Source organism: Clostridioides sp. ES-S-0001-03 (assembly GCF_020676075.1).
In the GTDB taxonomy this organism is placed as follows: domain Bacteria; phylum Bacillota; class Clostridia; order Peptostreptococcales; family Peptostreptococcaceae; genus Clostridioides.
Genome location: NZ_JACVWJ010000001.1, coordinates 1 through 57,671 on the forward strand (window position 1 = coordinate 1; position 57,671 = coordinate 57,671).

The window sequence follows — 57,671 nt, forward strand, 5'->3', positions numbered from 1 at the left end:
TCAAGATAAGATTTCCCACCGCAAGGGTAAGACCCCAGAAAGACTATCTGGTTGATAGGTCGAAGGTGTAAGTGCAGCAATGTATTTAGCTTATCGATACTAATAGGTCGAGGACTTGACCAATATTTATTTGATGTTCATTGATTAAAATATATATGTAGTTTTTAGAGTGCTAACTCTAAAGAATCTAGTTTACTAGCTTCAAAAACTTAATAGTAATATTAAGCATAAAGATTATGTGGTTACAATAGCAGAGAGGATACACCTGTTCCCATTCCGAACACAGAAGTTAAGCTCTCTAGCGCTGATGGTACTTGGTGGGAAACTGCCTGGGAGAGTAGGACGTAGCCACGTAATTTTTTTGAGTAAATTTATAAAAAATAAAAAATTTTTATTTTTTGTGTTTAGACATGGCAAATTTGGGACATAATATAATTGTAAAACTTAATAGCAAAAATAAATTACTCAATCTCCCCCACTTAAAGGCCTCTATCCCCCATAGAGGTCTTTTTTATTATGTATAATTTGCTATATCAGTTATTTTATTTATTTTGATTCTATCTTATTAGTCAGTATATTTATTTAAGTTTAGCATAATTTAACAGAAAATATATGTGATTTAACATCTATTTTAATAAATTTACTATATGTTCACTTTGTCTTAATATGTCCTTTACAAATAAAGAGTATTATTAATTTATAAGTAAATCGTATAACTAAACAAAGTATTTTGAGGAGGATAAAAAATGGCAGATATAAGACTAGAAAATGTCACAAAATCTTATGATAAAAAGAACACTGTTATAGAGAACTTGAACCTTACTATAGAAGATGGTTCTTTTACGGTATTGGTAGGCCCAAGTGGTTGTGGAAAATCTACTACACTAAGAATGATTGCTGGGCTTGAAGATATAACTTCAGGTAATTTAAAAATTGAAGAAAATGATGTAACAAGAACTGATGCAAGTAAGAGAGATATAGCTATGGTATTTCAGAATTATGCATTATATCCACATATGACTGTAAAAGAAAATATAGAATTTGGTTTAAAGAATAAAAAAGTTCCAAAAGAAAAAAGAGAAGAACTTATAACAGAGGTTATTGATATAGTTGGATTACAAGAATATTTAAATGTAAAGCCAGGAAATTTGTCTGGAGGACAAAGACAGAGAGTAGCATTAGCTAGAGCAATGGTTAAAAATCCAAAGGTATTTTTAATGGATGAACCATTATCAAATTTAGATGCAAAACTGAGAAATCAAATGAGAACAGAATTAATACAGTTACATCAAAAATTAAAATCTACATTTGTTTATGTAACTCATGACCAAGTCGAAGCAATGTCAATGGCGGATAAAATAGTTATAATGAACAAAGGAGAGATAATGCAAATAGGTTCTCCAAAAAAAATATATCAAGATCCTAAAAATTTGTTTGTGGCACAATTTATCGGAAATCCTTGTATGAACATATTAAATATGAAGGATAATATCAAACTTGGATTTAGGCCTGAAAAAGCTGTATTAGAAAGTATAAATATAGATATAAAAAATGATGATACTTTTAATTTACTTGGAAAGGTTATAACTAAAGAGGTATTAGGAAACGAAACTATATACTGTTTATCTGTTCTTAACAGTGAAGTAAGGGTTAAAACAGAAAACGATATATTTGATATAGGGAAAACTTTGAAAGTAAATGTATTAGAAAAGGATTTATATTATTTTAATAAAGATGGGCAAAGAATAGATGATATAAAAGAATGTAAGAATATGTATTCTAAAATCAAAGGAGATATTTATGAAAAAGCAATTTAATAAAGCATATTTATACATAACACCTGCAATTATAGGAACTTTACTGTTTATAGTATATCCAATAATTAAGACAATATCGCTGAGTTTCAAATCAGGAAGTCTTCTTAGTTCAACTTTCGAAAATGTAGGATTGAATAATTACACAGAGCTTTTAAAAAATCCAGAGTTTATACAAACTATAACGAATACTGCAATTTATACTTTTTTTATGGTAATTATATCTATATCACTAGCTATAGTACTTGCTGTTTGGTTAAATAAAAACTCTATAATACACAATTTGACACAAAGTATAATCTTTACACCACATGTAATTTCACTAGTATCTGTAGCTGTATTGTGGCTTTGGATTATGGAGCCACAGTATGGCTTTTTAAACTGGATACTGTCAACATTGCATTTACCAACATCAAAATGGCTTTCAAGTGAAAGTTCAGCTTTAATGTCATTGATTCTAATAGGAATATGGAAAACTCTTGGATACAATATTTTAATCGTGTTATCAGGTCTTAAATCGATACCAAACTATATATATGAGGCTTCTAAACTAGACAATGCAAACAAGATAACGAATTTCTTTAAGGTAACATTGCCATTATTATCGCCAACAATATTTTTTCTCATGATAACAACAACAACAGCATCATTTCAAGTGTTTGACGAAATAAGCATAATGACACAAGGTGGTCCATTAGGTTCAACTAACATGTTATCTTATTATATATATGAGTCTGGATTTATATATTACGATATAGGGCAAGCAAGTGCAGCAAGTATGTTTTTATTAGCCATAGTTATGATTGCTACATATGCTAATTTCAGACTATTATCAAAAAAAGTTCATTATCAATAAATAAAAAATATATATTATAAGGCGTGTTAAAAAGGAGGACAAAATGGACATTATAAGACCTATTAAAAAAGATAAAGCTTATATAAAGAAAATAGTATCAAAATCAATAGAAGTATTAATTCTACTACTTTTATCTGCAATATTTATATTCCCTTTTATATGGATGCTGTCAACATCTTTTAAAAACCCACAAGAAATGATGCAACTACCACCTACAATAATACCAAATGATATAGTACTAGGAAATTATACTACAGCATGGAATTCAGGACCATTTTTTAGATATTTATTAAATAGTATCTTTGTGACAGGTAGTATTTTAATCGTACAGTTTTTAGTGATGGTTCCTGCAGCTTATGCATTTTCTAAGATTAAATTTAGGGGTGAGAAGGTATTGTTTGGACTATTACTCATAGGACTTATGATTCCTCCACAAGTAACTTTTTTACCTGTATATATGATGATGAGTAAATTTGGATTTATAAATACATATGTGCCACTTATAATTCCATTTATGACATCTTCATTTGGTATATTTCTGCTTAGACAAAATTTTATGCAGATATCAGATGAGATTATTGAAGCAGCTAAATTAGACAATACTTCGGACTTAAAAATAATGTTTAAAATAATGGTTCCTATGGCAAAACCAGCAGTAATAACATTTATATTATTTAATTTTATATATCATTGGAATAACTATTTCTGGCCTTTAGTAATGACAAATACAGATGCAATAAGGACTTTACCAATCGGAGTAGCTCTTCTTAAATCTTCAGAAGGAATTACTGCATGGAATGTAATAATGGCAGGAAATATAATTTTAATTTTACCAATAATTCTTGTTTATATATTTGCAAATAAAAAAGTAAAAGAAGCTTTTATGTATTCAGGAATAAAATAAAAAGTCAAAAACTAAATTTGGAGGATGGAAATGAAGCTTAAAAGAAAATTAGCAACAGGATTAGCAATAACATTATTATTAGGTTCTTTAGTTGGGTGTTCAAATTCTAATGACTCAAATACATCTAAAGGAGAAAAGACAGATAGCAATATTACAAAGATAGATTTCTGGGCACCTTTGGGTGGAACTAATGGTGAAACAGCACAAAAAATGGTTGACCAGTTTAATAGTGAACATAAAGACATACAAGTAAATATGCTAAAACAAAAAGATTACTATGAAAATGCAACAAAATTACAAGCTGCATTAACTTCTAAAGACCAACCAGATGTAACATTATTAGAAATAACTCAAACAGGTACATTTGCATCAGCAGGAGCTTTAGTAGATATGAGTAAATACTTTGATAAGGCATACCAAGAAAGATTTTTTTCTGGTCTTCTAACAAATTCATATTATGAAAATAAGTTTGTTGGTATGCCATTTAATAGAAGTACACCAATACTATACATAAATAAGGATATGGCAGTTAAAGCAGGCCTTGACCCTTCAGGACCAAAGTCATGGGAAGAACTTAAAACATATGCTAGTAAAATGACAAACAAATCAGAAGATACTTATGGATTTGAAACTCCAATAGATATTTGGTTCTATGAAGCTATGGTAATGCAAAGTGGAGGAGAAATAACTGATGGAAAAAAAGTAGCATTTAATAATGAAGCAGGTCAAGCACCAGTTAAATTCTGGCAAGATATGATGAAATCTGGAATAATGAAAATGCCACCTGGTGAAGATTATAATGCTTGGGATGTAGCAAAGCAAGATTTTGTAAATGGTAAAGTTGGTATGATATTTACATCAACAGCAGATTTAGCAGGTCTTATGCAACAAACAGATGGTAAGTTTGAAATATCAACAGCATTTTTACCAAAAAATCAAAAATATGCAACGCCTACAGGGGGAGCAAACTTAGTTATGCTTGAAGGTGGAACAGACAAAGAAAAAGATGCAAGTGCAGAATTTATGGAATGGATGACTCAAACAGATAAAATAGTTCAATTTAGTTCATCAACAGGATATCTGCCAACAACTGAAGATGCAACTAAATCAGAAAAATTACAAACATTGTATAAAGAAAAGCCACAATATAAAGTTGCAACTGACCAATTACAATATGCTGTTGCCCTTCCAATGTTAAATGGATATAAAGAAGCAACTGATAAGTTAATGGATGAGATTAAAAAAGGTCTTACTGATTTAAATGTGGCGCCAAAAGATGCAGTAAGCAAAGGAACTTCTGCAATGCAAGCAGTAATAGATAAGACTAATAAATAATTATAGACAGGTATGAAATGTTGATGAAATATCACCTGTAACATATATAGATTATAGATTGATTGAACGTATCCAATAATATATGAATGAAGAGGTAATGTAAATGACAAAAGTTATAGTATTATCAGTAGATTCTTTATTTGAAAAAGATTTAGAATTTGTAAAGAATCTACCAAATTTTAAATCTATCTTAGAAAATTGTTCTATGGTGAAAAATATAAATTGTGTATATCCAACTTTAACATATCCTTGTCATACAAGTATGGTTACAGGAGTATATCCTAAAAAACATGGAATATATCATAATGAAAAATTTGACCCAAATAAAGAAAATAAAGATTGGTATTGGTATTCAAAAGATATAAAAGTAAAGACAATTATAGATGTAGCAAAGGACAATAATCTGACTACTTCTAGTATCTTATGGCCTGTAATGGGTGCAAACCCAAATATAGATTATAATATTGCAGAGATATGGGCTCCTAATAGAGAAGATGACCCAAGAGAAATTTTTGAAAAAAGTTCAAGTAAGGTTATAATGGATAGTATTTATGATAGACATTGTCACTATATTGATTGGAAATTAGAGCCTAATATGGATTTGTTTGGAGTAAATTGTGCTATAGATGTAATAAAAGAATATAATCCAGATTTAATGTTAATACATCTAGCAACTTTGGACCATACACGACATAACCATGGTTTGTTTAATGAAAAAGTAAATGAAGCCTTGAAAATGAATGATAAATGGTTAGGAGATATAATTCAAGCTACAAAGGATGCAGGTACATATGAAGATACAAATTTTATAATACTTGGAGACCATGGTCATCTTAGAGTTGATAAAGTTGTAAATCCAAATGTTTTACTTAAATCACATGGATTTATAACAGTAGAAAATGGAGTAGTTAAGAATTTTGATGCCTATGTAAATTCGTCAGGTATATCAGCACAGATAATAGTAAGTAACCAAAATAGATTAGAAGAGTTGAGAGTATTGCTTGAAGAGTTTAAAGAAGAATTATTTATAGAGAATATATTTACCAGAGAAGAAGCATCCAATCTTGGACTTGAAGGCGACTTTGAAATGGTAATTGAAGGAATTGAAGGAATTTCATTTGGAAATGATTTAGAAGGAAATATTATAAAGGATTCTGATATAAAAGATTACAAGTTTGCTGTTGCTACACATGGTCATTTACCTACTAAGGGGAATAGACCTCCGTTTATAGCTTTTGGACCTAAAATAAAAACAGGCGTAGTAGAGGAAGAAGGCGACTTAAGAGCTCATGCAGCAACTATATTAAGACTATTCGATTTGAAGCTAGACGGAGTTGAAAAAGAAGCATTTGATTTCATTATATAAACTGGATAAAGTATTTATTTTCCATTACTTATAGACTTCTATTATAAAGATAGAAGTCTTTTTTTATATTTTAGATTTAAGTAAAATTTAAATGGGTAAAATATTTAAAATAACTGAAACAATTCTAGAAAGGTATGATATAATAATACATGTTAGGAACTAATGTTCGAAAAGAAGGAGTGATACTATGGATTTTAAAATAAAGTCAGACTTCAAACCAACAGGTGACCAACCAGAAGCTATTAAATCAATAGTGGATTCTATAAATAGAAATGAAAAATTTTCGACATTGTTAGGTGTAACAGGTTCAGGAAAAACATTCACAATGGCAAATATAATACAACAAGTTAAAAAACCTACCCTAATAATGGCTCATAATAAAACACTAGCAGCACAACTTTATAGTGAGTTTAAAGAATTTTTCCCAGACAATGCAGTTGAATATTTTGTAAGTTACTATGATTACTATCAACCAGAGGCATATGTAGCTCACAGTGACACTTATATAGAAAAAGATGCAAGTATAAATGACGAAATAGATAAACTTCGACATTCTGCTACAGCATCTATTTTAGAAAGAAGAGATACTATAATAATATCTTCAGTATCTTGTATATATGGTTTGGGGGACCCAAAAGATTATAAAGAACTTATGTTATCTATAAGACCTGGTATGCAGAAGGATAGAGATGATGTAATAAAAAGGTTAATAGAGATACAATATGAAAGAAATGATATAAATTTTACAAGAGGGACTTTTAGAGTTAGAGGAGATATATTAGAAATATTTCCAGCTAGCAATGATGAAAAAGCAATAAGAATAGAGTTCTTTGGTGATGAAATAGATAGAATAACAGAAATTGATTATGTAACAGGAAAGATTGTTGGGACAAGAAATCATGTTGTTATCTTCCCCGCATCTCACTATGTAACAACACCAGAAAGAATTGAAAATGCAATTGTTCAAATTGAAGATGAACTTCAACAACAAATTGAGACTTTTAAAGAAAATGATAGGCTTTTAGAAGCACAACGGATTGAGCAAAGAACGAAGTATGACATAGAAATGTTAAAGGAGATAGGGTTTTGTCAGGGGATAGAAAACTACTCAAGGCATATTACTGGAAGAGACGAAGGAGAAAGACCATATACATTAATGGATTTCTTTCCAGATGATTATTTGATAATTGTAGATGAGGCACATGTTACTATTCCGCAAGTAAGAGGAATGTACGCAGGAGATAGATCAAGAAAAACATCTCTTATAGAAAATGGATTTAGATTACCTTCTGCACTTGATAATAGACCGTTAAATTTTCAAGAATTTGAAGGAAACATAAATCAAATATTGTTTGTAAGTGCTACACCAGGTCCTTATGAAATTCAACATTCTGAGACTATAGCTGAACAGATAATAAGACCAACAGGTCTTTTAGACCCAATTGTAGAAGTAAGACCTATAAATAATCAGATAGATAATTTAGTAGGGGAAATAACTAAAACAATAGAAAAAAATGAAAGAGTGCTTATAACCACTTTAACTAAAAAAATGAGTGAAGATTTAACTAATTACCTTAAAGAAATAGGAATAAAAGTTAAATATCTACATTCAGATATAGTTACATTAGAAAGAACAGAGATAATAAGAGACTTAAGACTGGGAAAATTTGATGTACTTGTAGGAATAAATTTACTTAGAGAAGGTCTAGATATACCAGAAGTTTCACTTATAGCAATTTTAGATGCAGACAAAGAAGGTTTCTTACGTTCCGAAACAGCATTAATACAAACTATTGGACGTGCAGCTAGAAATGAAAATGGAAGAGTTATTATGTATGCTGATAGGATAACTGATTCAATGCAAAATGCTATTGATGAGACAAAAAGAAGAAGAGCTATACAGAATTTATATAATGAAGAACACAACATAACTCCTAAGACTATACAAAAAAGTGTAAGAGATAGTATAGAAGCAACTAAGGTTGCAGAGGAAGAAGTTGTCTATGGAATAACTGATACAGATGATAAAGAAGAGATAAAAGATAATATAGAAAAATTAAAATCAGAGATGATGGAAGCTGCTCAAAACTTACAATTTGAGAGAGCGGCAGAATTAAGAGATAAGGTAAAACAGTTGGAAGAAAAATTGGAAAAATAGAAAGGTAAAAACAAGGTTATGGAAGATAAAATTATAATAAGAGGAGCAAAAGAGCATAATTTAAAAAATGTAGATTTAGAGTTACCAAGAGATAAGTTTATAGTTTTTACAGGATTGTCTGGTTCTGGAAAGTCATCTTTGGCATTTGATACGATATATGCAGAAGGCCAAAGAAGATATGTAGAGAGTTTGTCTGCTTATGCTAGACAGTTTTTAGGGCAAATGGAAAAGCCAAATGTAGAATATATTGAAGGTCTATCACCAGCTATTTCAATAGATCAGAAGACTACTTCAAAGAATCCACGTTCTACAGTTGGAACAGTAACAGAAATATATGACTATTTGAGATTGTTATTTGCAAGAGTAGGCGATGTATATTGTCCTACATGTGGTGAAAAAATAAGTCAAATGACTATTCAAGAAATAGTTGATAAAATGCTAGATTTTCCAGATAGAACTAAGTTGCAAATACTTTCGCCAATTGTTAGAGGTCAAAAAGGTACACATAAAAAGGTCTTAGATAATATTAAAAAAGAAGGATTTGTAAGAGTTAGAGTTGATGGGGAAAACTATGAAGTAAGTGATGATATTGTTTTAACTAAAAACCAAAAACACAGTATAGAAGTAGTAGTGGATAGAATAGTAGTCAAAGATGGAATAGAATCTAGACTTGCAGATTCAATTGAAACTGCGGTTAAACTATCAGATGGTCTTGTAATAGCTCAAATAATAGATGGAGAAGAGATTCTTTTCTCAACTAAATTTGCATGTCCAGAACATGGAATTGGGATAGAAGAATTATCTCCAAGAATGTTTTCATTTAATGCTCCTTTTGGAGCTTGTGATGTTTGTAATGGTCTTGGGGAAAGTAAAGAAGTTGACCCAGAACTAGTTGTACCAAATAAAGATTTATCAATAAAACAAGGTGCAGTGGCTGCTTGGGGTTCAACAGGTGTCAACGACGATACTTATTATAGCAAAATGATAAAAAGTTTAGCTGAGCATTTTAAGGTATCTTTGACAACTCCATTTAAAGATTTACCAGAAGATTTTGTTCAAGAGTTACTTTATGGTAAGGATAATATAATGGTAGAGTTTGTTTATGAATCAAAATTTGGAGGAACTAGAAATTATAAATCATATTTTGAAGGAGTAGTAGTAAACTTAGAGAGAAGATACAAAGAAACTAACTCAGAGTATATGAGAGACAAAATTGAAGAATATATGGCAGAAAGACCTTGTCCAAAATGTAAGGGATTGAGACTTAAAAAAGAGGTTTTATCTGTTTTAGTTGATGGAAAAAATATAATGGAAGTAACAAACTTATCTGTTAACGAATTGATAGATTTTATGGAAAATGTAACTCTTACAGAAAAGCAAAGATTTATAGCTCATGAGATTATAAAAGAGATAAAGGGAAGAGCTAAGTTTTTAAGAGATGTTGGTCTTGATTATTTGAATTTATCAAGAAAAGCTGGAACACTTTCAGGAGGAGAAGCGCAACGTATAAGATTAGCAACTCAAATCGGTTCAGCATTAGTTGGAGTGTTATATGTGCTTGATGAGCCAAGTATAGGTCTTCATCAAAGAGATAATGACAGACTTATAGGAACTCTTAGACATCTAACAGATTTAGGAAATACTTTAATTGTCGTAGAACATGATGAAGATACAATGAGAGAAGCTGATTATGTTATAGACATTGGACCTGGTGCAGGTATACATGGTGGTGAGATAGTTGCACAAGGAACTTTAGATGAAATAATAGAAAATGAAAACTCAATAACAGGTCAGTACTTAAGTGGAAAAAAACAAATATTAGTTCCTGAGACTACTAGAGAAGGAAATGGAAGTTTTATAGAAGTAATCAAAGCATCAGAAAATAACCTAAAAAATATTGATGTAAAATTGCCATTAGGTAAGTTTACATGTATAACAGGTGTTTCAGGTTCTGGGAAAAGTACACTAATAAATGACATACTTTATAAAGGTGTTGCAAGTAAAGTGAATAGACTAAAACAAAGAGCTGGTAAGCACAAAGAAATAAAAGGAATTGAAAATATAGATAAGGTTATAAATATTGACCAAAGTCCAATTGGAAGAACACCTCGTTCAAATCCAGCTACTTATACAGGGGTATTTGATTTTATAAGGGATATTTTTGCTGCTACTAATGAAGCTAAAGCAAGAGGATATAAAAAGGGAAGATTTAGTTTTAATGTAAAAGGTGGTAGATGTGAAGCTTGTAAAGGTGATGGAATAATAAAAATAGAGATGCACTTTCTACCAGATGTATATGTTCCTTGTGAGGTTTGTAAGGGTGAAAGATACAATAGGGAAACATTACAAGTAAAATACAAAGATAAAACTATATCTGATATACTAGATATGAATGTAGAAGAAGCTGTTGAGTTTTTTGAAAATATACCAAACATAAAAAGAAAGCTGGATACATTGATGGATGTAGGTCTTTCATACATTAAATTAGGACAGCCTTCAACTCAATTGTCTGGAGGAGAAGCACAACGTATAAAATTAGCATCAGAACTTAGTAAAAGACCAACAGGAAAGACTTTATATATATTAGATGAACCTACTACAGGACTTCATATGGCAGATGTAGATAAGTTAATTCACGTATTACAAAGATTAGCAGATACAGGAAATACAATTATAGTTATAGAACATAATCTAGATGTTATAAAGACTTGTGATTATGTAATAGACCTAGGCCCAGAGGGTGGAGATAAAGGTGGAACTATAGTTGCAACTGGAACACCAGAAGAAGTATCTAAAGTTGAAGGGTCTTATACAGGTCAATTCTTAAGTAAATATTTCTCTTAGGTTATATAAACTGTGTAAAATTTTAACTGTAAATATATAAAAATAAGTTGAAAATATTAGAAGTAAGTAAATTAAAAATAAATTGTAGATAATTACCAAACATAAAGTCCATATTGTTCTTCGTATTTGAGATTGCTTTTAAATCAATTATAGAAGATGATATGGACTTTAACTTGTGTACAATGCTGGAAATTGAATAACTTTTTAATTTTCACATTTTAGGGTATAATTTTAATATAAAACTTAATGTTTTGGAGGGCGATATGTTTGATATACAAGACCACTTAAAAAAATTACCTTCTGAGCCTGGTGTATATTTAATGAAGGATAAATACGACCATATAATATATGTGGGAAAAGCCATATCTCTAAAAAATAGAGTAAGGCAGTATTTTCAATCTTCAAAAAACCATACATCTAAAGTAAAATCTATGGTTAAGAATATATATAAATTTGAATACATTATAACAGATTCAGAGTTGGAAGCATTAATACTTGAATGTAATTTAATAAAAAGATATAGACCAAAGTATAATGTGTTACTTAGAGATGATAAAACTTACCCATATATTAAGGTGACTACAAATGAAGATTATCCAAGGATTTTAAAGGTTAGAAGGGTTCTTAAAGATAAAGCAAAGTATTTTGGACCATATACTAATATAACTGCGGTAAATGATACTTTAGACCTTATAAACAGTACCTATCCAATAAGAAGTTGTAAAATTGACATAGAAAAAGCGATAAAAAATAAAACAAGACCTTGTTTAAACTTACACATAAATAAGTGCTTAGGACCTTGTACAGGAAATGTATCCAAAGAAGAATATGGAAAGATGATAGAAGAAATTATAATGTGTCTATCGGGGAAAGAAGAAAAGTTGATGGAGCTCTTAAAAGAAAAGATGAATGAGAGTTCTATGAATTTTAGATTTGAAGAAGCAGCTATATATAGAGATAAAATAAAGAGTCTTGAAGAAATGATACAAAAACAAAAAATAGATGCTACTGTAACCGATTTAAATCAGGATGTAGTTGCGATGGCAAGAGCTCATAATGAAGCTTGTGTACAAGTATTTTTTATTAGAAATGGTAAGATTGTTGGGAGAGAACACTTTATACTAGAAGGGGTAATGGATAGCCCAAGAGCTTCTATATTGAGTTCATTTGTAAAACAATTTTACAATGAGCAAGAATATATACCTAAAGAACTAATTATAGAAGATGAGATAGAAGACAGTTGTATATTAGAAGAATGGCTATCGTCTAAAAAAGGGCAAAAAGTAACAATAAGAGTACCACAAAAAGGAGAGAAAAAAAGCCTAGTTGAAATGGTGAGAAAAAATGCAGTAGAGTACCTTGAAAAATTTTCTGATATGAACAAAAGGAAATATGAAAAAAGTATTGGAGCATTAGAAGAATTAAAACGATTGTTAAACTTAGAAAAATTGCCAATAAGAATAGAGTCTTTTGATATATCAAATATACAAGGAGTAGATTCAATTGGCTCTATGGTAGTCTATACAAATGCTAAAAAAGATAAAAAAGAGTATAGAAGATATAAAATAAAAACAGTCATTGGGCCTAATGATTATGATTCCATGGCTGAAATTGTAGATAGAAGATTGAAACATGGAAATTTACCTGACCTTATATTGTTGGATGGAGGAAAGGGACAGGTTAGCGCTGTAAAAAAAGTATTAGAACTTAATGATGTAGACATACCACTTTGGGGAATGTACAAAGACGATAAGCATAGGACTAAAGGGTTAATATGTAAAGAAAAAGAAATCGAGTTGGATAAGACAACTAGTTTATATAGATTTATTGCTAGTATACAAGAAGAAGTTCATAATTATGCAATAACATATCATAGAAGTCTAAGAAATAAAGCTTTGACAAAATCTATCTTAGATGATATACAAGGGATAGGTGAAAAAAGAAAAAAAGCACTGATGAGTCATTTTAAAGATGTAGAAGCCATAAAAGAAGCTACTTTTGAAGAACTTTTAGAAGTAGAAGGAATGAATAAAAGCATTGCAGAGAATGTTTATAATTTTTTTAGGAAGGAAGAAAATTGATGGAAACTAGCAATAAAGTATCAATAAGAGAAATAATAAAAGATTTAAAACTTAAAGTAGTATACATGCCTGATGATGTAGATTATTATGTATACTCTCAAGATATAAATAGACCAGGTTTACAATTTGCAGGATATTTTGATTACTTTGCATATGAGAGAATACAAATAGTTGGAAAAACAGAATATAATTTCTTTGGATTGATGGATAATGAAATTCGAGAAGAGGTACTAAATAGATTTTTCTCATATGAAATACCAGCTTTAATAATTTCTAGAGATTTAGAAATAAAACCAGATGTGATTGAAAAGGCTAAAAAGTATAAGAGAATACTTTTAAGTACAAACAGAAACACAACTAGACTTATAAATAGATTATCAAACTACTTAGATAATAAGTTAGCACCACATACAACGATTCATGGAGTTTTAGTTGATATTTATGGTATAGGTGTTTTGATAAAGGGAGAGAGTAGTATAGGAAAGTCAGAAACAGCATTAGAACTAATTCAGAGAGGTAATAGATTAGTTGCAGATGATGCTGTAGAAATAAGAAAATTAGATGAAAGTATGTTGATGGGTCAGTCTCCTGAATTAATAAGACATTTCCTAGAGATAAGAGGAATAGGTATAATAGACGTCAGAAGTCTATATGGTGTAGGAGCTATCAAAAATTCTAAAATGATAGATTTAGTAGTACATTTAGAAGCTTGGGATGAAAATAAGTATTATGATAGGCTTGGATTAGATAAAGAATATGAAGAAATACTTGGTGTTAATGTAGAGAAGTTAGTTGTTCCTGTAAAGCCTGGAAGAAATACTGCTATGATACTAGAAGTAGCAGCAATGAACTTTAGACAAAGAGGAATGGGGTATGATGCAGCTCAAGAATTTACTAAGAAACTATCAAAACTTATTGATACTAAGTAATAGAGAGTGCATATAAAATAAAATTGTATAGAATAGTTATAAAATATATATTATATAATTGGAGTTTAAATTAGCTTTTAAGGTTATTAGTTTAAATTTAATACTATATTTAAATTTATTATATGATAAGGAAGTTGGAGTCTTTATGGGAATGAACTATTTTAGTAAGCTTTTAGAAAGTACTACTGAAAAAGAACTGCTCTTAAATAAAAAATCAAATAATATAAGTACAGCTAGATTAATATCTTTTTTAATATTGATAGCGGGATTTGCTATTGGATTTTACAATAAAAATATAGTAGGTATTTTTGTTGGAATTGTAGCATTGATTCTATTTATTTCACTTTTAGTTATTCATAATAAAATAAAAGAGGAAGAATCGTATTTTAAGAGTAAGTGTGAAGTGCTGGATAAGTATGTTAAGAGATTTGGTGATGAGTGGAAAGAATTCAAAATAGATGGAAAAGAATATATACAAGAAGAAAATTCACAAGCAAAAGATTTAGACTTATTTGGAAGAGCATCACTATATCAGTATATTTGTATAGCTAATACATCCTATGGAAAGAAGTCTTTAGCTAAGTCCTTATGGAATGAAAATCCAAACGATAATATAATCCTAGAAAGACAAACAGCAGTAAAAGAGCTATTATCAAAACAGGATTTTTCTATCCATATTCAGACCTTGAGTAATATAATTGGTAAGGAACAAAAAACCAACTCTGATGGAAGTATAGAGTCATTTATAGAGTATGGAGAAGATAAAAAAGTATATATACCTAAGTGGATGCATGTTTTTACTTGGGGTTTGCCTACTGCAACAATACTATCTTTTATATTTTTTATATTAGGGTTTTTGCCTATGCTACCTGTTTTTTTACTTTTTGTACTTCAGCTAGGATTTGGTGGGTTTGGGAATACAAAGCTTATGCAGACTTTATCCCCATTATTCTCATTTAGTAGAAGTATACAAGTATATGAAAAGATGTTTGAAGTTTTAGAGAAAGAGACATTTGAAAGCCCATATTTAAAAGAATTACAAGCAAAACTTTCTAAAGGTAATGGTGTTTCAAAAGGTATTAAACAGCTGAACTCAATAGGTAATGCAGTAAACTTAAGATATAATCAAATAGTTTATATACTTGCTTGTGGTGTTCTTATGTGGAATTATCACTGTGCAGAATCTCTAGAAAGATGGAAAAGTGTATATGGAAATCAAATTAGAGGATGGCTTGAATCTATTGGAGAGTTTGAAGCTTTGATAAGTTTAACTATTATTGGTCAAGTAAAAGAAAATACATGTTTTCCAATAATAAAAAGCGAAAGTATTCCAAAGTTAGAAGTTGAAGAAGTATACCATCCATTAATAGCAGAGAAAAGTGTTGTAGCAAATTCAATAAAATTAAATTCTCAAACCTGTATCATTACAGGTTCAAATATGTCAGGTAAGACGACATTTTTAAGAAGTATTGGTGTAAATTTAGTATTGGCGTATGCAGGTGCTCCAGTATGTGCTAAAAATTTTGATGCCACATGTATGTATATATTTACATCTATGAGAATACAAGATGATGTAAGCCAAGGTATATCAACTTTTTATGCTGAAATTCTCAGAATAAAATCAATGATTCAATATAGTATAAAAGAATTACCGATGTTAGTTTTAGTTGATGAGATTTTTAAAGGAACTAACTCTGCTGATAGAATTATTGGAGCAAGTGAGGCAGTAAAGAAACTATCAAAGCCATGGATTATAAGTATGGTTACAACACATGATTTTGAGTTATGTGACCTTTCAAGTGGTGGAGATGTAGAGATTGTAAACTACCATTTTTCAGAGTACTATGTTGATGATAAAATCTATTTTGACTATGCCATAAAAGATGGAAGATGTAAGACTACAAATGCAAAACAGCTTATGAAAATGGCAGGGATACTTTAAGAAAGATAAGCGTAGAAATGTAGCTTATTATGATTAAAATAGAAAGGATTGTATAAAGTACTTAAAAGCACTTTATACAATCCTTTTATTTGAGAATATTTTAGTTTTTCAATTTGTTAAAATTTATTTAGCTTCTTCACAAGCACATTCTTTTGGACATTCTTCATAAATACAACTCTTATCAAAGTAATGAGTATGAAGGTATTTATGAGCTACATCGCTATTTGGATCTCCAAAGAAGTCTTTATAAATAGCTTGTAAGTCAGGATTTTCATGAGACTTACGAATAGCCTTATTTCTATCTATCTCATACAATGCATTAGCACGTCTATCAATTATATCAGTATTACCATGATGGTAAGGTTGACCAGCTCCTCCAACACATCCACCAGGGCATGCCATAACTTCTATGATATGGTATTTACATTCTCCACTTCTAACTTTATCCATCATTTTTCTAGCATTTTTAAGTGTATTTACAATACATACATTGACTGTAGTTCCATCAACATCTATACTTGCTTCTCTGATTCCCTTAAGCCCTCTAACATTAGTAAAGTTTACATTATCTAAAGTTTTGTTAGTTATCTTTTCATATGAAGTACGTAGAGCAGCTTCTAAAACTCCACCACTCGCTCCAAATATAGACGCAGCACCAGTAGATTTTCCTAATGGATTATCAAAATCCTGGTCTTGAAGATTAGGTAAATCAATAGCAGCTTCTTTTATCATCTTAGCTAACTCTCTAGTAGTTATAGAAAGGTCAACATCTAATATTCCAGATTCACTTAATTCTTCTCTTGAAGCTTCATACTTCTTAGCTACACAAGGCATTACAGATACAACATAAAGGTCATCTGGATTAATTCCTAGTATTTTAGGTGCATAGTAATTCTTAGCTATAGAACCAAACATACCTTGAGGAGATTTACAGCTAGATGCTAGATTTAATTGGTCTGGATAATTGTGTTCTAAGAAGTTTACCCATGCAGGGCAACAGCTTGTTAATATAGGTAGATTTTCACCTTTTTGAATTCTTTCTATAAATTCAGTAGCTTCTTCCATTATAGTGAAGTCTGCACCAAAGTTTGTATCGAATACATGCTCAAACCCAAGTGCTTTTAAAGCAGCAACCATTTTTCCTGTAGATATTGAACCTGGTTCTAATCCAAACTCTTCACCAATAGCAACTCTTACAGCAGGGGCAACTTGCACTACTATAGTTTTTTCTTTTTTATTTAAAACATCCCATAGTTTAGGAACATTATCTACTTCTGTTAACGCTCCAGTTGGACAGACAGAAATACATTGGCCACAGAATGTACACTCTGTTTCAACCATATCAGCATTAAAAAATGTACTAACTAAAGTATTAAATCCACGATTAACTCCAGATAATGCTCCAACTGTTTGGATATCATTACATACAGTTTCACATCTTCTGCATAATATACATTTAGAATGGTCTTTAACTAAAGATTTAGTAGAGGTATCTTTACCTGCAAAAGACTTAGAACCTTGATATCTTATCTTTCTTACTCCTAAATCAGCAGCTATAGTTTGTAATTCACAGTCTCCATTTTTTTCACATATAAAACAATCTTGTGGATGGTCTGATAATAGTAACTCAACAATAGTTCTACGAGCATTTAATGCTTTAGCACTATTAGTTTGAACTCTCATACCTTCCTTTATAACTGTTCCACAAGCTGGAACTAAACCTCTCTCTGTCTCAACCATACAAACACGACAAGAAGCACAAGTATCAAGCTTATCTATCTCATTCATATGTAAATGACAAAGGTTATGTATTTTTATATTTATTAGTTTTGCAGCATCTAAGATAGAAGTTCCACTAGGTGCTGAAACATGTTTGCCATTGATAGTTAAATTAACTAAACTCATTGTTATTCCTCCTCCAAATAAGTTATTTCTTGATTATAGCATTAAATGTACAATTATCTATACAAGCACCACATTTTAGACACTTAGAAGTATCTATTGTATGTTGTTCTTTAACAGAACCTGTTATACAACCAGCAGGACACACTCTAGAACATTTTGTACAACCCTTACAAGCATCTGTTATGAAGTAAGAAAGTAAGTTTTGACATTTGCCAGCAGGACATTTCTTATCTACAACATGTGCTATATACTCATCTTTGAAATATTGAAGAGTACTTAAAACAGGGTTTGGAGCAGCTTTACCAAGACCACATAATGAAGCAGTTTGTATAGTTTCAGCAAGGTTTTCTAGGTCGTCTAAATCTTGTAGAGTACCATTACCTTCTGTAATTTTAGTTAATATTTCTAATAATCTCGTAGTACCTATACGACAAGGTGTACATTTACCACAAGATTCTTCAACAGTAAACTCAAGGAAGAATTTGGCTATATCTACCATACAGTCAGATTCATCAAGAACAAGCATACCACCAGAACCCATCATTGAGCCTATAGAGCTTAATGAACCAAAATCTATAGGTATATCTAAATGTTCAGTTGGTATACATCCACCAGACGGTCCACCTGTTTGAACTGCCTTGAAGTTTTTGCCTTCAGGAATTCCTCCACCAATTTCAAATACAATATCTCTTAAAGTAGTACCCATTGCAACTTCAACAAGACCTACATTTTCTACTTTTCCACCAAGAGCAAAAACTTTAGTACCACTAGAATCATCAGTACCTAAGTTAGCAAACCAGTCTCCACCCTTAAGTATGATTGCTGGAATATTAGCAAAAGTTTCAACATTGTTTAAGCAAGTAGGAGATTTCCATAATCCACTTTTAGAAGAACTATAAGTCTTCATTCTAGGTTCACCACGTCTACCTTCAATTGAATGCATTAAAGCTGTACCTTCACCACAAACGAAAGCTCCTGCACCGTATTTTAATTCTAATTTGAAGTTAAATCCAGTACCTAAGATATTTTCACCAAGTAAGCCATGTGCTTCAGCTTGAGCTATAGCTACTTTTAGTCTTTCTATAGATTTTGGATATTCAGCTCTTATATATATGTACCCTGTATCAGAACCTATAGCATATCCACATATTGCCATAGCTTCTAGTACACTATGAGGGTCTCCTTCAAGTACAGATCTATCCATGAATGCACCAGGGTCTCCTTCATCAGCATTACAGACAACGAATTTTTTATCAGTTGGGCCAGCAGGATTCTTTGAAGCAGCTTCCCATTTAGAACCTGTAGGGAATCCAGCTCCTCCTCTACCACGAAGACCAGAAGTCTTTACTTCTGCAATAACTTCTTGAGGAGTAAGAGTCGTTAAACATTTACCTAGAGCTAAATAACCATCATTAGCAATATAATCCTCTAAACTATCTGGGTCTATAAGCCCACAATTCTTTAGAGCTATACGTAATTGTTTTTTGTAGAAAGACATTTCTTCTTGTGCTTCTACTTTTTTATTTAAAGATTCTTCTTCATATAATAATTCCTCAACAACTGTATTTCTAATTAAGTGATTTTGAACTATCTTTTCAGCATCAGATGGTTCAACTTTCACATAGAAAACGTTATCAGGATAAACTTTTACGATAGGACCTTGAGCACAGAAACCAAAACAACCTGTTAAACGAACATCAACCTTGTCTTGTATTCCTGATTTTTTTATTTCATTTTCTAACTCACTAACTATTTCCATACTGTTTGAAGATGTACATCCAGTATCACAACAAACAAGTAATTCTCTTCTTAATACATTTTCCTTAGAATAATTTTTTCTTAGGCTAAGACTAGGTTTTAGCTCATCAGCTAAAACTTTTAATTCATCAAATGAATTTACTTTACGCATTATTTATTCACCCCTCTTAACAATTCAATTCTAATTCTCTATAAGTATCCAATATTTCGCTTACTTGATCTGGTTTTACTTTACCATAAACTTTACCATTTACAGTAACAACTGGAGCTAAACCACATGCCCCCAAACATCTTAAACCTTCTAAAGAAAATTTAAAATCACTAGTAGTTTCTCCAACTTTTATACCAAGCTGTTTTTCAAAAGCACTTAATATCTTATCAGCACCTTTTACAAAACATACAGTACCTAGACAGACACTTATTTTATACTTACCTACAGGTTCTGTAGTGAAATAAGAATAGAATGTAACAACCCCATATACCTTTGCAGGAGCTACTCCAAGTCTTTTAGCAACATGAAGTTGTACTTCTTTTGGAAGATATCCAAATATACCTTGAGCTTCATGTAGAACTTGTATCAAAGCACCTTCCTTTGTTGCAAGAGAGTCAATAAATATATCTAATTCGTCAAATAACTGCTTGTTGTGTGAAATAAAATCGCACATAACAAATCCCCCTTTTCTTTTTAAAGTTATTATTTTTCATAAAATAATTAACCATGAGTTGACACCAATATTATGTTGGTGAACAAAACCAAAACAATAAAGAAAGAATAATATACAACAATTTCTTTATTCATAAAAACAATGCAAAAAAGTTACCTATTAAAAAAAAACTATACTAGTCTATTATAATATAAAATAATTCAGAATAGTTAAAAAAAATAAAAAAAATGGACTGAATCCAATAAAAAAAAAATAATATATATAAAAAACTTTAAAAAATAAACCAAAAGGTAAAATTTTTATAAAATAAAAGATTTATAAAACTGATGATAATAGTCTAGAAATTGATTCCTTGATTTTTATATAAGTAGACCTAGAATTATATACATCTAATGTTATTTCTTTTGAATCTAAAATATCATTTTCAAATATAACTCTTTGCTCTAGTGCTTTTTTTGAAGAGTACATAAATGCATTTACTTCAAAATTAAGCTCAAAGCTTCTTATATCCATATTAGCTGTTCCTATAGAACATATAGAGTCATCTATAACTATTGTCTTAGCATGTAAAAATGCATTTTCACCATAAGTGTAGATTTTAGCTCCAAATTTTAAAAGTTCTCCAGCATATGAATATGATGCCCAGTATACAAAAGGATGGTCAGGTTTAGAAGGAATCATAATTCTTACATCAACACCAGATAAACAAGCTATTTTTAAAGTATCTATAAATGTTGAGTCAAGTATTAAATAAGGACTCTGTATGTATATATACTTTCTAGCTTTCTGAATCATTTTAAGGTAACCATATTTAATTTCATCAAGTTCTAATATATCTGGACCACTTGATACTATCTGAATCCCAATATTTTCAGAAGGACAATCAGAAGGTGTTTCACTTTCTACGAAGTACTTTTCTAAATCTAAATCTTCTTTAGTTGTATATCTCCAATCAAGGATAAACCTCATATTTAGGTCAATTACACAATCACCAGTAAGTTTAGTATGTGTATCTCTCCATAGACCAAATTTTGGATTTCTACCTAGATATTCGTCTCCAACATTGTATCCACCTACAAATCCTACTTTTCCATCAATGACAACTATTTTTCGGTGGTTTCTGTAGTTTAAGTTAAAGTTTACAATTTTTAAGAATGATGGAAAGAAACTTCCAACTTTAACACCACTTTCTTTTAATCTAGAAAGTGTACTATTTTTTAGTGTTCTACCACCAACGGCGTCAAATAAAAGTCTTACTTCTACACCTTCTTTGGCTTTATCTACTAGAATGTCAATTATTTCAGTTCCGATTTTGTCATCTTTGAAAATGTAAAACTGTATGTTTATATATTTCTTTGCTTTCTTAAGTTCTTCAAGAAGAGTGTTAAAAAATTGACTAGACTCAGCGTAAATCCACACATCGTTATTATTGGTATAATGAGCATTATTTGAATTAGCTAATGCATAAATCATATCCTTATGTTGATGTATCTCTGAATTAATTTCAGATGTAGATTGTAATTTAACTTGAGTATCTAGTATATTGCTTTTGATTATCTTATCATCCTTTTCTTTTAATCTAAACATATTGTTTTTTGAAATATTTCTGCCAAAAGCTATATAAAGTATAAATCCAAGAGCTGGTATTAATACTAATATAAGAAGCCATGTTAGAGTTGTATTTATATTTCTCTTTTCTCTAAAAATGAGATTTAGTATAACCATGAAATTAATTATATATATTGTAGTAACTGCTATTTCATATATTGACATTTCGAAAAATGATATATCAAACATAAAATTTCCTCCTTTAAATATTTATTAAAATAAGTAATTATATATAATAACACAAACATATATCTATTATATATAATACCTCAACAATAAAAAAGTAAAATAAATATTCGAAAGGTAAATTTTTCAAATTCAATATAAATTATTTCGAAATTAACAAAGTTGGTATATAATAAATAATATAATTATATGAGACAAGTATATATAAACATATAGTATATTTTTTATATTAATAAAATTTATTATATATCATATTGTTATTATATAATTATTGCCATAAAAAGACAAGGAAAAGTATAATTTTTAAGGGGGAAGGATTTATGAGTAAAGGATTCTTGACACCTGGGGAAACTGCACAAGCAACTATAAGTGCAGGCATTAAAAAAGCGAATATTTCAACACAAAATGCAATTTTATTAGGTTTACTTGGAGGAGCATTTATAGGTTTTGGGGCATTGGGTAGTATAATAATTAGTCAGACTTTTGGTAAGATAGACCCAGGAATAGCTAGTTTTTTAAGTGCCATGGTCTTTCCAGTAGGTCTTATGCTTGTAGTGGTAGCAGGGGCAGAATTATTCACTGGAAATACCTTAATGTTTATTCCACTTATGGATAAAAAAATAACATTAGGGAAAATGCTAAGAAACTGGGGCTTAGTTTATTTTGCAAATCTAGTAGGTTCACTACTTTTAGTGGCACTTTTATATTATTCTTCTACATTAACAGGGGATGCAGCTACAAAAGCCATAGCTGTAGCAGAAGCTAAAGTTAATTCAACGATAGTTTCAATGTTTTTAAAAGCAATACTTTGTAACATTTTAGTAGTTTTAGCTGTATGGATGGCTACAGCATCTCAAGACATAGTATCTAAGTTAGCCTCATGTTGGACAGTAATAATGTTATTTGTGTTATGTGGATTCCAACATAGTGTTGCAAATATGTTTTTTATACCAATGGGAATGGCATTAGGAGCAGATATTACTATGGTTCAATTAATAACTAATTTGGTATTTGTAACGCTTGGAAATGTAGTTGGAGGTTCTATAATAGTTGGGGGAATTTATTATCTTTGCTATGTGAAAAATAGTTAGATAAATAATACGAATTAAATAGCCTTTTAAAGCATTGATATCAGCGATATTGATGCTTTTTTTAAATTATTTATGTTCTTTTATATGTTGTTATTTTTTTTTTTTTACTTTATTATATATTTATTGAATATAGTTTGGAATTAAAAAACTTAAAAATATGAAATCTGTATGATAAGCAAAATCATATATTATTGAATATAGTTAATACTATATATTAATATAATTTAGATAATAATGACAACTGAAGTTTAGTATAATTTGGGAGGAAATACAATGAATAATCAAGATATATATGAAAATTTATTAAATATATTAAGCAAAGATGATATAAAAATAGATGAACCTATGAAAAAACATATCTCATTTAGAGTTGGAGGGCCAGCCGATATATTGGTTAGACCTAGAACTGAAGAGCAGTTAAAAAATGTACTTCAATTAGTGAAAAAAGAGTCTATTCCATATTTAATAATTGGAAATGGTTCAAATATTCTAATTAAAGATGGTGGAATAAGAGGCATAGTAATAGAACTTGCAGACAACTTTAATTCTTATGAGATAAAGGGCACTAAAATAATTGCTCAGTCAGGAGCTTTATTATCTGTTTTAGGTAAAGCTCTTCAAAAACAAGAATTAAAAGGATTTGAGTTTGCCTCAGGTATACCTGGAACATTGGGTGGAGCATTAGCCATGAATGCAGGAGCATATGGTGGTGAAATGAAAGATATAGTAAAATCGGTAAGATTAATAGATATGGAAGGAAATATCTTTGAACTGTCAAATGAACAGATGGAATTTGGGTATAGAAAAAGTATAATAACGAAAAATGGGTATATAGCTTTATCAGCAGAAATAGATTTACAAAAAGGAAATTATGATGAAATAAAAAGTTTAATGGATGATTTAACAACAAGAAGAACAACTAAGCAACCATTAAATTTTGCTAGTGCAGGAAGTACATTTAAAAGACCAACAGGATATTTTGCAGGGAAGTTAATAGAAGAAACTGGACTAAGAGGACTTACTTTAAGAGGTGCTCAAGTATCTGAGAAGCATTGTGGATTTGTGATTAATTTAGGAGAAGCAAGTGCTAAAGATATTTTAGATTTAATATATGTTATAAAAAGTGCTGTATATACCAAGTTTGGGGTTATGTTGGAAGAAGAAGTCAAAATACTTGGAGAGGATTAACAAATGAAAATATTGGCTGATTATCATACACATACATTATATAGTCATGGTAAGGGAACTATTGAAGATAATGTAAAGGTGGCCATTGCTAAAGGGATAAAGACAATCGGAATATCAGACCATAGTTATAAACATATTGCATATGGTGTAAAGAGGAAAGATATTCATAAAATGAGAGAAGAAATAAATTCTTTGAATGATAAATATAGTGATATAAATATACTTTTGGGTATGGAGTGTAACATATTAGATGATAAAGGTAATATAGACATGGATGAAAAATTTATAAAAGAACTTGACTATATCATGGCTGGATACCATTTTGGTTCTACTCCTACATCATTTGGAAGTTTATTAAATCATTGTAATAACTATATTTTTAAAACTGAAAAAGCAAAAGAGTATAATACAAAAGCCGTAATAAATGCTATGAATAATAATGATATTTTTGTAATTACACATCCTGGTGATAAAGGTGATGTATATATAGAAGAAATAGCAAAGGTAGCAAAAAAGACAGATACAAGGCTTGAAATAAATAGTAGTCATTCTTTTTTAAATGTAAAACAAATAAACGAAATAAAAGAAATAGGAAATAAATTTATAATAGGGTCAGATGCACATTGCCCAGAAAGAGTGGGTGATTTTAAACGAGCTATAAAAGCTGTATATGATTCAAATATGGATATATCATTAGTAGAAAATATTATAGTGTAATAATCGAAAGATAAAAGTGTAATAAACAGAAGATAAAAAGGAGGAGTTAGCAATGAAATTTGTTATAGTTACAGGTCTTTCAGGGTCTGGAAAAAGTGAAACAATGAGAGCTTTAGAGGATATGGGATTTTATTGTGTAGATAATCTACCTCCTGCTTTGATAACTAAATTTGCAGAATTATGTTATCAACCAAATTCAAGTATTGATAAAGTTGCTCTAGGTATAGATATAAGAGGAAGAAAGTTTTTTGAAGCTCTTCATGAAAGTTTAAACTACTTAGAAAAAGAAAATTATGAATATGAAATGGTGTATTTAGATTGTAATGATGATGTATTGTTAAAGAGATATAAAATGACAAGAAGAAATCACCCATTGGCGAAAGACATGCAAATTCCAGAAGGTATAAAAATGGAAAGAAAAATAATGGAGCCTTTAAAGGGATTTTCTACATGCATAATTGACACAACTAATATGAAACCAAAAGACCTTAAAGAAGAAATAAAGAAAATATATTCTTCTGGTGAAGATAATCCTAATTTAACTATATCTGTAGTATCTTTTGGATTTAAACATGGTATACTTGCTGATGCAGATTTAGTATTCGATGTAAGATTTCTTCCTAATCCATATTATGTTGAAGAATTGAGATCTAAAACTGGTGACGATAAAGAAGTTAGAGATTATGTTATGAATTCTAAAATTAGTGAGGAATTTTATGTAAAACTTTTGGATATGATTCATTTCTTAGTACCTCAATATATAGAAGAAGGAAAACAACATCTAGTAATTGGTGTTGGATGTACAGGTGGAAGACATAGGTCAGTTACTATAACAAATCTTATAGCGGAGGATTTATCTAATAAAGGATATAGAGTTGTAAAAAAACACAGAGACTCTATGTTACGATAATGGAGGCAAACATGGCTAAATTACTTATTATTGTAGGAATTTTAGGTTGGATTGCATTAATTGTATCGTTATTTATATATAAGAAAGCAAAGAATGAAAAAGTAAGGTTATTTCAGAGGTCTGTTATTGAAAATAGAGACCCTAATGTAGTAGTAATAGGTGGAGGAACTGGTCAATCAGTGTTTCTGAGGGGGCTTAAACACTCTACGCAGAATATAACTGCGATTGTTACTGTTGCTGATGATGGTGGAGGTTCAGGAGTATTAAGAGAAGACTTAGGAATGCTTCCACCAGGAGATATAAGAAATTGCCTGTTAGCACTTGCAAATATAGAACCAACTATGAATGAAGTTATGCAATATAGGTTTACAGAGGGACTTTTAAAAGGTCAAAGTTTTGGGAATCTATTTTTAGCTGCTATGAATGGATTATATGGAAACTTTGAAAAAGCTGTGTATAAATTAAGTGAGATTTTTGCTATAACAGGTAGGGTTTTGCCAGTAACACTAGAAGATGTAAACTTAGTTGCCAAATTAAAAAATGGTGAAATAGTAAATGGCGAATCTAGTATACCTGAAGAATCAAAAAATCAAAAAAGTTCTATTGATGAGATTTTTTTAAATCCTAAAGATGTTAAACCATTAGGAGATGTTATTGCATCTATTTATGATGCTGATATTATAATTATGGGTCCTGGAAGTTTATATACTAGTATAATACCAAACTTACTTGTAGATGGTGTTGTAGACGCCATTAAAGCCTCTCTAGCGCCAAAAGTGTATATATCAAATATAATGACTCAACCAGGGGAAACAGAAGGATATAATGTATTAGAACATATTAATGCGATAATAAAGCATACTGACAATAATTTGATAGATTATGTGATAGCAAATAACGAAATATTGCCAGAAGGAATGCTTGATTTATATAAACAAGATGGAGCAGAACAGGTTTTACTAGATAAAAAACAAAAAGATAAGTTAAAAGAGATGGGTATAAAAACCGTAGAAAAAAATTTGATTGAAATAAAAAATAATTATATAAGACATGATGCAAAATATATATCTAACATAGTTATTGAGTTAGCCCTAAATCATAATTACAACAAAAGTTAGTAAAAAAGGATTTTAAAAAAAAGTGTAGAAATCCTTATCATTATGTTAGTTTTAAGGAGTGAACATCGATGAGAGAAGAGGTTAGTGCTGGTGGTGTAGTCCTGTTTGGCAATACGATTCTTTTACTAAGGAAGTTCAATGGAGATTGGGTGCTACCCAAAGGAAAAGTAGAAGAAGGGGAAAATAACCAAGAGGCAGCATTACGTGAAGTAAGCGAAGAAACTGGAGTAAAAGCAGATATATTGAAATATTTAGGTGAAATACACTATACATTCAAAGAAAACTGGGATGAAAATAGAGCAGTTCATAAAACAGTTTTTTGGTACTTAATGCAAGCAAAAAATATGGATACTATTCCACAAAAAGAGGAAGGCTTTATTGATGCTAAATTTATCCATCTAGATAGAGTGGTAGACCTAGCTAGGTATGATGATGAAAAGGAAATAATAAAGGTTGCCTTGCAGGAAATAAAAAAAAGGTTAAAGAAAAATTAGTTAATGGGTGATATATATGTCTTTTTCAACTGAAACCAAAAATGAACTAGCGAGAATTGTATCTGAGAATGAATGTTGTAATATAGCTGAACTGTCAGCTCTAGTTAAATCAGGGGGAAGTATACAAATTGTTGGATATAAAAAACTAAATTTAAAAATAACAACAGAATTAAACTCAATAGCCCGTAAAGTCTTTAAGTTATTAAAAAAGAATTTCAGCATAAATACTACAATTTCTGTAAATAAAAATCAAATGTTAAAGAGAAATAATAGTTATGTATTAATGGTAACAAGTGAAATGGGTTCAGAAATGTTATTAAAAAAATTAGGTGTATTGGAAGAAAAAGAGGGATTTTTTACTATAAATAGAGTTCCAGAAAGTTTGGTTAAACATGAGGGATGTAAAAGAGCTTTTATAAGAGGAGCTTTTCTTGGTGGAGGTTCTATAAGTGATCCAGAAAAAAACTATCATATGGAATTTGTAACTAACAATGAGGATTTTGCAGATTCATTAAAAGAACTTATAAATTCTTTAGGCTTTAATAGTAAAATTGTGGCTAGAAAAAATAATTATGTTGTTTATCTTAAAGAGAGTGAACAAATATCCGATTTATTAAGTATTATAGGAGGACACCACGCTCTTTTAAGTCTCCAAAATACTAAAATAGTAAAAGAAATGAGAAATAATGTAAACAGAATAGTAAATTGCGAGACAGCTAACCTTTCTAAAACAGTAAATGCAGCCGTAAGACAAGTAGAAAATATTAGACTAATACAAGAAACTATAGGGATTAGTAGCTTACCAGAAAATTTACAAGAAATAGCCAAGATTAGAATTGAGTATGAAGATATGACTCTCAAGGAGCTTGGAGAGATGTTAGACCCGCCAATAGGAAAATCTGGTGTCAATCATAGACTTAGAAAAATAGAAGAAATCGCGACAGACTTGAAAAAAAAATCATTATAATAAATTTGAGGGGACAATCTCAAAATAAGAATTAATTTCAACATATAGGGTTATAGGTGGAAGTTAATTCCTATTTTGAGATAAAAGTCTCTGTTTTTGTTTTAAGACATGTATTTGTGGTAAAATTAAATTTATAAAACAGGAGGTGATTTAATGGAAAAAGATTTTGCTCATCTTCATGTACATACCGAGTATAGTTTACTTGATGGATTTTCGAGGGTGAAAAAACTTATAAAAAGAGCTAAAGAATTAAATATGAGTTCAATTGCTATTACTGACCATGGTTGTATGTTTGGTGTTATAGATTTTTATAAAACAGCTATAAAAGAAGGAATAAAACCAATTATAGGGTGTGAAGTTTATACAGCTGCACGTGGATTAAGAGATAAAGACCCTAATTATGATAAATATCAAGGACATTTAGTTTTGTTAGCTAAGAATATGGAAGGCTATAAAAATTTGATAAAAATAGTCTCAACTTCATATGTAGAAGGCTTCTACTATAAGCCTAGAGTCGATATGGAAGAACTTAGAAAGCATTGTGAAGGGATTGTAGCACTTTCTGCATGTCTTGCAGGAGATGTTGCACGTGCTTTGATGAATAGAAATTATGAAAAAGCAAAAAAGTTTGCCATTGATTACAAAGATATATTTGGTGAAGAAAATTTCTTTTTAGAAATTCAAGACCATAATTTACCAGAACAGAGAGAAGTGAATTCTGGATTAGTGAAATTATCAAAAGAGACTGGTATTCCACTAGTTGCTACTAATGATGTTCACTATGTAAATAAAGAAGATTCAAAAATACATGATGTTCTTATGTGTATTCAAATGGGTAAAACAGTAAATGACCCAAATAGAATGAGATTTGGAAGTGATGAGTTTTATCTGAAATCAAGAGAAGAAATGGAAGAGTTATTCCCATATGCACTAGAGGCTATTGATAATACTGTAAAAATAGCTGATATGTGTAATGTAGAGTTTGATTTTAACACTATACATCTTCCTAAATATGATGTTCCAGATGGATATACGCCAGAAACTTATTTAAGAGAATTGTGTTTTAATGGATTAAAAGAAAGATATGATAATCCTGATAGTGAGATACTAGATAGATTAAACTATGAATTAGATGTAATTGAAAAAATGGGTTATGTGGAATACTTTTTAATAGTTTGGGACTTTATAAATTTCTCTAAAGAAAATAATATTATAGTAGGACCAGGTAGAGGTAGTGCGGCAGGTTCAATAGTAGCATATACACTTAAGATAACTGATATAGACCCAATAAAATATTCTCTCCTATTTGAACGTTTTCTAAATCCAGAACGTATATCTATGCCAGATATAGATATAGATTTTTGCTATGAAAGAAGAGAAGAAGTTATAGACTATGTAAAGCGAAAATATGGTGATGACCATGTTGCACAAATAATAACTTTTGGAACAATGGGTGCAAAAGCCGCAATAAGAGATGTTGGAAGAGTATTAGATATAGGCTACAATAAGGTTGATAAGATAGCTAAAGAAATACCATTTGCTTTAGGAATGACTATAGATAAGGCATTAGATACAAATCCAAACCTTAAGGATTTATATGACCAAGACCCTGAAACAAAAGAGATAATCAATATATCAAAGCAAATAGAGGGAATGTTAAGACATGCTTCCACTCATGCAGCAGGAGTTGTTATATCCAAAAATCCTGTAGATGAGTATGTACCTCTGTACAAGCATCAAGATGCAATCACAACTCAATTTACTATGACAACACTTGAAGAACTTGGTCTTTTAAAGATGGACTTTCTTGGATTAAGAACACTTACAGTTATAAGAGATGCACTTGATTTAATAGAAAAGAATAGAACAATAAAAAATTACACTGAAAATATAGATTTTTCAAAGATGGACTATGATGATCCAAAGGTATATGAAATGCTTTCATCTGGAAATACTTTAGGAGTGTTTCAGTTGGAAAGTGCTGGTATGAGGAGTTTTATGAAACAACTGAAACCAGATAATTTTGAAGATATTGTAGCAGGAATATCCCTATTTAGACCAGGTCCAATGGACTCTATACCTGCGTATATAAAAAATAAAAGTAATCCAAAAGATGTAACATACTTACATGAGAAATTAAAACCAATAATGGAAGTTACATATGGATGTTTGGTATATCAAGAACAAGTTATGCAAGTTGTTAGAGATTTAGGTGGATATAGTTATGGTCGTAGTGACTTGGTTAGAAGAGCCATGAGTAAGAAAAAAATGGATGTAATGGAAGAAGAAAGACAATATTTTATTCATGGGAAATTTGATGAAGATGGCAACATAGAAATTGCAGGGTGTGTTAGAAATGGTGTAGAAGAGGAAATAGCCAATAAAATATTTGATGACATGATAGATTTTGCTCGTTATGCATTTAATAAATCACATGCAGCTGCATATGGAGTTTTAGCATATGAGACAGCTTATTTAAAAACATATTATCCTGTTGAGTTTATGGCAGCTTTAATAACTAGTGTTATGGGAAATACTGATAAGGTAGTTGAATATATAAGAGAATGTAAAGCATTAGATATAGATGTGTTGCCACCAGACATAAATAAAAGTTTTTCAAAATTCTCGGTTGAAGGTGACAACATAAGATTTGGTCTGGCTGCTGTAAAAAATGTTGGTGTAAATATAATAAATAATATAATTGATGAGAGAGAGTCTAAGGGATTATTTATAGACTTAGTTGATTTAGTTAAGAGATTAGACCAAAAAGATACAAATAAAAGAGTAATAGAAAGCTTAATAAAATGTGGAGCTTTTGATAATATAAGTGAAAATAGAGCTAGTCTGATGGCTGGTTATGAAACTTTATTAGAAAGTGTTTCTATGGACAGAAAGAAAAATGTTCAAGGTCAAATTTCATTATTTGATGCTTTTGGAGATAGTGAAGAAGATAGTGACTTTCAACAAATATATAATTTACCTAAAAGACCAGAATATGAAGAAAGAGAGAAACTTAATCTTGAAAAAGAAGTTCTGGGAATGTATGTAAGTGGGCATCCTTTATCGCAATTTGAAAAAGAATTACAAGAAAAAACATCTATAGATAATGGAAAGTTAAATTCATTAAAAGAGGATGAAGAGTCATATATACAAATGAATGAAACTGATGCAATAATGGGTGGAATGATTGTAAATAAAACGATAAAAACCACAAAAAGAAATGAAATTATGGCATTTATTGAGTTAGAAGATTTATATGGTGCTATAGAAATAATAGTTTTTCCTCAGTTATTACAAAAATATAATGTTATTTTAAACGAAGATAATATAATTTATGTAAAAGGAACATTAAGTATAAAAGAAGGCGAAAATGCAAAACTTATAGCTAGAGAAATAAAAGATATAAAAGACAATACTGACTTTGAAGCTAAAAAATATAATTCAGTAAGAACTAAAAATGTACAAAATGTGAAGTTAGAAAGTGGAAAAAAACTGTATTTAAAAATAGATAGTATGTCTGACACAGATACAACTTACAATATTATAGAAATAGCAAAGCAATATCCAGGCAATGACAGTATATACTTATATCCTATGGATGAAAATATAAATGGTAAGCGCAAAGCATATAAAATGACAGGAGTATCCACCTTTATATGTGATGAATTTATAAACAATTTAGAAAGATTACTTCCTAAGGATAACATAAAGATAAAAGCTTAATTTTTTGGATAAAAATCTAAATATATTATAATAATATGAAAAATATTGTCCGTTTTGTGATATAATATCACAAAATGGACATTTAAGGACATTTAATTTTTTTAGTCTTGATGGGATTGAAAAATGATATAGGGACGAAAAAAGTCCATTAAGATGTGATAAGAATGATTATAATAAAAATTTGACATAAAATCCAAGGAGGTAAAAAATGAAAACTATAGGATTACTAACAAGTGGAGGAGATGCTCCAGGAATGAATGCTGCGATTAGAGCGGTTGTAAGGTCAGCAATATATTATGGATGCAAAGTATATGGAATCAATAGAGGATATAAGGGATTGTTGGAAGAAGATTTAACTGAAATGAACTTATCTTCTGTTGGGGATATTATACACAGAGGAGGAACTATATTAAAATCTTCTAGATGTGAAGAATTCAAAACAGAAGAAGGTAGATTAAAGGCAGTAAAAATTCTTAAAAAGTATAAAATTGACTGCTTAGTAGTAATTGGAGGAGACGGTTCATTTACAGGAGCTCAAAAACTTAGTGACTTAGGATTTCCAGCTATAGGTATACCAGGAACTATAGATAATGACTTAGCATATACAGATTACACTATAGGATTTGACACTGCAATGAATACTATTATAGATGCTATAGGTAAAATAAGAGATACATCATCATCTCATGAAAGAGTTAATATAGTAGAAGTTATGGGAAGACACTGTGGAGATTTAGCCTTATATGCAGGTCTTGCAGGAGGAGCTGAAACTATAATAGTACCAGAAGTAGAGGTTAAAGTAGATGAAGTTGCTTTAAGATTAAAGACTACTCAAAAAAGAGGTAAGAGACATAGTATAATCGTGTTGGCAGAAGGAGTTGGAAGTGCTAGCGATTTAGAGAAGGAACTTAAAAAAGAATCAGGAGCAGATTTAAGAGTAACTGTATTAGGTCATGTTCAAAGAGGAGGAAGCCCAACTGTATTTGATAGAATACTAGCAAGCAGACTTGGTGTAAGAGCTGTAGAATTACTACTAGATGGAAAGTCAGCTAGAGTTGTCGGAATAAAAGAAAACAAAATAATTGACTTAGAAATAAGTGAAGCTTTATCTCAAAAGAAGGTTTTTGATAAAGAAGCTTATGAAATGGCAAAAATATTATCTATATAAATCTTAGTATTTAAAATAAATCTGTGAAATAATATTTCAGGAGGAGCAAATATGTTAAATAATGTAAAGAAAACAAAAATTGTTTGTACGCTAGGGCCAGCATCACAAAGTGAAGAAGTTTTAACTCAACTTATGCAAAATGGTCTAAATGTGTGCAGATTTAACTTTTCCCATGGTTCACATGAAGAACACAAGGAAAGAATAGATATGGCAAAAAAAGTTAGAGAAAAACTAAATAAACCAGTTGCTATATTATTAGACACTAAAGGTCCAGAAATTAGAACAGGTAATTTTGCAGACCCAGAGGTATCTTTAGAAGAAGGACAAAAATTTACTATAACTATGAAAGATGTTGTAGGAACTAAAGAAATATGTACAGTAAGTTATAAGGGTCTTGCGGAAGATGTTAAAGTAGGAGATTCTATACTAATAGATGATGGCTTAGTTGGTTTAAGAGTAAAAGAAATAAATGGCGAAGATATAGTATGTATCGTTGAAAATTCTGGAATAGTAAAAAATCATAAAGGGGTAAATGTGCCTGGTGTAAAAATAAATTTACCAGCAATAACTCCTAAAGATATAAGCGACATAGAATTTGGAATAAGCCAAGGTATAGACTATATAGCTGCCTCATTTGTAAGGAAAGCATCTGATGTACTAGCAATAAGAGAAATTTTAGAAAATAACAATGCAACTGATATACAAATTATATCTAAGATAGAAAATCAAGAAGGTGTAGAAAACTTAGATGAAATATTAAAAGTTTCTGATGGTATAATGGTAGCTAGAGGTGATTTAGGTGTTGAAATACCTACTGAAGAAATGCCAATAGTTCAGAAAATGATGATAAAAAAATGCAATGAATTAGCAAAACCAGTTGTAACTGCTACACAAATGCTTGATTCTATGATAAGAAATCCAAGACCAACAAGAGCAGAAGTTACAGACGTAGCTAATGCTATATATGATGGAACAGATGCAATAATGTTATCTGGAGAAACTGCTGCTGGGAAATATCCTGTAGAAGCTGTAAAAATGATGGCTACAATAGCAAAAAGAACAGAAGAAACTTTGGATTATGATAGATTGTTAAAGGAAAATGGTACTAATAATGTTACAGTAACAGATGCAATAAGCCATGCTACTTGTACAACAGCTGTAGATTTAGATGCATCAGCTATAATAACATCTACTTCTTCAGGTTATACTGCTAGAATGGTGTCTAAATTTAGACCAAAATCTCCAATAATAGCTACTACAAATAATGAAAAAACTATGAATAAACTAGCTCTTACATGGGGAGTTTATCCAGTTAAATCTTCTGTTGCAGGAAATACAGATGAAGTTATAGAAAAAGCAATAGAAGCAGCTAGACAAGCAGATTATATAGATAATGGAGAACTAGTGGTTATAACTGCTGGAGTACCAGTAGGAGTAAGCGGAACTACTAACTTAATAAAGGTTCATGTAATAAGTGAAGAAATTGTTCAAGGTATAGGTGTAGGTAATCAAACAGTAGAAGGTAAAGTTCGTATAATAAAAAATGGAGATACTTGTGTAGACTTCAATAAAGGAGATATATTAGTTTCTACAGCTACTGATGCTGAAATGAACAATTATATAGAGAAAGCAGGAGCTGTAGTAACTGAAAATGGTGGAATGACATCACATACAGCTATCGTAGGAATAAATTTAGATATACCAGTTATTGTGTCTGCAAATGATATAACTAATCTAGTAAAAGATGGAGAAGTTGTAACAGTGGATGCATCAAGAGGTGTAATATATAGAGGTTCAACTAGAGTTTTATAAGAAAATAATAAATTTATTTTGTCAAGGGGCTTTATAAGCTCCTTTTTTTTTGGTAAAATAAAATATTGTAGCTTAGTAAAAAATATAGTTTAGTTAATAGCAAGATTTTAATATATATTTAAAGAAAAGAATTTGTAAGAATTTAAATTTAATATAGTGATTGGAGGGTGATTTATGCTTTCAAAAAACGAGATGTATATTGTAGATATAGTAGACATTGGACAGGCTGGAGTAGGCGTTGGAAAGTACAATGGTATTACAGTTTTTGTAGAGGGCGGATTAATACAAGATAAAGTTAAAGTTAAAATTAATAAGGTCAAGAAAAATTATGCTGTAGGAGACATTGTTGAAATAATAGAGAAGTCTCCATTTAGAGTAAAAAGAGTGTGTAGTGACAATCTTAAGGATTGTGGAGGGTGCCAAATACAAGATTTAGACTATAATAAACAACTTGAAATGAAAACAAATGAAGTTAAACAAGTGCTTACAAGAATAGGTAAGTTGGATGATGTGGTAGTTCATGATACTATAGGCATGGAGAAGCCATATAGATATAGAAATAAAGCTCAATTTCCAATACAAAAGAACAATGGAGTTCCTATTATTGGTTTTTACAAAAAGAAGACTCACGATGTAATATCGACAGAAAAATGTGTAATACAACATGAACTAAATGATAAAATTGTTAAGATAATAAAAACGTATATAAGAGCTTATAAGGTAAGCATATATGATGAAAAGTCTCAGACTGGAGTAATTAGACATTTGGTGACAAAAATTGGATTTACAACTAAAGAAGTAATGGTTGTATTAGTTGCTAATGGAAACAGACTTCCATATCTTAAAGAATTAGCTTCAGTATTAGAGGAAAATATACCTGGATTTAAGACTTTAGTTGTAAATATAAATGAAAAAAATACAAATGCCATTCTTGGAAAAGAGAATATAGTTGTGTATGGAGATGGTAAAATAAATGATTATATAGGAGATTTAGTATTTGAGATTTCTCCATTGTCATTTTTCCAAGTAAATCCTATACAAACTAAGGTATTATATGATAAAGCTCTTGAATATGCAGATTTAAAGGATACTGATACTGTTTTTGATATTTATTGTGGTATAGGTACAATATCTTTATTTTTAGCGCAAAAGGCTAAAAAAGTTTATGGAATAGAAATTATAGAAGATGCTATAAAAGATGCTAAGGTAAATGCTAGATTAAACAATATACATAATGCTGAATTCTATGTGGGTAAGGCAGAAGAGGTTGTTCCTAAGATGTATAGTGAGGGTAAGACTGCTAATGTTGTAGTTGTAGACCCACCTAGAAAGGGTTGTGACGAAAAGGTTTTAGATACAATTGTTTCAATGAATCCTGAGAGAATTGTTTATGTTTCTTGTAATCCTTCTACTTTAGCAAGGGATTTAGATTATCTAAATATGCATGGATTTAAATGTATTGAGGCACAACCTGTAGATATGTTCCCTCATTCTACACATGTGGAAACTGTAGCTAAGATAATCAAGCAATAGTAATGTATATATTAAGATTTAAATAATAAAACAGGAAAGGCTCTTTAGGCTCTCTGTGATAAGGATGTTTACAAACCAAGTAACAGCAAGGCATACAGCCAAACGGTTCCAAGTAAATTGTAAGCATCCATTTCACACAAAACCAAAAAGCCATTGAAACTATCTTTACAGACGGTTCCAATGGCTTTTTGCTGCACTATTGCCGGATAAATCACTTTAAATCGTTAAATCTTTGTCTGGGATTCCGGTCTGGACGCGCAAGCATTTATCGCTTACCATAATAGGTGAAGGAGGCGAGATAATGCAACAGACGATTGAATTGCTTTATAATGGGGATATTTGCCCAGGCGAGCGGACGAGGATTCGACTTGGCGGATATAAAGCCGCAAGAGAGATTGCCATGAAGGCTCACGATGCCCTTGAGGATACGATGGAGCGCATTCGGCTACGGACACAGGCACAGACGATAGCCGATGAAATTGTGTTTGCAGAACTGATTTACACTTAAAAACAGCCGCCACACTAACCGTAAAAAGTTGGTGTGGCGGCTTGTTTGTGTAGATTATCTCGATACTCTCGAAAAGCAGCCAACGAGAGTGGCACACAGCAAATTGCTCATAATATGATTATAGCATCATAATTCGCTCAATTCCAATACCACTAATAAGCAATCTCTCTCGCTTATTGCATAACATCTGTTGCGTCCAATCAACAAACCCACCGTCACCAATTTCAAGGGTTTCACCGTCTTTTTCCATATAAATCTTAAAATTGATTCCTTTGTAATAATTATTATCCTCATGGTCTAAATCAAAATCAAACGGTGTATCAGGTAGCTCGGTTTGTATCAGTTCTGACATTCTCTGAAAAAATCCATCGGTATCGGTATAGCCACCACGCTTTCTAAGAGTGACCGACATTTTTGCATGATACTTTTCGAGTAACAGTAGCTTATAATACTCAAGCTGCTTTAAAAGTATTTCTTTCTCACTCAAATAAGAGCCAGTGTCTTTAGCTGTCGATACAATGCAAAATATCCCGAAGTGAGCAAAATGATTTTTGCTTAAAAGAGGTTGAGTTCTCGTCGTTCTTGCAGTTGTGCAAAAGTGCGCGGCAGTAGAATTATCAAGTGCTTTATTTTTTATTTTATCCGCAATTATGGTTGCGAGCATATTTGTTGGGTCAGCAAGTACTTCTGTTCCACGAAGTGCACTGACTATATTGTTTTGATCCACACAGCCAAATGTAGAGCAGTTACCAAACGGTGCAACGGGAGAAAGCATAACGCTTTTAATACCAACACTTTTTGCAAGCTCTAATAGCATAATTTCATACTTGTGATAATCTATGGCATCGCAACCGCTCGGAACGCAAAAACGGTTTAGCGCATAGCTTTTCAGCATATTTGGAGGAGATATATTTTTTTGCTTCATTATCTCAAGCAGCAATGTATTCAGGTCAGATTGTGACAACGAAGCCATTTTCTCCGTTAATTCTGGATTACCAATCTTATTTAATATTCGGTTTGTTATTTCATTCACTTTTTTCACCACATTTCGTATCAATCATATATTCTTCAAGGTATAATTTGCGTCCATCCAGTGTTATTACTTCTTTCTCGCTGGATAGCACACCCCCAAAATAGAGCGGTATTTTTTTGCTTGCAATATTTCGTTTGTCAACAGGATAGAGCAGCTTTTTAATACCCATATTTTCGGCATACTCGATCAGTCCACCAATAGCTTCTCTGCCATAATAATTACCATGAGCTGATATTTTTGTCCAGATGCCAAGTTCAGGAATTTCACCTTTTAATTTGTGCAAACCGCATGTTCCTAAAAACTCACCCGTATCCGAAAGTGTAATCACATACACAAAATCAGTGCCATCAATGCGTTGTTTCGTGAAATTTTCAATAACACTTTCAGTTTCGCTTATTTTATTCGCAGGACAAGGAAACATGTATGTTGTTACCTCATTTGAGAAGTTAGCGAAAATGTCGTGTTTATGCTTTTTTTCAACAGGCAAAAGTACTAACCGTTTCGTTTGAATGTTCATAAGTTTGACCTCGTCTAATATAAATTGAACCCATCCCGCCGCTACCACCAAATCGCAGGAGGGTATCTTTCTAATTCAGTATACCAAAAATATCGTCTAAAAGAAATACAAAAGTCATTGCAATTCAAGCCTTTTAGCAAATTCCGTTTCTGAAATTCCCCCCGCCACATACTGCCGCCTTGCTTCTTTCGCCGTTTCCGCCCAAAAAGTGAACGCTTTTCGTGCCGCACCAATCTTATCGTCGGCGGGCATTTCTTTGGCTTCATCCCGCATCATCTTAGCGTAATGCGCCTTGTAAATCCGCTCATAATCGAGCAGCGGTGCATCCTCCGCCAGCTTTTTCAGATACTCCGCTTTGTTGCCGATTGCCTTACATGTGAGTCCGTTTTCTGCCGTTCGGTCACAGTAAAAGGTTTCGTGCTTGGATTTGAGAACGAAATATCGGCCGCAGTTGCGGCATTTTCGCACACGCAAACCCTGCTTGAGTAATTCTGTAAATTCAAAATACAGAAATTCATTGAGGCTTTGTAGAATGGTGAAGCTCACAATATTTGCGCCCTTGGGGTTCAGCTTGTCGATTGCGGCAAGCTGTTCTTTTTTGTCTGCAAGCTCCATTTTGTCTATGGCTTCAAAATCAGCTTTGCCGTTTTTGGTAGGCGCAATCGCCGTGCCGGTCAGTAGGTAATAAAGCATATAGTCTTGATACAATGCGGTAAATGCCATAAATCGTCCGCAAAGGCAGAAATCGACGCCGAGCAGGATAAGCTGCTCAACGCCGACCGCTTTCTGAAAATCGTGGAAAAGTACACTGATATTCGGGAGCTGACGCCCGAACTCGTGCGAGAGTTTATCGAAAAAATCGTTGTTTATGAGCGCAGCGAGCCACGGAAGAAGAAAAATTACACCCAGCAGGTTGAGGTCTATTTCAACTTTGTCGGCAGAGTTTAGAACAGAGAAAAGCCGTAGGATACTCGCTGTGTATCCTACGGCCAATCTCAAGGATGGAAAACATCCTTATCGGGCAGAGCCATTAGGGAGCCTTTTTTTCTATTTCATAATTCAATAATGAACAAAATTAAAATTCTGTTTTTTAATAATGAACATACATTGTAATTATTATTATCTGCAAGTATGATATTTCTAGGAGGATTACTAAAGATGCAAATAAAAAAAGAAGAAATAGAAAAGAAAATTGCAGAAGTTGCAACAAACGAATTTTTAAAAAAAGGTTATGAAAATTCTTCTATGAGAACTATAGCGAAAAAAGCTCATACGTCTATTGGAAATATGTATCATTAAGTAAACTGTTTTTTGACCGATTAACAGGTAATAAAAAGATTACGATGCTTGAAGGTGCAGGGCATTTTCCAATAGAAGAAAATGGATTGAATCAAATAAGTAGTACTTGTATTATATTTTTGGAACAATGTTATGAAATAACAAATTTATAGAATTATCTTTATGTATTGCCATAAGGAAAAATATAAAAAATACTTATTATAAAAAATTAATATTAAGTGAATATTAGATTTGAAAAGACTCCTAAATGCTATAGAATAAAGAAATGAGACAAACCTAAATATATGAGTATGTTAAACTACACTTGAATATAAAAATATTTTATAGTAAAGTATCAGTAATAATATTAGTGAATGAGTGTCTTGCTCAGCATTTATAGATAACTAACATATGACAACAAATAATAATATTATTACATATTACTTTGTTAAATTGTGGTGTAGTGGGCTTTAATTTGCTATACCTTTATTAATTTTACATAGAGTTATTTTGAATATAATTATGTTGAAATAGAAAAGATTAAATTTTCCAGTCTACAGGAGTTTTCTATTTTTGTGTAGGTAAATATGTATACCACATAAAAAGGTAGATATAAGTATCTGTGGGCTTTTTTTGTAGAAAATACAAGATATGGAGGATTTAAAAATGAATTATACAAATAGAAAGTGAACTTGTTATCAGGATAACACCTGTCTAGATAATTTTATTTGCAAAAAGTGTGGTTGCTTTGTAGTTCCAGAAGGCTCTGGGACACAACATAGAAATCACTGTACTCATTGCCTACACAGTTTCATGTGGATATTATTCCTAGTGACCGTACCACAGATTGTGATGGTAATATGGAACACATTGGAGTATGGGTGAGAAAAAATGGTGAGTGGGCAACTATTTTGCAGAGAAGGAAAAGAAATTCAAAAACATTACAAAAACAAATAAAATCATTAAAAAACATTCTAAAAATAAATAAGATATTTCAAACCTAAGTGCAGTTGTTTTACCATGCTTATTCATTTGTTGATGGATTAAAAGGCTGCTTATTTATTGAAGTTCTAGTTATCAGATAGTCAGATGAACAAACACAGAGTTGATAAACTTGTGGGCAATAGCAGTATATCGGCTCTGTGTCTGTGTACTTTTTATGTTACTTTAGCATTCATATTACAAATACATCAAATAATACTGCTTAAAACCAACTAAAATTTCCTTTGTTGTTTCTCTTTGTATAATATAGAGCATAATCAGATTGTTTATATAAAGATTGAAAAGTATCTAAATTACTTTCTAGTTTTGATATACCTATAGAGCAAGAATTGATATCAGAACATAACTTTGCAACTTTTTTTGCTTTATTTTCAACCTCTTCCTTAGACTGATTGATATATTCAAATACAGCAAATTCATCTCCTCCAAGTCTTCCAATAATAGCATTATTGGTAAACACTTTAGTCAAAACATTAGCAAATTGTATTAATATTTCATCTCCTCTAATATGACCAAATATATCATTTATTTGCTTAAAATTATCTAAATCAAAAATATAAAAATACCCACATGAAGTAGTTTCTAGCATTTCTTTTATATGTACTTCAAAAAAATGACGATTATATAATCCAGTCATAAGGTCTTTTTCTGATTTCAACTTAAATTCATTAGCCATAGCTAGAGCTTCTTTTGCTTTTTCAGTTATTGTTTTAGGATAGTATTCATCTTTTACCTGATCAAAGTTTGGAATAGAATGGTGTATATGGAGCAGTGTGATTTTACCATCTATAACTTTATATACCATAGTAAATCGAGTATCCATTTCTACATATATGTCTCTTTCTAAGTACTCTTCTTCTATTACCCATAGAGTTCCATATACTATAAAAGTTTCATTTGTAACTTTAGTACATGAGTACCACTCATCTATAATTTTAAAATTTATTTCTTCTGATTCTATTTGGTCTTTTTCAAGATTTATAATGAAGTTCTCTAATGATGTATAGAATTCATGTTTTCCTGTTCCAAACAATGTAAAATTATCATCTAATAAAGACATGATAAATTGTAAGCCATCCTCGTCTGGATTTAAAATATAAATGTGCCAGATTTTCTTTGATAAATCACATAATTGTTCTTGTATTGTATTCTTTTCCATAGAGTAACCCCTTAAGATTTGTAGTTTATAATTCTTTTAGTTAGTACTATTTATTTGGATGCTTGTTACAATATTATAATATAGAATTAAAAAAATTGCATCTGATTTGTACAATAGTGTACTTTATAAGAAGAAGCATAGGGTAATCATCTCTAATGTAAATAATGTATTTTTAAATTTTGCTTAAAGCAATTAATGAAATTTAATTTCAATTGTAAAGAAATAAAATAAATTTAAATATATGAGCATCTTAAATTATACTTGAATATAAAAAAATTTTATGGTAAACTATCAGCAATAATATTAGTAAAGGAGTGTCTTGCTTGATGTCGGAGTTATATATAATGGTAACCAACAAGTAAATAGTTGGAGACGCATAGGTATTCTGTTTAATCAGAATTTTTAAGTGTATTTTTGATACATTTAATTGTTGTGTCTTGTTCTGCCTTTATAGATAACTAACATATGACAACAAATAATAATATTATTATATATTACTTTGTTAAATTGTGGTGTAGTGGGCTTTAATCTGCTACACCTTTATTAATTTTACATAGTGTTATTTTAAATATAATTATGTTGAAATAGAAAAGATTAAATTTTCTAGTCCACAGGAGTTTTCTGTTTTTGTGTAGGTAAATAATACCACATAAAAAGGCAGATATGAATACCTGTGGACTTTTTTTGTAGAAAATACAAGATATGGAGGCAATAAAAATGAGTATTATTGAACTTAATGAACTGACTAAATCTTATAGGAGGTTTGAGAAAGAACCAGGATTTATGGGAAGTATAAAATCTTTATTTAATAGAAAATATACAGAAAAAACAGCTATATCATCCCTTAATTTAAAAATAGAGGAAGGAGAATTTGTTGGATTAATAGGTAAAAATGGAGCTGGAAAAACAACTCTTGTCAAGATGATGACTGGAATTATTGCTCCATCTTCTGGAAAAATCTCTGTCATGGGTTATTATCCAAATAAGTTAGAAAATAACTTTAAAAAACAATATGCTGTTGTTATGGGGCAAAAAAGTCAGCTATTTTTTGAATTGACGCCAGCAGATACATTTCTTTTATTTAAAGAGTTATATGATATATCTGATGAAGAGTATAAAAAGAATTTGGATTATTTTATAGAGTTGTTTGAAGTATCTGATTATCTAAATGTTCAAGTTAGAACACTTTCTTTAGGAGAAAGAATGAAAATGGAGCTTATTGTAGCACTTCTTCATAATCCTAAAATTTTATTTTTAGATGAACCAACAATAGGTCTAGATGCAGTGGCACAAAAACAAATTAGGTATTTTCTGAAAGAAGTAAATAAGAAAAAAGGTACTACAATAATGCTTACCTCTCATTATATGGAGGATATAAAGAGCCTTTGTAGTCGAAGTATTGTCATAGAAAATAGTCATAAAATATATGATGGCTCTACAGATGAATTATTTAATCATTTTCAAAAATATAAGAAAATAACAGTTAGCTTCACTGATGAAACTAAAATTTTATTTCCAAAAGACTATAAGATTATTGAGCAAACAAAACATAAAACATCAGTAATTGTACCAAAAGAAAAAGGTAATGAAACTGTTAAATGGATTTTTGATAAGTATGATGTTGAGGATGTAACAATTGAAGAAGAAGATATAGGGAATGTTGTAGAACGAATATACAAAGAAGGATGTGAAGAGTATTATGAACAACTATAATGAAGCATATTCAAGACAATCATTGTTTTATAGATTTAAACAAAATATAAGAAAGTACTATGAAATAGCTAAAATTAATTTCAAAGTACAACTTATTTGGAGGTTTGATGTAGTAGTTAACATGATGTTTACTATTATAAAAATTTTATTTGCTTATATTTTGTGGAAGGCAATTTTTGGTGAAAATGACATAGTTTCTGGCTTTACATTTAATTCAATGTTGTCTTATTATATAATAAGTTCATTTTTATCAGGTATTGATATGTCAAGAAGTACAAGTGAGGAGATATGCAATCGTGTAAAGTTGGGTACATTTTCAAAATACATGATTATTCCGATTGGTGCACAAAATTATTTTTTTGCTAAAAATTTTGGAATGACCTTTTTTTACTTAGTATTTAATATGATTTCTGCTTTTGTATGGATTTTTATATTTAAAATAGATTTTGCTTTTACATCAAATCCAATACAAATTTTAATTTCAATTTTGATGATTTTCTTAGGGCTTATTTTTATGATACAGCTTCATTTCTTTATTGGAATTTTATCTTTTAAATTTCTAGAGATTGGTTTTTTTAGAATGATAATCGATAATATAACTGAATTTGTTACAGGAACAATGATACCGCTTGTTCTTTTGCCAGAAGTTGTAGTAAATGTTATGAAATTGTTTCCATTTTATTACACAACCTATTTACCATCTATGTTATTAATAGGTAGAAATAGTAATGATGCAGTACAAGGACTGATTATTATAGCATTATGGGTTTTATTCTTCTTTATAGTAAATAAAATTGTCTATAAGAAGATGAGAACACTATTTGATGGGGTGGGGATATAATGAAAAAAAAATTTAAAATAATATTTATGTTACTAAAAATGAAATTATCGAAAATGATGGTGTTTAGATTTGATTTTTTTGGAGCATTTTTTGTAGATAGTTCATTATTTATATTACAATTGTTAATGTTTAATGGCATTTACTCTCATGTAGATTCAATAGGAGGTTGGCAGCGTGGAGAGATGATAATATTTATAGGAACTTTTTCATTAATAAATGCTATAAATATGACCATTTTCTGTTTTGGAATTTATGATATTCCACGCAAAATTCAAGAAGGAGAATTAGATTATTATATTACAAAGCCAATAGACCCATTGTTTAGATTGACATTTGAGAATGTTAATATCGGTTCATCACCTTTAATTTTGGCAAGTATACTTATAGTTGTATATGGAGTATCTGGATTAAATTCAGAAATAACTTTTGCTATGGTACTGGCATATACATGTATGGTGTTATTGATGACATTGCTTTTTTATGATGTGTGTATTATATTTCGGACAATTCCATTTTTTGTTATATCATCCTCTGCTATAATGAGATTGGAAGATAATTTACTACCAATGAATATGAAAATTCCAGGTATAATTTATGAAGGTATTTTTAAGCTACTATTTTATTTGATTTTACCATATGGAATTATGTCAACAATCCCAACTCAAATTTTGTCTGGGACATTAACAATAAAAGGATTAATCTACTCAATTAGTATTGTATTTGTATTTACAGTATTTATGTGGAGGTTTTGGAAATTAGGACTGAAACATTATAAAAGTGCAAGTAGTTAATAAATTTTCAGTTTAGAGGTGACAAGGAATGAAAAATATAGCAAATATTATTACTATACTTAGAATCATTTTATCAATAGCTTTGCTCAAAATAGATATGTTTTCTTCTTTATTTTTTACAGTCTATAGTATGTGTGGAGTAAGTGATTTTCTTGATGGATATATAGCTAGAAAAATGAATATAGAAAGTAAGCTTGGCTCAAGGCTTGATAGTATGGCTGATATATGTTTAGTAATATCAATGTTTATTATTATGCTTCCAGTGATAAATATTTCAAATTATATAGTATTATGGATATTAATAATTGTCCTTGTTCGAATTACATCAATAATTATAGTGATTCGTAAATACAACACATTTGCTATATTACATACATATGGAAATAAATTATCTGGGTTTATGTTATTCTGTTTGCCTTTAGTTTATAATATTATGAATACAAATTTACTTGCAAGTATAGTTTGTGTTGTAGCAAGTATCTCAGCCACTGAAGAAGTAATAATACATATATTATCTAAAGAGTTAAAAATAGATATTAGTAGTATTATAGAAGTACTTATTTCATAAACCTGTTTCATATGATACTAGACAATAGAAACTAAAATTTATGTAAGTATTGATTAAAAGATGAAAAATAATTAGATTAAAGATTAAGGTATTATACTTATCATATATGATATTATAATAGCAAGATATATTAAAACTCTATTTAAATAATTATATATAATTTTTATGGGATTATATACGATTGTAGATACTATATTTGTATCTAGATTTGTAGATACAAATGCTTTATCTGCAATTAATCTTGTCTGTCCTATTATTAATATTATTGTTGGACTTGGAACCAGGCTTGCTACTGGAGGAAGTGCTATTGTAGCTTGCAAGATGGGGAATGGATATGGATGGAGCAAAGAAAATTTTTACTTTGACTATATTATCTGGAGCTATAATTGGAATACTAATTACCAGTATAGGTTTACATCATCTATGTTTACAGCATTATCTAATGGAAAGATATCTGCAATACTATCTTTTTTACGTACATTTGGTTTTATAACTATAGGTTTATTGACATTACCAAATATCTTGAATATAGATGGAATATGGTTAGCAGTGCCAATTGCTGAGCTTTTAACCTTATTTTTAACAGTTAGTTTTATATATAGATATAAGAATAAGTATAACTATATATAAATACAATAATAAATATAATTAACATATATCTTTTTCGATTGTACATCATTTAGCCCATAAGTAACGATTTTTCATTTATTTATGGGCTTTTATTGTATTCTTTCCTTTGGATTCATTCCTTAATTGACAAGTTTGTTCCTAACAACAGTACGATTTTAACGTTCTTTTAGCATTTTGTTATCCATATACTGAATAATCAAATCAGCACCAAATTCATTACCACCTGCATTTCTAATTTCCTTTTGCATAAGCAATATACTTTGAGCTATAGTCGAATCATTAAGAACAGCTAAGGTAGAATTTTTAAGAATGTCACTTGTAATGTGTTTGTGAGAAATATTTTTCCCTAAGTTTAAGCGTTCAATTTGCTGTGCGTTAGTTGGTTGGTCACTTATAAACGGAATAACCACCATAGGAACGCCAAAATAAAGAGACTCCATAACACTATTTAAGCCACCATGAGTTATAAAAACACTTGCTTTTTCTAATATTTCAAGCTGTGGTACAAAAGGGAAAATATAAAAATTATTTGGTATCTTACCTAAATCTGATATATTTATTGAATTACCAACAGATATAATGACAGTTACATTTTCATCTTTAAAAGCATTGATACATTTTTTGTAAAATGACATTGCTTTATTTACAATTGTACCTAGAGAAATATAGACCAAATTATTTTTTGATTTTGGCAATATAAATTCATTTTTTTTATTACGTTGATAAATAGAGGTACCCAGAAACTTAAATTTATTTTCTGAAAAATCTTCTGCATATGGTTGGAATTTTTTTACAGTATATACAAGATTAAGTTCTGGAGGATTTTCAGTAATCTCTTTTAACCAAGAATCAGTCTTTAATTTAATTCCCTTTGACACTTTTTTAGTCCATCTACGACATACCCATTCAAAACGAAATACACTTAACACGCCACCCGAATTAATAAATTCTTTCATCAAAACTTTATTAGTAGCTGGTGCAGTAATAATCCTAATAACAGGTTTATTGAATCTCTCTGCTATATGTTTTCCTAGAAAGAAAAAATGCTCATAAATAATTAAATCGAATTCATGTGCTACCTTTATAGAGGCTTGATAGACATTTTTTATTTGAATAGAAAGTTTTTCGTTATCTTCATAATAAAGGAAATCAGCTCCCACTTCTAAGACTTTATCTTTCCATTCTTCAGTTAGTAAGTATGTTACAGAATTACCTCTATTCACTAATTTTTCCACTAACCCAAGGGTAGGGTATACGTGTCCAGAAAAAGGTAAATTTATAAATAAAATTTTCATAATCAAACCTCCTTAAAATGTTTTTATTATATATTCACTTTGTAAATATAAGAGGTGGAACTTTTAACGTTCTACCTAAAAATTCAGAAATAACTGTATGCTGTTTATTTTTATTGGACCTTATTATTAACTAATTTGTAAAATAGTGAAATGCTCTAATTATTTGTAAAATAGCTCTTGCTTAGAGCTAAAATAATGATAAAACATTCCAACTTCTCCATTAACCTTATTTAATATCATGCTAACAGAGATGATTTCATACCCATACTTTAAAAATAATTGAATAGCAGAATCTAGTATTTCTTCTCTTTTCCCTCCTTCTAAAGCAGATTTTCTTGCCATAAAATTAGCATCTTATTCAAATAAACAGAATATTGTTCTGTTTATATTTTATAATACGATTTAGATAAAGTCAATTATAAACAGAATATTGTTCTTATAATATAAAATATTAAAGCTTACACATGTGGAAGTATGATACAAATCTTTAATTATTTATCTTAAAATATTCTAGGTGTTATCATTAAGACTATTAATGTTTTCTTATTAAAGCTATAAAATCTATATAAAATTAATTTTCTAGAGTTCTTAAAAGATTATTACTGCGATTTTAAAGGTGTTACTTTGACTTTTTTAGTGATTGATTTTATCTATTAGAAATGTTACTATTAGTAATATAAAAGGAGAGTAAATAAAATGGACAAAATTATTTTAGGATTACTTATGCTTAAGAAGCTGACAATTTATGAACTGAGAAGTGTCATAGAAATGAATTTCACTTCGATGTGTAGCAACAGTATGGGAAGTATTCAAGCGGCAATAAAAAAGTTGCTTGAAAAGAAGATGATAGTGTATGAAGAGTTTGTTGAAAATAGTGTCAATAAGAAATTTTATTCATTAACGGATGCAGGAAAAGCATGTTTTTTAGAATGGGTAGAGACGTCTATGGTTGCAGGTAAAGTGAAGGATATGGAATTAAGTAAATTATTTTTTATGGGATTTGTTCCAACACAAAAAAGATTGTCACTAATTCAATCTTATATTGTTGACCTCAAAAAGGAAAGAGAGCAGTTGGAGAATATCAAAATACAAGACATCAATGTTGCAAAATTACAGTATATTACCTATCTAGAAGAAAACCAAGAACAGTTTAATCACTTTTTACAAGATACTGAACATTCCAACATACAAAGAGATATTCAAGATATAATTGATTTTGAGTTATTGACCTTAAAGTTTGGAATTGACAGGACAAATTTTGAAATAGCATGGTTTGAAAATTTAAAGAAGAAATTAATTAATGAGTGGCCAAACAATAGTCAGAATCAAGGAAAAGGGGGTAGCTAACATGAAAGGAACTGTAATAATAACTGGAGCTAATTCAGGGATAGGAAAGGCAGCAGTATTTAAGTTTGCATCAGAGGGTTATAGGATTATAATGGCATGTCGTAATATTCAGATTAGTGAACCCGTGTGTCACGAAATTATAGCTAAAACTAAAAATATTAATGTGGATTTGCTTCAACTAGATATTTCATCGAGACAATCAATTTATAGTTTTTGTGAGACCTATAAAAAAAAATACAATGTATTGGATATCTTAATCCATAATGCTGGACATTTTAAACATGGAGAAAAAAATTTTCAACGAAGTATTGATGGTATAGAATTAACATTTGCTACCAATCTATTTGGGCCAGTTCTTATGACCAATTTATTATTGGATATGCTTGCTAAATCAAAAAATCCTAAAATTCTAAATGTATGTAGTACAAATATAAAGCATTTTTTTGATGAAAGAAGAAAAATTAATTTTGGAGTTTTAAGTGGTGAAATTGTAGAAGATAAAGAATATAATTCTTATAAAATTTATGGAGATTCTAAAATAGCTTTACTTATGGTTACAAGTATGATGAAACAAGAATACAAGCCTTATAATATAAGTGTAAATGCAATTATGGTTCCAGCAACAAAAATGAGTAAAGAAACAATTAAGAAATTTAATTCGTATTGGAAAGTACTTGCATTTTTACAAAACATTATTATACCAAAATCAGAAATTATTGGAGAGGCTTACTTTTCGATTTGCACCTCTAATGTTTATACAGGTATGACTGGAAAACTAATAAATCACCAAGGAAAGATTGTTGAAATGGCTAATGACTCAATATCATTTATAAAAAGCATTACAAGCACAGATGTTTATCCACCTTATGTCAATAACAAAGAGACAATAGAGAAAGTATGGACTATATGTAAACAATATGTTGAAAATGCTAAATGTAATTTGCTAGCATAACACATATAATTCATAAGGTTATTATAGCAACAACATAATCTTATTAATATTTCTAAAAGGATGGAATATTCTTTATAATTCTGTTCAAACTTTATTTAATTGTTTGAATTAATATGAGAAAGATTACAATTAGCTATAATTTAATTTATAATTGATATGTACTTGATTTTGTTTAATTATTTGAATATACTTTAAGCAGAACACATAGAGTTAGAGGGTTAGTAGATAAAAGACAATAACTCTTTATTAGGAGTGATTTTACTATGGAAACATACTTTGATAAGAAAATATTACTTGTTGATGATGAAAAAGATATAATAAATTTAATTGAGGAAGTATTGATAAAGGATGGCTTTAAAAATATTGTTAAAGCTTATAATGGCTTAGATGCGATTTCTTTGTGTAAGATAGAATGTCCAGATGTTGTTATTCTCGACATAATGTTACCTGATGTAGATGGCATAGAAGTGTGCAAAAAAATTAGAGAGTTTTCATATTGTTCAATTCTCTTTCTTTCATCAAAAGATGATGATATTGACAAAATACTTGGTCTTAGTAGTGGAGGAGATGATTATATAACAAAGCCATTTAGTCCAAGAGAAGTTGTTTTTAGAGTCAAATCTCAGTTGCGTAGACAACAATATCAAAGTGTTGTATCATCAGAAAATCCAATAATTAGGTTAGGTAATATTACAGTTGATACAGAAGGATGCCGTGTGTATAAAGATGCAAATGAAATTGAGTTAACAGGTAGAGAATATCAGCTTTTAAGTTATATGGCTCAAAATTTAAATAAAATTATAGGAAAAGAAAGTCTTTATGAACAGGTATGGGGTGTATATAGTAGTATATGCGACAATACAATTATGGTACATATAAGACATCTAAGAGAAAAGATTGAAGATAATCCTTCAAATCCTAAAATACTTATAACAGTCAAAGGGCTTGGATATAAGCTTGTGAATAGAGTTGATTAGGATGAATTTTAGTGATTGTTTTTTAGGCACTCATTTATGAGTGCCTATTAATATGCTTATACTTTAGTAAAATATTTACGATTTCAAATTAAATACCTTGTCAATCCAACCTTTATAAAACTTTTCTTCGTGAGAAACTAAAATAATACTTCCCCTAAATTGTTTCAAAGCATTTTGTAAAGCATCTTTTGTTTCTGCATCAAAGTGGTTAGTTGGTTCATCTAAAATCAAGAAATTACAAGGTGACAACATCACACAACATAATTTAACCTTAGACTGTTCACCACCACTTAGTGTGGAAACACTTCTTGAAACATGTTCTTCTTTTACACCACACTTGGCTAAAGAGCGTCTGATTTCCTTTGTGCTTAATTTTGGATATATATCTGCCATTATTTGAAGTGGTGTTTTAGTAGGATTTTCCCATTTTAAATCCTGCTCATAATAACCAATTTTTATCTGGTCTGAAAAGAGGAAGCTTCCAGAAATACAAGGGATATCTTTAACCAATGTTTTTAACAAAGTGGATTTACCAATTCCATTAAATCCAGTTATAACTACTTTTTGACCTGCATTAACAGAAAAATTTAATTTTGGTAGTAATGGATAATAGTATCCAACTTCAAGATTAGTTACTGTGAGTGCGTTTTGCACAGATATTTCAATTTCTGCAAATTGGATACATGGTTTTCCTGTAAAGTTAGGAGGAGCTATTTTTTCTATTCTATCCAATTGTTTTTGTCTTCCTCTTGCAATTTTTGAATTTACACCAGCCTTATTTTTACGTATAAATGTTTCTTCTTTTTCTATTTTCTTTTGTTGCGCTTGATATTTTCTAATATAATCCTCTCTTAAGTGTGATTTTTGTTTAAGAAATTCTGAGTATTTTCCATGATACTTTTTAATCATTCCAAATTCTATATCGAGAATACCTGTGGAAATTTTTTCTAGAAAGTCGAAATCATGGGAGACTACAATAAATGCACCTCTAAATGTATTTAGATAATTGGCAAGCCATTCAACATGCTCTTTGTCTAAAAAATTTGTTGGTTCATCTAATAATAAAACTTCATAATTAGAAAGTAGTAATTTTGCCATAATTACTTTTGCTCTTTGACCTCCACTAAGTTCCCCAATAATACGATTCATTCCTATTGAATCTAGTCCAAGACCATTTGCTACCTTATTTATTTCATTGTCTATAGAGTAGAAATCACTTGCTATTAATTGCTCTTGATAAGTTGATGCCTTAATAAGTTGTTGCTCATTTCCAGATATAGAACTTTCTTGATATAGCAAATTCATTTCTTTCTCTATTTTATAGAGGTCTTCAAATGCAGTGTGTAAATACAATGATATTGTTGTATCTCTATTAATATCTGCATATTGGTCCAAATGACCTATTTTGATATTAGGTTGCCACTTAATCTCTCCTGTATCTGGGATAACTTCTCCTAATAAAATTTTAATTAAGGTGCTTTTACCTACACCATTTTGGCCAACCACGCCTATATGTTCGCCTTTAAATAAATCAAAGTCAGCTTTTTCGTACAGTGATTTATCCATAAAACATTGTGATAAATTATTTACTTTTAATAAACTCATAATTCAAACTCCTTTTTTACTATAAAAATTTTATGAAAATAAAAAAGCAGAGGAATAGCATTATAAAATGCCGACCTCTGCTTTTGGAAAAACAAAAGGCCATAGATAAGCATTGCTATCTATGGCCATAAAATCTATATATCTATCGGCAAATAGGTAAATTTAAATAAGCATAGCTAAAAAACTACACTAAACCTATATTTGCCGATGAAGATAGAAGCTTTAAGCTTCCAGATTAACCTCTACACAACGCTTCATCATATACATTTGTGTAGAGTTAAGTTTTCTAACAAGTTTAACTAATTTTATATAAATCATAATTATTCACATCCTAATCTCAATATTAATTCTAATTCATTTATATTTAAATTGCACTATTGTACTTTTGATTTTTTTCATTTAATTTAATACATATATCACTAATTATAGCTTAAATCATGTTATCATAATACTTAATTATAGTCAATATAAAAGATATTTTTACACGAGAACTTTTATAATACAATAAGTTTAAGTTATATTATAAAAATAAAGGATATAAATTAATTACAATAAAATAGAAGCTACTTACAAGATTTTAAAAAAGTAAATAGCTTCTTTTATTTGAATATATTTTAAAATATTTATATATTATATATTATATAAATATTTAAATTATAGCAATTCTCCATATTTTTTTATAAAGATTTTTTTTATCATAGTTACCAATACCATATAAGATAAGATAGTAAAAATTAACCCTATAAAATAGATATTTGGTAGTGGAATCATACCAATAGCATTTCCAAATGATGTATAAGGTATAATAGTTCCAATTGTAATTCCTATTGTTGTTAAGAGCGTTAGTCTCCATGAAGCTCTACTTTTAACAAATGGAATGTGTGGAGTTCTTATCATATGAATAACCAATGTTTGAGACCATAAAGATTCTACAAACCATCCTGCATGAAATAGAGATATAAAACCAAGTTGACTTGTAGTATCTAAGCTATGAAAACTTCCGCCAAATACTCTTGGACATATGAAAAAATACATTAATATATATGTTGTAATATCAAATATTGAACTAGTTGGACCAATCCAAGTCATAAATTTACTTATAGATGATGAGTCCCATTTTCTTGGGATTTTTAGATAATCATCATCTACATTATCCCATGGAATAGTTATACATGAGATATCATAGATTAAGTTTAGCACTAAAATTTGAATTGGTAACATTGGTAAAAATGGTAGAAATGCACTTGCTATTAATACAGAAAACATATTGCCAAAATTAGAACTTGCTGTCACTTTTATATACTTTATAATATTTGCATATGTTTTTCTTCCTTCAATAACACCTTCTTCTAATACCATAAGGTCTTTTTCAAGCAGTATAATATTTGCACATTCCTTAGCAATATCAACAGCTGTATCAACCGATATTCCAACATCAGATTCTTTCATAGCAGCAGCATCATTTATACCATCACCCATAAAACCAACCGTATGACCATTTCTACGAAGAGATGCGACTATACGAGATTTTTGCTCTGGAGAAAGTTTTGCAAATATACTTGTACATTTCACCATTTCATCAAGTTTAGTATCACTCATGTCTTCTATATCTGAACCAAGTAGGATATTTTTAACTTTAATGCCTACTTGTTTACAAATACATTTTGTTACTGCATCATTATCACCAGTTAGGACTTTTACATCAACTCCATTTTCAAGTAATGCTTTTATAGCATTAGCTGTACTTTTTTTTGGAGGGTCTAAAAATGCAAGATAACCTATTAAAACCATGTTACTTTCGTCAGAAACTGAAAAAGAATCTATAGGTGAAGGGTTGTTTTTTTGGGCAATGCCTAAAACTCTCATCCCCTCATCATTATACTTAGAAACAGTTGTAAGAATTTCCTTACGTATTTCATTAGTGATTAACTGAATATCACCTTTATATTCAACATGAGTACAAATTGATAGCATTTCTTCAATAGCACCTTTTGTAATAAGCTGAGTTTTTCCTAGTTTATTTTTAACAACTACACTCATTCTTCTTCTATTGAAATCGAATGGGATTTCATCAATTTTTGTGTAGTTTTTCCAAAGTTCTTGCATACCATTTTCATTTGCATGGTTGATAATAGCTATATCCATAAGGTTCTTAAGACCTGTTTGATGGTAACTATTTAAAAATGCATGACGAAGAACTCGTCTATCTTCCTTGCCATGAATATCAAGAGAATATTCTAAGATTACTTTATCTTGAGTCAAAGTTCCTGTTTTGTCAGTGCAAAGTATATCCATAGCACCAAAGTTTTGGATAGAACTTAAGTTTTTAACAATAACCTTTTTCTTTGACATAGCAACTGCTCCTTTTGCAAGGTTTGCAGATACTAACATTGGTAACATTTCTGGTGTAAGTCCAACTGCTACTGAAAGTGCAAACAAAAATGCTTCTGTCCAATCACCTTTTGTAAAGCCATTTACAAAGAGAACAATCGGAACCATGACAAACATAAATCTTATAAGTAACCATGAAACTGAATTAACACCCTTTTCAAAACTTGTTATAGTTTTTTTATTTGTTATTTGTTGAGCAATAGAACCAAATATAGTACAATCACCTACTGCAATGACAATAGCTATAGCTGAGCCACTGATTACATTACTACCCATAAATGCAAGGTTGTCTAAATCAAGAACATTATTTGAAGTACTTTTTTTAGTATTATAAAACTTTTCTATTGGTTCACTTTCTCCTGTAATAGAAGACTGACTAACAAATAAATCTTTAGACTGTAATATACGTACATCAGCTGGAACCATATCACCAGCAGCAAGATGGATAATATCTCCAACTACAACTTCTCTTAGTGGTATTTCCACTAATTCTTTAGAATTACGCATAACTGATATAGTAGTATTTACCATTTCACTTAGAGCTTGAGCTGCTTTTCCAGAGCGAGATTCTTGAATAAATTGCAATAGACCACTTATAGTTACCATTGTTAAGACTATAATAACTGTAGTTGCATTTTTATCATCAGGTTTTGCTAAAATAACATCTGTAATAAAGGAAATTATAGCTAAAGTAAGAAGTACAATAGTAAAGGGATTTATAAAAGATTTTATAAGTTTTTTTATAAAAGAATCACCTTTTTTTTGAGTGATTTCATTTTTGCCGTACCTATCTTGCATTTTATTAACCATTTTTTCACAATAGCCATTATAAGAATTTTCATATTCGTTTAATAAAATACAGGCGCTCATTGTAGCTGAATCAATTAAACGTTCCTTTGAAGTTGAACTAGATGAAGTTCTTGTAATAAATTTTTTATTTAATTTTTTTATCATGTCTAAATCCTCCTTAATAATTATCTGTTTTGTACAGAAAAAAGGAAGTAAAGACATAAGCCTGTGACGAAAACACATCGCTTATTTTATATTTATTAAAAACAGGTAGAAGAAATAAGACGTACAAAATAGTACATGTATTCTTCAAATAAGTGACTACTTCGCCCGACAGGGCTTATGCTACTACTACTTCCTACGTCCATTTTCTCCACCTCCTAAATTCAAAATATATAAACCTATAATAGACAAATAGGTATTAAAAAATCCCTTGTCAAAGCAAGAACAATGACAAGGGATTTAAATCCATATAAAAATAACCAAGGTATAAAAACCTAAGTATATTTATAAAACAGTACAAACTGTTTCATTCATCGTTCAAGCTTTAACTTCATAGGGCGATGAAATTGCGTTAGATTATGCCTTGGAATCGACATAAACTGTTGACCTTCTCATAGTGTCTCCACTATTTTGCGGCAGCAACCCGTATCCCTATGGTAGCCTCACCTACCGAAATATTTAATTTCTCTAAAATTGTAAGCTATAAAAAAATATTTGTCAATAGCTTGAAAAAAACTAAGTACAGTTAATATTTTCTATTACTTGCTATAAATTACATATTTTTCCCTAGCAGAATATATTCATAAAATATTGCGACTTATAAAATCAAAGGTGTAGTATTGTTGAACTTTTAATGGTATGCTAAGATATTTATATAATTATAATAAATAAAAATATATAATTACTATATAAAGTTATACTTTTAGAGTAATCACTAAAAATATATGTTTATTTATTCTTAGATAAACATATATTTTTTTAAGTATTAAGTATAATGATAAGTTTATGTATGATATAAATCTAAGTAATGTATTATTAGAATGATTATAAATAATTTGAGGGAAGGTTTTATATGAGGGGGGATAAAGTTTGTGTCAATTAAGAGACTGATTTTCATCATATTTTTAATTAATTGTATGATATTTATGTGTTTTCCAATACAATCACTTGCAAAGACAGAAAAACGTGTTATAAAAGTAG

Annotated in this window: 45 protein-coding genes, 2 rRNA genes, 1 pseudogene and 1 riboswitch (1 of these 49 running past the window's edge); of the genes and pseudogenes, 36 read left to right on the forward strand and 12 right to left on the reverse strand. The window is 30.0% G+C overall.

Annotated features, from left to right (window positions below):
• The 12 genes from IC174_RS00005 to IC174_RS00060 all read left to right on the forward strand — a co-directional run.
• Positions 1-123 (forward strand): 23S ribosomal RNA (locus IC174_RS00005); the annotation flags it as partial.
• A gap of 114 nt (positions 124-237) precedes the next feature.
• Positions 238-354: ribosomal RNA gene (rrf, locus tag IC174_RS00010) — 5S ribosomal RNA — on the forward strand.
• A 392-nt stretch (positions 355-746) separates the two neighbouring features.
• A complete protein-coding gene (locus tag IC174_RS00015) occupies positions 747-1,817 on the forward strand; it encodes an ABC transporter ATP-binding protein (RefSeq protein ID WP_227481801.1) in 1,071 nt (356 codons plus the stop codon).
• Positions 1,801-2,670: a carbohydrate ABC transporter permease gene (locus IC174_RS00020; RefSeq protein WP_227435546.1), complete on the forward strand. Its 870-nt coding sequence runs from the start codon at positions 1,801-1,803 to the stop codon at positions 2,668-2,670. The genes IC174_RS00015 and IC174_RS00020 overlap by 17 nt, the downstream gene beginning before the upstream one ends.
• A 43-nt stretch (positions 2,671-2,713) precedes the next feature.
• Positions 2,714-3,574 (forward strand): carbohydrate ABC transporter permease, encoded by an 861-nt coding sequence (locus IC174_RS00025; RefSeq protein ID WP_227481802.1) that lies wholly within the window; start codon positions 2,714-2,716, stop codon positions 3,572-3,574.
• Between the two features lie 30 nt (positions 3,575-3,604).
• A complete protein-coding gene (locus IC174_RS00030) occupies positions 3,605-4,909 on the forward strand; it encodes an ABC transporter substrate-binding protein (RefSeq protein WP_227481803.1) in 1,305 nt (434 codons plus the stop codon).
• A gap of 103 nt (positions 4,910-5,012) precedes the next feature.
• Positions 5,013-6,275 (forward strand): ectonucleotide pyrophosphatase/phosphodiesterase, encoded by a 1,263-nt coding sequence (locus IC174_RS00035; RefSeq protein WP_227481804.1) that lies wholly within the window; start codon positions 5,013-5,015, stop codon positions 6,273-6,275.
• A gap of 187 nt (positions 6,276-6,462) precedes the next feature.
• Positions 6,463-8,433: an excinuclease ABC subunit UvrB gene (uvrB, locus tag IC174_RS00040; RefSeq protein WP_227481805.1), complete on the forward strand. Its 1,971-nt coding sequence runs from the start codon at positions 6,463-6,465 to the stop codon at positions 8,431-8,433.
• A gap of 18 nt (positions 8,434-8,451) precedes the next feature.
• On the forward strand, positions 8,452-11,277 hold the full coding sequence (uvrA, locus tag IC174_RS00045) for an excinuclease ABC subunit UvrA (RefSeq protein WP_227435565.1): 2,826 nt from the start codon (positions 8,452-8,454) through the stop codon (positions 11,275-11,277).
• Positions 11,278-11,540: 263 nt separating this feature from the next.
• Positions 11,541-13,358 (forward strand): excinuclease ABC subunit UvrC, encoded by a 1,818-nt coding sequence (gene uvrC, locus IC174_RS00050; protein WP_227435569.1) that lies wholly within the window; start codon positions 11,541-11,543, stop codon positions 13,356-13,358.
• Complete coding sequence (hprK, locus tag IC174_RS00055; RefSeq protein WP_227435572.1) at positions 13,358-14,287, forward strand: HPr(Ser) kinase/phosphatase; 930 nt, start codon at positions 13,358-13,360, stop codon at positions 14,285-14,287. Before uvrC ends, hprK begins: the two co-directional genes overlap by 1 nt.
• Before the next feature lie 151 nt (positions 14,288-14,438).
• Positions 14,439-16,229, forward strand: a complete 1,791-nt coding sequence (locus IC174_RS00060; protein WP_227435574.1) for a MutS-related protein — start codon at positions 14,439-14,441, stop codon at positions 16,227-16,229.
• Between the two features lie 123 nt (positions 16,230-16,352).
• On the opposite strand, the gene IC174_RS00065 is transcribed toward IC174_RS00060, so the two are convergent.
• The 4 genes from IC174_RS00065 to cls form a co-directional block, all read right to left on the reverse strand.
• Complete coding sequence (locus IC174_RS00065; protein ID WP_227435576.1) at positions 16,353-18,134, reverse strand: NADH-dependent [FeFe] hydrogenase, group A6; 1,782 nt, start codon at positions 18,132-18,134, stop codon at positions 16,353-16,355.
• Positions 18,135-18,156: 22 nt separating this feature from the next.
• A complete protein-coding gene (locus IC174_RS00070) occupies positions 18,157-20,043 on the reverse strand; it encodes an NADH-quinone oxidoreductase subunit NuoF (protein ID WP_227435578.1) in 1,887 nt (628 codons plus the stop codon).
• A 16-nt stretch (positions 20,044-20,059) separates the two neighbouring features.
• The gene (locus tag IC174_RS00075; protein WP_227435580.1) at positions 20,060-20,557 is read right to left on the reverse strand and encodes a complex I 24 kDa subunit family protein; all 498 of its coding nucleotides are present in this window, start codon (positions 20,555-20,557) and stop codon (positions 20,060-20,062) included.
• A 315-nt stretch (positions 20,558-20,872) separates the two neighbouring features.
• Positions 20,873-22,354, reverse strand: coding sequence for a cardiolipin synthase (cls, locus tag IC174_RS00080; RefSeq protein WP_227435582.1), 1,482 nt, complete (start codon positions 22,352-22,354; stop codon positions 20,873-20,875).
• Between the two features lie 317 nt (positions 22,355-22,671).
• On the opposite strand from cls, the gene IC174_RS00085 reads away from it, so the two are divergent.
• From IC174_RS00085 to IC174_RS00140, 12 genes are all read left to right on the forward strand, one after another.
• Positions 22,672-23,442, forward strand: coding sequence for a formate/nitrite transporter family protein (locus tag IC174_RS00085; protein ID WP_227481806.1), 771 nt, complete (start codon positions 22,672-22,674; stop codon positions 23,440-23,442).
• A gap of 273 nt (positions 23,443-23,715) precedes the next feature.
• The gene (gene murB, locus IC174_RS00090) at positions 23,716-24,630 is read left to right on the forward strand and encodes a UDP-N-acetylmuramate dehydrogenase (protein WP_227481807.1); all 915 of its coding nucleotides are present in this window, start codon (positions 23,716-23,718) and stop codon (positions 24,628-24,630) included.
• 3 nt (positions 24,631-24,633) lie between these two features.
• Positions 24,634-25,347, forward strand: coding sequence for a PHP domain-containing protein (locus IC174_RS00095; protein ID WP_227435589.1), 714 nt, complete (start codon positions 24,634-24,636; stop codon positions 25,345-25,347).
• Between the two features lie 52 nt (positions 25,348-25,399).
• A complete protein-coding gene (gene rapZ, locus IC174_RS00100) occupies positions 25,400-26,257 on the forward strand; it encodes an RNase adapter RapZ (RefSeq protein ID WP_227435598.1) in 858 nt (285 codons plus the stop codon).
• 11 nt (positions 26,258-26,268) lie between these two features.
• The gene (locus tag IC174_RS00105; protein ID WP_227435600.1) at positions 26,269-27,375 is read left to right on the forward strand and encodes a gluconeogenesis factor YvcK family protein; all 1,107 of its coding nucleotides are present in this window, start codon (positions 26,269-26,271) and stop codon (positions 27,373-27,375) included.
• Between the two features lie 68 nt (positions 27,376-27,443).
• Positions 27,444-27,869, forward strand: a complete 426-nt coding sequence (locus IC174_RS00110; protein ID WP_003416968.1) for an NUDIX hydrolase — start codon at positions 27,444-27,446, stop codon at positions 27,867-27,869.
• Between the two features lie 16 nt (positions 27,870-27,885).
• On the forward strand, positions 27,886-28,836 hold the full coding sequence (gene whiA / locus IC174_RS00115) for a DNA-binding protein WhiA (protein WP_227435601.1): 951 nt from the start codon (positions 27,886-27,888) through the stop codon (positions 28,834-28,836).
• Between the two features lie 153 nt (positions 28,837-28,989).
• Positions 28,990-32,559: a DNA polymerase III subunit alpha gene (locus IC174_RS00120; RefSeq protein ID WP_227435603.1), complete on the forward strand. Its 3,570-nt coding sequence runs from the start codon at positions 28,990-28,992 to the stop codon at positions 32,557-32,559.
• Positions 32,560-32,767: 208 nt separating this feature from the next.
• Positions 32,768-33,727: a 6-phosphofructokinase gene (gene pfkA, locus IC174_RS00125; protein WP_227435605.1), complete on the forward strand. Its 960-nt coding sequence runs from the start codon at positions 32,768-32,770 to the stop codon at positions 33,725-33,727.
• A 51-nt stretch (positions 33,728-33,778) separates the two neighbouring features.
• Positions 33,779-35,539, forward strand: coding sequence for a pyruvate kinase (pyk, locus tag IC174_RS00130; RefSeq protein ID WP_227481808.1), 1,761 nt, complete (start codon positions 33,779-33,781; stop codon positions 35,537-35,539).
• A gap of 174 nt (positions 35,540-35,713) precedes the next feature.
• On the forward strand, positions 35,714-37,072 hold the full coding sequence (rlmD, locus tag IC174_RS00135; protein WP_227481809.1) for a 23S rRNA (uracil(1939)-C(5))-methyltransferase RlmD: 1,359 nt from the start codon (positions 35,714-35,716) through the stop codon (positions 37,070-37,072).
• Positions 37,073-37,373: 301 nt separating this feature from the next.
• Complete coding sequence (locus IC174_RS00140; protein ID WP_227481810.1) at positions 37,374-37,580, forward strand: TnpV protein; 207 nt, start codon at positions 37,374-37,376, stop codon at positions 37,578-37,580.
• Positions 37,581-37,698: 118 nt separating this feature from the next.
• On the opposite strand, the gene IC174_RS00145 is transcribed toward IC174_RS00140, so the two are convergent.
• The 3 genes from IC174_RS00145 to IC174_RS00155 form a co-directional block, all read right to left on the reverse strand.
• A complete protein-coding gene (locus IC174_RS00145) occupies positions 37,699-38,613 on the reverse strand; it encodes a hypothetical protein (protein WP_227435614.1) in 915 nt (304 codons plus the stop codon).
• Positions 38,606-39,130: a GNAT family N-acetyltransferase gene (locus tag IC174_RS00150; RefSeq protein ID WP_227481811.1), complete on the reverse strand. Its 525-nt coding sequence runs from the start codon at positions 39,128-39,130 to the stop codon at positions 38,606-38,608. The genes IC174_RS00145 and IC174_RS00150 overlap by 8 nt, the downstream gene beginning before the upstream one ends.
• A gap of 114 nt (positions 39,131-39,244) precedes the next feature.
• Positions 39,245-39,853: a DUF6076 domain-containing protein gene (locus tag IC174_RS00155; RefSeq protein WP_413927165.1), complete on the reverse strand. Its 609-nt coding sequence runs from the start codon at positions 39,851-39,853 to the stop codon at positions 39,245-39,247.
• 72 nt (positions 39,854-39,925) lie between these two features.
• Here IC174_RS00155 and IC174_RS21295 point away from each other — a divergent pair, with 72 nt between their 5' ends.
• The 3 genes and pseudogenes from IC174_RS21295 (at position 39,926) to IC174_RS00170 (ending at position 41,412) form a co-directional block, all read left to right on the forward strand.
• Complete coding sequence (locus IC174_RS21295; protein WP_413927172.1) at positions 39,926-40,078, forward strand: DUF4368 domain-containing protein; 153 nt, start codon at positions 39,926-39,928, stop codon at positions 40,076-40,078.
• A 210-nt stretch (positions 40,079-40,288) separates the two neighbouring features.
• Complete coding sequence (locus tag IC174_RS00165) at positions 40,289-40,429, forward strand: TetR family transcriptional regulator (RefSeq protein WP_227435620.1); 141 nt, start codon at positions 40,289-40,291, stop codon at positions 40,427-40,429.
• Positions 40,430-41,134: 705 nt separating this feature from the next.
• A pseudogene (locus tag IC174_RS00170) lies at positions 41,135-41,412 on the forward strand (RNHCP domain-containing protein).
• A gap of 200 nt (positions 41,413-41,612) precedes the next feature.
• Here IC174_RS00170 and IC174_RS00175 read toward each other — a convergent pair.
• Positions 41,613-42,569: a diguanylate cyclase domain-containing protein gene (locus IC174_RS00175; protein ID WP_227481813.1), complete on the reverse strand. Its 957-nt coding sequence runs from the start codon at positions 42,567-42,569 to the stop codon at positions 41,613-41,615.
• Between the two features lie 717 nt (positions 42,570-43,286).
• On the opposite strand from IC174_RS00175, the gene IC174_RS00180 reads away from it, so the two are divergent.
• From IC174_RS00180 to IC174_RS00200, 5 genes are all read left to right on the forward strand, one after another.
• Positions 43,287-44,282, forward strand: coding sequence for an ATP-binding cassette domain-containing protein (locus IC174_RS00180; protein ID WP_227481814.1), 996 nt, complete (start codon positions 43,287-43,289; stop codon positions 44,280-44,282).
• On the forward strand, positions 44,269-45,123 hold the full coding sequence (locus IC174_RS00185) for an ABC-2 family transporter protein (protein ID WP_227481815.1): 855 nt from the start codon (positions 44,269-44,271) through the stop codon (positions 45,121-45,123). The genes IC174_RS00180 and IC174_RS00185 overlap by 14 nt, the downstream gene beginning before the upstream one ends.
• Entirely contained in the window at positions 45,123-45,914 is a 792-nt protein-coding gene (locus IC174_RS00190; protein WP_227481816.1) for an ABC transporter permease, read from the forward strand. Before IC174_RS00185 ends, IC174_RS00190 begins: the two co-directional genes overlap by 1 nt.
• A gap of 28 nt (positions 45,915-45,942) precedes the next feature.
• On the forward strand, positions 45,943-46,482 hold the full coding sequence (locus IC174_RS00195; protein WP_227481817.1) for a CDP-alcohol phosphatidyltransferase family protein: 540 nt from the start codon (positions 45,943-45,945) through the stop codon (positions 46,480-46,482).
• A 165-nt stretch (positions 46,483-46,647) separates the two neighbouring features.
• Positions 46,648-47,112: a hypothetical protein gene (locus IC174_RS00200; RefSeq protein WP_227481818.1), complete on the forward strand. Its 465-nt coding sequence runs from the start codon at positions 46,648-46,650 to the stop codon at positions 47,110-47,112.
• Positions 47,113-47,267: 155 nt separating this feature from the next.
• On the opposite strand, the gene IC174_RS00205 is transcribed toward IC174_RS00200, so the two are convergent.
• Positions 47,268-48,407, reverse strand: coding sequence for a macrolide family glycosyltransferase (locus tag IC174_RS00205; RefSeq protein ID WP_227481819.1), 1,140 nt, complete (start codon positions 48,405-48,407; stop codon positions 47,268-47,270).
• Positions 48,408-48,566: 159 nt separating this feature from the next.
• A complete protein-coding gene (locus IC174_RS00210; RefSeq protein WP_227481820.1) occupies positions 48,567-48,749 on the reverse strand; it encodes a TetR/AcrR family transcriptional regulator in 183 nt (60 codons plus the stop codon).
• Positions 48,750-49,103: 354 nt separating this feature from the next.
• On the opposite strand from IC174_RS00210, the gene IC174_RS00215 reads away from it, so the two are divergent.
• From IC174_RS00215 to IC174_RS00225, 3 genes are all read left to right on the forward strand, one after another.
• Positions 49,104-49,754, forward strand: a complete 651-nt coding sequence (locus tag IC174_RS00215) for a PadR family transcriptional regulator (protein ID WP_227435647.1) — start codon at positions 49,104-49,106, stop codon at positions 49,752-49,754.
• A gap of 1 nt (position 49,755) precedes the next feature.
• Positions 49,756-50,706: an SDR family NAD(P)-dependent oxidoreductase gene (locus tag IC174_RS00220; RefSeq protein WP_227481821.1), complete on the forward strand. Its 951-nt coding sequence runs from the start codon at positions 49,756-49,758 to the stop codon at positions 50,704-50,706.
• Positions 50,707-50,969: 263 nt separating this feature from the next.
• On the forward strand, positions 50,970-51,683 hold the full coding sequence (locus IC174_RS00225; RefSeq protein ID WP_227481822.1) for a response regulator transcription factor: 714 nt from the start codon (positions 50,970-50,972) through the stop codon (positions 51,681-51,683).
• A gap of 75 nt (positions 51,684-51,758) precedes the next feature.
• On the opposite strand, the gene IC174_RS00230 is transcribed toward IC174_RS00225, so the two are convergent.
• Both IC174_RS00230 and mgtA read right to left on the reverse strand, forming a co-directional pair.
• Entirely contained in the window at positions 51,759-53,288 is a 1,530-nt protein-coding gene (locus IC174_RS00230) for an ABC-F family ATP-binding cassette domain-containing protein (protein ID WP_227481823.1), read from the reverse strand.
• A 654-nt stretch (positions 53,289-53,942) separates the two neighbouring features.
• A complete protein-coding gene (gene mgtA, locus IC174_RS00235) occupies positions 53,943-56,633 on the reverse strand; it encodes a magnesium-translocating P-type ATPase (protein ID WP_227481824.1) in 2,691 nt (896 codons plus the stop codon).
• Positions 56,634-56,993: 360 nt separating this feature from the next.
• Positions 56,994-57,152: riboswitch (M-box (ykoK) riboswitch) on the reverse strand.
• A gap of 410 nt (positions 57,153-57,562) precedes the next feature.
• Between mgtA and IC174_RS00240 the strand changes: the two genes are divergently transcribed.
• Positions 57,563-57,671, forward strand: partial view of an EAL domain-containing protein gene (locus IC174_RS00240; RefSeq protein ID WP_227481825.1) — the start only. It continues 2,771 nt past the right edge of the window; 109 of the gene's 2,880 nt are visible here — the first part of the coding sequence; the start codon lies at positions 57,563-57,565; its stop codon lies beyond the right edge, outside the window.

Bases quoted from the DNA above. Each gene is read 5' to 3' on its own strand.
- IC174_RS00015 (WP_227481801.1), top strand. From the start codon at position 747: ATGGCAGATATAAGACTAGAAAATGTCACAAAATCTTATGATAAAAAG.
- IC174_RS00020 (WP_227435546.1), top strand. From the start codon at position 1,801: ATGAAAAAGCAATTTAATAAAGCATATTTATACATAACACCTGCAATT.
- IC174_RS00025 (WP_227481802.1), top strand. From the start codon at position 2,714: ATGGACATTATAAGACCTATTAAAAAAGATAAAGCTTATATAAAGAAA.
- IC174_RS00030 (WP_227481803.1), top strand. From the start codon at position 3,605: ATGAAGCTTAAAAGAAAATTAGCAACAGGATTAGCAATAACATTATTA.
- IC174_RS00035 (WP_227481804.1), top strand. From the start codon at position 5,013: ATGACAAAAGTTATAGTATTATCAGTAGATTCTTTATTTGAAAAAGAT.
- uvrB (WP_227481805.1), top strand. From the start codon at position 6,463: ATGGATTTTAAAATAAAGTCAGACTTCAAACCAACAGGTGACCAACCA.
- uvrA (WP_227435565.1), top strand. From the start codon at position 8,452: ATGGAAGATAAAATTATAATAAGAGGAGCAAAAGAGCATAATTTAAAA.
- uvrC (WP_227435569.1), top strand. From the start codon at position 11,541: ATGTTTGATATACAAGACCACTTAAAAAAATTACCTTCTGAGCCTGGT.
- hprK (WP_227435572.1), top strand. From the start codon at position 13,358: ATGGAAACTAGCAATAAAGTATCAATAAGAGAAATAATAAAAGATTTA.
- IC174_RS00060 (WP_227435574.1), top strand. From the start codon at position 14,439: ATGAACTATTTTAGTAAGCTTTTAGAAAGTACTACTGAAAAAGAACTG.
- IC174_RS00065 (WP_227435576.1), bottom strand. From the start codon at position 18,134: ATGAGTTTAGTTAATTTAACTATCAATGGCAAACATGTTTCAGCACCT.
- IC174_RS00070 (WP_227435578.1), bottom strand. From the start codon at position 20,043: ATGCGTAAAGTAAATTCATTTGATGAATTAAAAGTTTTAGCTGATGAG.
- IC174_RS00075 (WP_227435580.1), bottom strand. From the start codon at position 20,557: ATGTGCGATTTTATTTCACACAACAAGCAGTTATTTGACGAATTAGAT.
- cls (WP_227435582.1), bottom strand. From the start codon at position 22,354: ATGTTTGATATATCATTTTTCGAAATGTCAATATATGAAATAGCAGTT.
- IC174_RS00085 (WP_227481806.1), top strand. From the start codon at position 22,672: ATGAGTAAAGGATTCTTGACACCTGGGGAAACTGCACAAGCAACTATA.
- murB (WP_227481807.1), top strand. From the start codon at position 23,716: ATGAATAATCAAGATATATATGAAAATTTATTAAATATATTAAGCAAA.
- IC174_RS00095 (WP_227435589.1), top strand. From the start codon at position 24,634: ATGAAAATATTGGCTGATTATCATACACATACATTATATAGTCATGGT.
- rapZ (WP_227435598.1), top strand. From the start codon at position 25,400: ATGAAATTTGTTATAGTTACAGGTCTTTCAGGGTCTGGAAAAAGTGAA.
- IC174_RS00105 (WP_227435600.1), top strand. From the start codon at position 26,269: ATGGCTAAATTACTTATTATTGTAGGAATTTTAGGTTGGATTGCATTA.
- IC174_RS00110 (WP_003416968.1), top strand. From the start codon at position 27,444: ATGAGAGAAGAGGTTAGTGCTGGTGGTGTAGTCCTGTTTGGCAATACG.
- whiA (WP_227435601.1), top strand. From the start codon at position 27,886: ATGTCTTTTTCAACTGAAACCAAAAATGAACTAGCGAGAATTGTATCT.
- IC174_RS00120 (WP_227435603.1), top strand. From the start codon at position 28,990: ATGGAAAAAGATTTTGCTCATCTTCATGTACATACCGAGTATAGTTTA.
- pfkA (WP_227435605.1), top strand. From the start codon at position 32,768: ATGAAAACTATAGGATTACTAACAAGTGGAGGAGATGCTCCAGGAATG.
- pyk (WP_227481808.1), top strand. From the start codon at position 33,779: ATGTTAAATAATGTAAAGAAAACAAAAATTGTTTGTACGCTAGGGCCA.
- rlmD (WP_227481809.1), top strand. From the start codon at position 35,714: ATGCTTTCAAAAAACGAGATGTATATTGTAGATATAGTAGACATTGGA.
- IC174_RS00140 (WP_227481810.1), top strand. From the start codon at position 37,374: ATGCAACAGACGATTGAATTGCTTTATAATGGGGATATTTGCCCAGGC.
- IC174_RS00150 (WP_227481811.1), bottom strand. From the start codon at position 39,130: ATGAACATTCAAACGAAACGGTTAGTACTTTTGCCTGTTGAAAAAAAG.
- IC174_RS00155 (WP_413927165.1), bottom strand. From the start codon at position 39,853: ATGGCATTTACCGCATTGTATCAAGACTATATGCTTTATTACCTACTG.
- IC174_RS00165 (WP_227435620.1), top strand. From the start codon at position 40,289: ATGCAAATAAAAAAAGAAGAAATAGAAAAGAAAATTGCAGAAGTTGCA.
- IC174_RS00175 (WP_227481813.1), bottom strand. From the start codon at position 42,569: ATGGAAAAGAATACAATACAAGAACAATTATGTGATTTATCAAAGAAA.
- IC174_RS00180 (WP_227481814.1), top strand. From the start codon at position 43,287: ATGAGTATTATTGAACTTAATGAACTGACTAAATCTTATAGGAGGTTT.
- IC174_RS00185 (WP_227481815.1), top strand. From the start codon at position 44,269: ATGAACAACTATAATGAAGCATATTCAAGACAATCATTGTTTTATAGA.
- IC174_RS00190 (WP_227481816.1), top strand. From the start codon at position 45,123: ATGAAAAAAAAATTTAAAATAATATTTATGTTACTAAAAATGAAATTA.
- IC174_RS00195 (WP_227481817.1), top strand. From the start codon at position 45,943: ATGAAAAATATAGCAAATATTATTACTATACTTAGAATCATTTTATCA.
- IC174_RS00200 (WP_227481818.1), top strand. From the start codon at position 46,648: ATGGGATTATATACGATTGTAGATACTATATTTGTATCTAGATTTGTA.
- IC174_RS00205 (WP_227481819.1), bottom strand. From the start codon at position 48,407: ATGAAAATTTTATTTATAAATTTACCTTTTTCTGGACACGTATACCCT.
- IC174_RS00210 (WP_227481820.1), bottom strand. From the start codon at position 48,749: ATGGCAAGAAAATCTGCTTTAGAAGGAGGGAAAAGAGAAGAAATACTA.
- IC174_RS00215 (WP_227435647.1), top strand. From the start codon at position 49,104: ATGGACAAAATTATTTTAGGATTACTTATGCTTAAGAAGCTGACAATT.
- IC174_RS00220 (WP_227481821.1), top strand. From the start codon at position 49,756: ATGAAAGGAACTGTAATAATAACTGGAGCTAATTCAGGGATAGGAAAG.
- IC174_RS00225 (WP_227481822.1), top strand. From the start codon at position 50,970: ATGGAAACATACTTTGATAAGAAAATATTACTTGTTGATGATGAAAAA.
- IC174_RS00230 (WP_227481823.1), bottom strand. From the start codon at position 53,288: ATGAGTTTATTAAAAGTAAATAATTTATCACAATGTTTTATGGATAAA.
- mgtA (WP_227481824.1), bottom strand. From the start codon at position 56,633: ATGATAAAAAAATTAAATAAAAAATTTATTACAAGAACTTCATCTAGT.